This window comes from Paraglaciecola hydrolytica, assembly GCF_001565895.1.
In the GTDB taxonomy this organism is placed as follows: Bacteria; Pseudomonadota; Gammaproteobacteria; order Enterobacterales; family Alteromonadaceae; genus Paraglaciecola; species Paraglaciecola hydrolytica.
In genome coordinates this window covers 1-57,671 of the sequence record NZ_LSNE01000001.1, presented here as the reverse complement: position 1 = coordinate 57,671, position 57,671 = coordinate 1, and the positions used below count along the sequence as shown (strand labels likewise).

The 57,671-nt window shown below is 43.2% G+C and carries 52 protein-coding genes and 1 riboswitch (1 of these 53 running past the window's edge); of the genes, 22 read left to right on the top strand and 30 right to left on the bottom strand.

The genetic code is table 11. The features are described from left to right. Positions 1-88, top strand: partial view of an ATP-binding protein gene (locus tag AX660_RS00260; RefSeq protein ID WP_068370778.1) — the final stretch only. 1,142 nt of this gene lie to the left of the window's left edge; the window shows 88 of its 1,230 coding nt (coding positions 1,143-1,230); its start codon lies beyond the left edge, outside the window; it ends in the stop codon at positions 86-88. 25 nt (positions 89-113) lie between these two features. On the opposite strand, the gene AX660_RS00255 is transcribed toward AX660_RS00260, so the two are convergent. Further along, on the bottom strand, positions 114-473 hold the full coding sequence (locus AX660_RS00255) for a hypothetical protein (protein ID WP_068370775.1): 360 nt from the start codon (positions 471-473) through the stop codon (positions 114-116). A gap of 258 nt (positions 474-731) precedes the next feature. Here AX660_RS00255 and ccoG point away from each other — a divergent pair, with 258 nt between their 5' ends. The 9 genes from ccoG to yegD all read left to right on the top strand — a co-directional run bounded on the left by ccoG (position 732) and on the right by yegD (position 11,566). Next, positions 732-2,171, top strand: a complete 1,440-nt coding sequence (gene ccoG, locus AX660_RS00250) for a cytochrome c oxidase accessory protein CcoG (protein ID WP_068370772.1) — start codon at positions 732-734, stop codon at positions 2,169-2,171. Between the two features lie 21 nt (positions 2,172-2,192). Beyond that, complete coding sequence (locus AX660_RS00245) at positions 2,193-3,167, top strand: serine/threonine protein kinase (RefSeq protein ID WP_068370768.1); 975 nt, start codon at positions 2,193-2,195, stop codon at positions 3,165-3,167. Positions 3,168-3,219: 52 nt separating this feature from the next. Continuing rightward, positions 3,220-3,475: riboswitch (cobalamin riboswitch) on the top strand. A gap of 69 nt (positions 3,476-3,544) precedes the next feature. Beyond that, positions 3,545-5,419: a TonB-dependent receptor plug domain-containing protein gene (locus AX660_RS00240; RefSeq protein ID WP_068371090.1), complete on the top strand. Its 1,875-nt coding sequence runs from the start codon at positions 3,545-3,547 to the stop codon at positions 5,417-5,419. Positions 5,420-5,759: 340 nt separating this feature from the next. After that, positions 5,760-6,188 (top strand): type 2 periplasmic-binding domain-containing protein, encoded by a 429-nt coding sequence (locus tag AX660_RS00235; RefSeq protein WP_201027372.1) that lies wholly within the window; start codon positions 5,760-5,762, stop codon positions 6,186-6,188. Positions 6,189-6,202: 14 nt separating this feature from the next. Continuing rightward, positions 6,203-7,339 carry a topoisomerase IV gene (locus tag AX660_RS00230; protein ID WP_201027371.1) on the top strand — a complete coding sequence of 379 codons (1,137 nt, stop codon included), beginning with the start codon at positions 6,203-6,205 and terminating at the stop codon, positions 7,337-7,339. Between the two features lie 136 nt (positions 7,340-7,475). Next, positions 7,476-7,850 (top strand): type 2 periplasmic-binding domain-containing protein, encoded by a 375-nt coding sequence (locus tag AX660_RS00225; protein ID WP_106404018.1) that lies wholly within the window; start codon positions 7,476-7,478, stop codon positions 7,848-7,850. Between the two features lie 14 nt (positions 7,851-7,864). Further along, positions 7,865-9,142 carry a porin family protein gene (locus AX660_RS00220; RefSeq protein ID WP_068370762.1) on the top strand — a complete coding sequence of 426 codons (1,278 nt, stop codon included), beginning with the start codon at positions 7,865-7,867 and terminating at the stop codon, positions 9,140-9,142. Between the two features lie 158 nt (positions 9,143-9,300). Next, the gene (locus AX660_RS00215; protein WP_068370759.1) at positions 9,301-9,924 is read left to right on the top strand and encodes a thiol:disulfide interchange protein DsbA/DsbL; all 624 of its coding nucleotides are present in this window, start codon (positions 9,301-9,303) and stop codon (positions 9,922-9,924) included. Between the two features lie 211 nt (positions 9,925-10,135). Continuing rightward, positions 10,136-11,566, top strand: a complete 1,431-nt coding sequence (gene yegD, locus AX660_RS00210; protein ID WP_068370756.1) for a molecular chaperone — start codon at positions 10,136-10,138, stop codon at positions 11,564-11,566. A 260-nt stretch (positions 11,567-11,826) separates the two neighbouring features. Here the strand turns inward: yegD and AX660_RS00205 are convergent, their stop codons facing one another. The 3 genes from AX660_RS00205 to AX660_RS00195 all read right to left on the bottom strand — a co-directional run bounded on the left by AX660_RS00205 (position 11,827) and on the right by AX660_RS00195 (position 14,194). After that, positions 11,827-12,525 (bottom strand): substrate-binding periplasmic protein, encoded by a 699-nt coding sequence (locus AX660_RS00205; protein ID WP_157884290.1) that lies wholly within the window; start codon positions 12,523-12,525, stop codon positions 11,827-11,829. A gap of 237 nt (positions 12,526-12,762) precedes the next feature. Beyond that, entirely contained in the window at positions 12,763-12,981 is a 219-nt protein-coding gene (locus AX660_RS00200; protein WP_068370750.1) for a hypothetical protein, read from the bottom strand. A 310-nt stretch (positions 12,982-13,291) separates the two neighbouring features. Then, on the bottom strand, positions 13,292-14,194 hold the full coding sequence (locus AX660_RS00195; protein WP_068370747.1) for a LysR family transcriptional regulator: 903 nt from the start codon (positions 14,192-14,194) through the stop codon (positions 13,292-13,294). A gap of 99 nt (positions 14,195-14,293) precedes the next feature. Here AX660_RS00195 and AX660_RS00190 point away from each other — a divergent pair, with 99 nt between their 5' ends. Further along, positions 14,294-15,283, top strand: a complete 990-nt coding sequence (locus tag AX660_RS00190; RefSeq protein ID WP_068370744.1) for a zinc-dependent alcohol dehydrogenase family protein — start codon at positions 14,294-14,296, stop codon at positions 15,281-15,283. Positions 15,284-15,440: 157 nt separating this feature from the next. Here the strand turns inward: AX660_RS00190 and AX660_RS00185 are convergent, their stop codons facing one another. Beyond that, positions 15,441-15,626 carry a DUF2986 domain-containing protein gene (locus AX660_RS00185; protein WP_068370741.1) on the bottom strand — a complete coding sequence of 62 codons (186 nt, stop codon included), beginning with the start codon at positions 15,624-15,626 and terminating at the stop codon, positions 15,441-15,443. Between the two features lie 221 nt (positions 15,627-15,847). Here AX660_RS00185 and AX660_RS00180 point away from each other — a divergent pair, with 221 nt between their 5' ends. Further along, a complete protein-coding gene (locus tag AX660_RS00180) occupies positions 15,848-16,183 on the top strand; it encodes a YggL 50S ribosome-binding family protein (protein WP_068370738.1) in 336 nt (111 codons plus the stop codon). 106 nt (positions 16,184-16,289) lie between these two features. Here AX660_RS00180 and AX660_RS00175 read toward each other — a convergent pair whose 3' ends face one another. Beyond that, positions 16,290-16,622, bottom strand: a complete 333-nt coding sequence (locus AX660_RS00175; RefSeq protein ID WP_131811742.1) for a YtxH domain-containing protein — start codon at positions 16,620-16,622, stop codon at positions 16,290-16,292. A gap of 419 nt (positions 16,623-17,041) precedes the next feature. Here AX660_RS00175 and AX660_RS00170 point away from each other — a divergent pair, with 419 nt between their 5' ends. Further along, complete coding sequence (locus AX660_RS00170; protein ID WP_068370733.1) at positions 17,042-18,001, top strand: sugar phosphate isomerase/epimerase family protein; 960 nt, start codon at positions 17,042-17,044, stop codon at positions 17,999-18,001. Positions 18,002-18,058: 57 nt separating this feature from the next. Here the strand turns inward: AX660_RS00170 and AX660_RS00165 are convergent, their stop codons facing one another. From AX660_RS00165 to mraZ, 23 genes are all read right to left on the bottom strand, one after another. After that, positions 18,059-18,958 carry a Gfo/Idh/MocA family protein gene (locus AX660_RS00165; RefSeq protein ID WP_068370730.1) on the bottom strand — a complete coding sequence of 300 codons (900 nt, stop codon included), beginning with the start codon at positions 18,956-18,958 and terminating at the stop codon, positions 18,059-18,061. A 124-nt stretch (positions 18,959-19,082) separates the two neighbouring features. Next, on the bottom strand, positions 19,083-20,828 hold the full coding sequence (locus tag AX660_RS00160) for a dipeptidase (RefSeq protein ID WP_235594625.1): 1,746 nt from the start codon (positions 20,826-20,828) through the stop codon (positions 19,083-19,085). A 206-nt stretch (positions 20,829-21,034) separates the two neighbouring features. Beyond that, positions 21,035-21,946, bottom strand: coding sequence for a M14 family metallopeptidase (locus AX660_RS00155; protein WP_068370727.1), 912 nt, complete (start codon positions 21,944-21,946; stop codon positions 21,035-21,037). A gap of 80 nt (positions 21,947-22,026) precedes the next feature. Next, positions 22,027-22,239 carry a DUF3565 domain-containing protein gene (locus AX660_RS00150; RefSeq protein WP_068370724.1) on the bottom strand — a complete coding sequence of 71 codons (213 nt, stop codon included), beginning with the start codon at positions 22,237-22,239 and terminating at the stop codon, positions 22,027-22,029. Positions 22,240-22,248: 9 nt separating this feature from the next. Next, the gene (gene mutT / locus AX660_RS00145) at positions 22,249-22,641 is read right to left on the bottom strand and encodes an 8-oxo-dGTP diphosphatase MutT (protein ID WP_068370721.1); all 393 of its coding nucleotides are present in this window, start codon (positions 22,639-22,641) and stop codon (positions 22,249-22,251) included. 83 nt (positions 22,642-22,724) lie between these two features. Beyond that, on the bottom strand, positions 22,725-25,430 hold the full coding sequence (gene secA, locus AX660_RS00140; protein WP_068370718.1) for a preprotein translocase subunit SecA: 2,706 nt from the start codon (positions 25,428-25,430) through the stop codon (positions 22,725-22,727). A 153-nt stretch (positions 25,431-25,583) separates the two neighbouring features. Further along, positions 25,584-26,486, bottom strand: a complete 903-nt coding sequence (locus AX660_RS00135; RefSeq protein WP_068370715.1) for a M23 family metallopeptidase — start codon at positions 26,484-26,486, stop codon at positions 25,584-25,586. 304 nt (positions 26,487-26,790) lie between these two features. Beyond that, positions 26,791-27,705 (bottom strand): UDP-3-O-acyl-N-acetylglucosamine deacetylase, encoded by a 915-nt coding sequence (gene lpxC / locus AX660_RS00130; RefSeq protein WP_068370712.1) that lies wholly within the window; start codon positions 27,703-27,705, stop codon positions 26,791-26,793. A gap of 200 nt (positions 27,706-27,905) precedes the next feature. After that, the gene (gene ftsZ, locus AX660_RS00125; RefSeq protein WP_068370709.1) at positions 27,906-29,075 is read right to left on the bottom strand and encodes a cell division protein FtsZ; all 1,170 of its coding nucleotides are present in this window, start codon (positions 29,073-29,075) and stop codon (positions 27,906-27,908) included. Positions 29,076-29,160: 85 nt separating this feature from the next. Continuing rightward, the gene (gene ftsA, locus AX660_RS00120) at positions 29,161-30,390 is read right to left on the bottom strand and encodes a cell division protein FtsA (RefSeq protein WP_068370706.1); all 1,230 of its coding nucleotides are present in this window, start codon (positions 30,388-30,390) and stop codon (positions 29,161-29,163) included. A gap of 21 nt (positions 30,391-30,411) precedes the next feature. Then, entirely contained in the window at positions 30,412-31,191 is a 780-nt protein-coding gene (locus tag AX660_RS00115; protein WP_068370703.1) for a cell division protein FtsQ/DivIB, read from the bottom strand. A 1-nt stretch (position 31,192) separates the two neighbouring features. Next, complete coding sequence (locus AX660_RS00110; protein ID WP_068370700.1) at positions 31,193-32,149, bottom strand: D-alanine--D-alanine ligase; 957 nt, start codon at positions 32,147-32,149, stop codon at positions 31,193-31,195. Continuing rightward, the gene (murC, locus tag AX660_RS00105; RefSeq protein ID WP_068370697.1) at positions 32,146-33,600 is read right to left on the bottom strand and encodes a UDP-N-acetylmuramate--L-alanine ligase; all 1,455 of its coding nucleotides are present in this window, start codon (positions 33,598-33,600) and stop codon (positions 32,146-32,148) included. The genes AX660_RS00110 and murC overlap by 4 nt, the downstream gene beginning before the upstream one ends. Beyond that, positions 33,594-34,694: an undecaprenyldiphospho-muramoylpentapeptide beta-N-acetylglucosaminyltransferase gene (murG, locus tag AX660_RS00100; RefSeq protein ID WP_068370694.1), complete on the bottom strand. Its 1,101-nt coding sequence runs from the start codon at positions 34,692-34,694 to the stop codon at positions 33,594-33,596. The genes murC and murG overlap by 7 nt, the downstream gene beginning before the upstream one ends. Further along, positions 34,687-36,060 (bottom strand): cell division protein FtsW, encoded by a 1,374-nt coding sequence (ftsW, locus tag AX660_RS00095; RefSeq protein WP_068370691.1) that lies wholly within the window; start codon positions 36,058-36,060, stop codon positions 34,687-34,689. The genes murG and ftsW overlap by 8 nt, the downstream gene beginning before the upstream one ends. After that, positions 36,057-37,364, bottom strand: a complete 1,308-nt coding sequence (gene murD, locus AX660_RS00090) for a UDP-N-acetylmuramoyl-L-alanine--D-glutamate ligase (protein WP_068370688.1) — start codon at positions 37,362-37,364, stop codon at positions 36,057-36,059. The genes ftsW and murD overlap by 4 nt, the downstream gene beginning before the upstream one ends. Before the next feature lie 16 nt (positions 37,365-37,380). Then, positions 37,381-38,463 carry a phospho-N-acetylmuramoyl-pentapeptide-transferase gene (mraY, locus tag AX660_RS00085; RefSeq protein ID WP_068370685.1) on the bottom strand — a complete coding sequence of 361 codons (1,083 nt, stop codon included), beginning with the start codon at positions 38,461-38,463 and terminating at the stop codon, positions 37,381-37,383. Then, positions 38,457-39,863 carry a UDP-N-acetylmuramoyl-tripeptide--D-alanyl-D-alanine ligase gene (locus AX660_RS00080; RefSeq protein WP_068370682.1) on the bottom strand — a complete coding sequence of 469 codons (1,407 nt, stop codon included), beginning with the start codon at positions 39,861-39,863 and terminating at the stop codon, positions 38,457-38,459. Before AX660_RS00080 ends, mraY begins: the two co-directional genes overlap by 7 nt. Then, on the bottom strand, positions 39,860-41,413 hold the full coding sequence (gene murE / locus AX660_RS00075; RefSeq protein WP_235594622.1) for a UDP-N-acetylmuramoyl-L-alanyl-D-glutamate--2,6-diaminopimelate ligase: 1,554 nt from the start codon (positions 41,411-41,413) through the stop codon (positions 39,860-39,862). The genes AX660_RS00080 and murE overlap by 4 nt, the downstream gene beginning before the upstream one ends. Continuing rightward, positions 41,403-43,160 (bottom strand): penicillin-binding transpeptidase domain-containing protein, encoded by a 1,758-nt coding sequence (locus tag AX660_RS00070; RefSeq protein WP_068370679.1) that lies wholly within the window; start codon positions 43,158-43,160, stop codon positions 41,403-41,405. The genes murE and AX660_RS00070 overlap by 11 nt, the downstream gene beginning before the upstream one ends. Then, positions 43,157-43,477 carry a cell division protein FtsL gene (gene ftsL, locus AX660_RS00065; RefSeq protein ID WP_068370676.1) on the bottom strand — a complete coding sequence of 107 codons (321 nt, stop codon included), beginning with the start codon at positions 43,475-43,477 and terminating at the stop codon, positions 43,157-43,159. Before ftsL ends, AX660_RS00070 begins: the two co-directional genes overlap by 4 nt. Beyond that, positions 43,474-44,409 (bottom strand): 16S rRNA (cytosine(1402)-N(4))-methyltransferase RsmH, encoded by a 936-nt coding sequence (gene rsmH / locus AX660_RS00060; protein ID WP_068370673.1) that lies wholly within the window; start codon positions 44,407-44,409, stop codon positions 43,474-43,476. Before rsmH ends, ftsL begins: the two co-directional genes overlap by 4 nt. After that, positions 44,409-44,867: a division/cell wall cluster transcriptional repressor MraZ gene (mraZ, locus tag AX660_RS00055; protein WP_068370668.1), complete on the bottom strand. Its 459-nt coding sequence runs from the start codon at positions 44,865-44,867 to the stop codon at positions 44,409-44,411. Before mraZ ends, rsmH begins: the two co-directional genes overlap by 1 nt. A 573-nt stretch (positions 44,868-45,440) precedes the next feature. On the opposite strand from mraZ, the gene AX660_RS00050 reads away from it, so the two are divergent. Genes AX660_RS00050 through AX660_RS00040 form a run of 3 tightly spaced genes read left to right on the top strand, consistent with a single transcriptional unit; the run spans position 45,441 to position 48,206 of the window. Next, entirely contained in the window at positions 45,441-46,334 is an 894-nt protein-coding gene (locus tag AX660_RS00050; protein WP_068370666.1) for an SMP-30/gluconolactonase/LRE family protein, read from the top strand. A 53-nt stretch (positions 46,335-46,387) separates the two neighbouring features. Further along, a complete protein-coding gene (locus tag AX660_RS00045; protein WP_235594621.1) occupies positions 46,388-47,125 on the top strand; it encodes a FadR/GntR family transcriptional regulator in 738 nt (245 codons plus the stop codon). Positions 47,126-47,135: 10 nt separating this feature from the next. Further along, positions 47,136-48,206, top strand: coding sequence for an aldose epimerase family protein (locus tag AX660_RS00040; RefSeq protein WP_068370664.1), 1,071 nt, complete (start codon positions 47,136-47,138; stop codon positions 48,204-48,206). Positions 48,207-48,456: 250 nt separating this feature from the next. On the opposite strand, the gene AX660_RS00035 is transcribed toward AX660_RS00040, so the two are convergent. Then, positions 48,457-48,933: a retropepsin-like aspartic protease family protein gene (locus tag AX660_RS00035; protein WP_068371073.1), complete on the bottom strand. Its 477-nt coding sequence runs from the start codon at positions 48,931-48,933 to the stop codon at positions 48,457-48,459. Between the two features lie 131 nt (positions 48,934-49,064). On the opposite strand from AX660_RS00035, the gene ampD reads away from it, so the two are divergent. From ampD to lpdA, 6 genes are all read left to right on the top strand, one after another. Continuing rightward, complete coding sequence (ampD, locus tag AX660_RS00030; protein WP_082768664.1) at positions 49,065-49,619, top strand: 1,6-anhydro-N-acetylmuramyl-L-alanine amidase AmpD; 555 nt, start codon at positions 49,065-49,067, stop codon at positions 49,617-49,619. A 167-nt stretch (positions 49,620-49,786) separates the two neighbouring features. Then, the gene (ampE, locus tag AX660_RS00025) at positions 49,787-50,611 is read left to right on the top strand and encodes a beta-lactamase regulator AmpE (RefSeq protein WP_068370659.1); all 825 of its coding nucleotides are present in this window, start codon (positions 49,787-49,789) and stop codon (positions 50,609-50,611) included. Between the two features lie 183 nt (positions 50,612-50,794). Further along, positions 50,795-51,547, top strand: coding sequence for a pyruvate dehydrogenase complex transcriptional repressor PdhR (gene pdhR / locus AX660_RS00020; protein WP_068370656.1), 753 nt, complete (start codon positions 50,795-50,797; stop codon positions 51,545-51,547). Between the two features lie 97 nt (positions 51,548-51,644). Beyond that, positions 51,645-54,320 (top strand): pyruvate dehydrogenase (acetyl-transferring), homodimeric type, encoded by a 2,676-nt coding sequence (gene aceE, locus AX660_RS00015; protein WP_068370653.1) that lies wholly within the window; start codon positions 51,645-51,647, stop codon positions 54,318-54,320. A gap of 26 nt (positions 54,321-54,346) precedes the next feature. Beyond that, complete coding sequence (aceF, locus tag AX660_RS00010) at positions 54,347-56,005, top strand: dihydrolipoyllysine-residue acetyltransferase (protein ID WP_068370651.1); 1,659 nt, start codon at positions 54,347-54,349, stop codon at positions 56,003-56,005. Positions 56,006-56,121: 116 nt separating this feature from the next. After that, entirely contained in the window at positions 56,122-57,543 is a 1,422-nt protein-coding gene (lpdA, locus tag AX660_RS00005; protein WP_068370648.1) for a dihydrolipoyl dehydrogenase, read from the top strand. Positions 57,544-57,671: the final 128 nt, after the last annotated feature.

Below are 57,671 nucleotides of genomic sequence, written 5' to 3'. Positions count from 1 at the left end.
AATGCAATGGCATCAAGGGCAATGCTGGGTATCACAAAGTCAGTTTGGCGGTGCTAAATTTACCCTACGCTTTCCTAACCACGCCTAATTGCAATCAGTAATAATAAATTTATTTAGGATTTAGCCACACCAGAACGGGCAATCTGAGAACAAGTGTATTGCAACGTAGCACCATAAATATAAGGATTTTTGTCGCTTGCCTCACAATACATGCGATTAAAATCCACCACCCGTATTTTACTAGATGTAATATCATGTAAATATTCTAATTGGCTGTCGTTTAAATTTTGTATACCGGACGCGATCAACTCACGAAATTCAGCCAGTTGTTTTCGTTCCGCGATCAACGAAAGATCAAGCATCCAATCGGCCACATGTTGATGTGCATCCCCAAACAGGTAGTGCACAAAGGGCGACCGCAAGACGGCGACCAAAGCTAAAATTTCAAAGGAAATAATAATGAAACGAAACATAAAGGGTTCATAAGTAATTTACAGGCCGTTAGGATAATCGATCACAGTGTTGATAAAAACCACTATTAGGTATCAGTATCTATAACCAAGAATAAGATTGCGCTCTAGCAGTCCCCTCGAACAACAGCAACTTGTCAATATTTAAGCACTTACTTATAAAAACCAAACATTCCTATGGCAACAGCAGCAGCATCTTCAAGTTGCTGATATACTCAACGTTTTTCTGGCTCCTAAAGATTTTTCCAGCAAGGACACCGAATGAGTGAACGTATTCCCGTAAAAGTTATTTCTCCCGTAAAAGTTCATCGTCCTGATTCAGATAAACATGACAATCATTACACTCCCCGCAGTCGCATTTATGTGCGCGCCGTGTCTGGTGCCTTGGAGAATTTTCGGCGTTTTTTTGGTTTGCTATTTTTGGGGGCTTTTGCCTTACTACCTTGGCTACAGTTTAATGGCCAGCAAGCCATCTTATTAGACATCGGTAGTCAGCGTTTTAATATTTTTGCCCTTACCCTATGGCCACAAGATCTGACGTTATTGGCTTGGATTTTTATTGTGGCAGCCTTTGCCTTGTTTTTTATCACTACCTTTGCAGGGCGTGTTTGGTGTGGATTTATGTGCCCACAAACAACTTGGACCTATATCTACACTTGGTTTGAAGAAAAAATTGAAGGTTCTCGTCACCAGCGGATCAAACTCGACGAACGTAAAATGAACGCCGATAAGTTCTGGCGCAAATTTTTAAAACACTTTGCCTGGGTTGCTGTGGCCTTATTAACCTCCCTCACTTTTGTAGGTTATTTCACCCCTATTGATTTGCTATTTGTGGATTTTTTTACTTTTTCGAGCGGTTTTTGGGCAAGCAGCTCAGTATGTTTTTTTACCTTATGTACCTATGGTAATGCAGGCTGGATGCGTGAAATCATGTGTACCCACATATGCCCCTACGCCCGTTTTCAATCTGCCATGTTTGATAAAGATACCTTCACTGTGGCCTACAATGCCAAACGTGGTGAACATCGTGGGCCGCGCGCGCGCAAAAATACTCAAGAGCAAAATCAACAGCAAGGTCTAGGTGATTGCATTGATTGCAACTTGTGTGTGCAGGTCTGCCCCACGGGTATCGATATTCGCAACGGTTTGCAATATGAATGTATCAACTGCGGTGCTTGTGTTGATGCCTGTAATGGCGTGATGGAAAAAATGAATTACCCCAAAGGTTTAATTAGTTTTACCTCTGAAACTGAATTAGCTGGCGGCACTACTAAAATATTCCGTCCCAAATTAATTGGCTATGCAGTGGTATTAGTGCTGATGACAGGTTTGTTAGTGCTAGAAATCATGACTCGCGTGCCCTTAGAATTGGATGTGATCCGCGATCGTAACTCCCTGTATCGTGAAACCAACGAAGGGCTAATCGAAAATGTCTATACCCTTAAAGTGCTAAATAAATCACAGCAAGATCAAAGCTATCGCATCAGTGTTGCAGGACTGGATGGTGTGCAATTTATTGGCGACAACCTCGTACATGTCGCTGGCGGAGAGGTCCTGAATTGGCCTGTGAGTCTGGCTATCGATCCTAATAAACTAAGTGATACTGTCAGTGAAGTTAAATTTAAAGTGGAACTGATCAACGATCCACTCAATACCATTGAGGTACAACAAGCCACTAAGTTTTTGTATCCCGACCTGTAACTTAGTGGCGGAGCCTGGCACATGACACAATTTGATTTTTCTGGCTTAGGTCCGGATTTGATACTCGACGCCATAGAGTCATTGGGTATTAGAGTAGACTCTGGTTTACTGGCACTCAACTCCTATGAAAATCGGGTCTATCAGTTTATTGCTGAAGATAGGAAGCGCTACGTCGTTAAATTCTACCGGCCTCAACGCTGGACGCGAGAACAAATAGCAGAAGAACATAGTTTTAGTCAGGAATTAGCCGAACACGACATCCCCATAGTTGCCCCCTTGCTCATCAATAACAATAGTTTGCATCAATATCAGGACTATTATTTTGCAGTCTTTCCATCCGTTGGCGGCAGGCAATTTGAGGTAGATAATTTAGAACAACTTGAATGGATGGGTCGTTATATCGGGCGCCTGCATGCTGTGGCTAAAGGTTGTAACTTCACTACCCGGCCCACTTTTTCTGTGCAAGAACATTTACTTAAGCCCATGGCCCAACTAAAAAATAGTCAACTCATCCCAGATTATTTGCATGACTCCTTTTTTGCCATATTACAACCCGTGGTCGAGTTGACAACACAGCTTTATAAACTGCCCGCAGAGGCTAATATTCGTCTACATGGTGATTGCCACCCCGGCAATATATTGTGGCGCGATGGCCCCACCTTTGTGGACTTAGATGACTGCCGCAATGGGCCTGCCATGCAGGATTTGTGGATGATGTTATCGGGTGACAGGCAACAACAACTGATCCAATTGGATACCTTAGTTAGCGCCTATGAAGAATTTTCACCCTTTGATAAAAGCCAACTTAAACTCATTGAACCACTGCGCGCCATGCGCATGGTGCATTATATGGCCTGGTTAAATAAACGCTGGCAAGATCCTGCTTTTCCCCAAGCGTTTCCGTGGTTTGCCGAAGGCAAATATTGGGAACAACAAATCCTCGCATTAAAAGAACAATTGTCAGCCTTACAAGAACCTTCACTGAGTTTGTTTTAATGGCCTCGCTATTTCTAACTCAATAGCCTTTCTTAATATATATCCATTCGATATAATCCGCCGCGTTTAAGGTGCCTTTGATTCTAAAAACATTGCATTTTAGTTCAGGTTAAACGGGAAGTTGGTGAATGTTGATATCTGTTTTAAACGATAAAAACACAATGCCCACGCTGCCCCCGCAACGGTAAGTAAGTAAACGCTTTATAAAGTAATTGGCCACTGTTCTGCTGAATGGGAAGGCGATAAAGCGCATCATGAAAAATTGATAACTTATGAGCCCGGATACCGGCCTTTTTCTGGTGCTGGTCTGAGTTAAGCTCATGCCAGTTGTTTATATAGTGCACTCGGGTGGAGTGCATCAATCAGGCCTATTTACCATGAAACCAACTTTCTCCCGTAACGCTCTGTGCTGCGCTTTATTATTTTGTAGCAACACAATTAACGCTCAAACTATTGCCCATACACCACAAGATGAACCTAATGAACTGGAAACCATCACAGTTGTGTCCAGTAAAATAGCCACACCACTGCGTGAAATTGCCACCAGTGTAACCGTTATTAGCAAAGAAGATATTGAAGCCCGCGCCAATACCTCTCTCTCAGAAATAATGCGCCATGAAGTCAGCGTGGGCGTATCCAATTCTGGTGGCATAGGTAAAAACACTACACTACGTATTCGTGGCGAAGATGGTTTTCGTACCAAAGTCTTTATGGATGGCATAGAACTAAGTGATCCCACAGCCCCTCAGGCTACGCCCATCTTTGACGATATCTTAAGTAATTTTGTTGAGCGCATTGAAATTTTACGAGGTCCCCAAGGCTTAATGTATGGAGCGGACGCAGGTGGTGTGGTGAGTATCACTACTGAGCAGGCTAGCCTCGGTTTACATGGCTCAGCTAAAGCGGAATTAGGTAGTGACTCTACACAATTGATAAATGGAGAACTTGGATTCGCTAATGACACTGGTCATATTTACCTAGCAGCTTCTGATTTTTCAACGGACGGTTTTAACGCTCAAACCAGCGACACTAGTAATGAAAAAGATGGTTATGAAAATACTACTATACATTTAAATGCAGGGCTTAACCTTAGCCAAGATTTACAACTCAATTTTGTGCTCAGAGATGTCACTTCCGATAATGACTATGATGGTTGTTACGACAACATCACTTATGCATTGATTAACCAATGTCGCACCGAAGGTGAAAATCAGACCGCTCGATTGTCAGTTCACTACCAACAAAAAGAAATGGGCCATACGCTGGGTCTTGCGAAAACAGATATTGAGCGTGACTTTTTTAGCAACGAACAATTCAGCTATGGCAGCAAAGGCGAGATCACTAAAGTTGATTACACAGGTTTTTATGATTTAAAGCGGCATAAACTTATTTGGGGAGCAGATAATGAAAGCCAAAAAATCACCTCAAGTAAGCTCGAGCGCGAGCAAACTGGTGTGTATGTAGAGTATCAAACTTCGCTACAAGACAGTCTTTATTTCACTGCAGGTATGCGTTACGACGACAATGATACTTTTGGCACTCATACTAGCTATCGCGTGAGTGCGGCTTATCTAATACCGCTTGCCAAACAAAACACCCTTAAATTTAAATCAACCTACGGAACGGGCTTTCGTGCGCCAAGTTTATATGAACAAGATTACAATAATGGCGATTATGCTTACGGTGATGCAGCTGGCTTACAGCTAAAAGAAGAAACCAGCAAAGGCTTTGATTTTGGCCTTGAGTTTAATAACCCAAACCAACATGCTTCATTAGTATTTTTCAAACAAACCATTGCCGATGAAATCTACTTTGACAATATCGCCTACCAAGGTTATTTGCAAAACGCCTCTAGCAGCGAGTCACAGGGTGCCGAGCTAGAGTTCAGCCAAGACCTAACAAAACAACTACGTTTAAGGGCTAATTATACCTACAATGAGACCCACACCACTGATGAACAACCCCGCTTAAGACGGCCTAAACAACAAGCCAATATTGGTTTGCAGCAAAGCTGGTTGGCCCAGAGTTTACAAACTAACCTTTTTGTTAATCATGTTAGAGAATTGTTTGATATCGGTGGACAGCCGCTCGACAACTATTCTGTCGTTAGTGTTAGTGCAAATTATCAGCTAAATCAGGCATTAAAATTCAATGTCAAAATAGATAACTTGCTCGATCGTGAATATCAAGAAGTGGCGGGATATAACACTTCTGGCCTAGCGGTTTATATTGGCATACAAGCAAGCCTGTAATATGCTATTCATGCGTCATTGACTGCTGCCGTGCGGATTAACCAGCACGGTGGTAGTTGCACTCTTGTCCTGCGTCAACCTTATCTTCAGACCAACACACATAACCATGTATAGTTTTACATACCCAAAAGCCCTACACATGTACAAAAGATAGCCCATAATATGCGCCGTCAAATTCGCACACTTACTATTATGATGTTCGTAAGCCTTTATATTTATTGCAGTTAAAATAAATATTGTTGTTTGGTTACGCTAAATATGTTGAGCAAATTTTGATTTGGGGTCTACGCTTAAAAGTAGCTCCACTCATACTTAACAAACCTTACCAAGGGTAATAAACATGCATACACACATACTTCGTAAAGGCTTGATTAGCGCTGTTATAGGCTGCTCAATGTCGTTTGTTGCTAGCGCTGAATTAGTGTTGGTGGTTCATCCATCTAATGACGCCAGCTTAGATGCTAAAACCGCACAACGTATCTTTTTAGGTAAAGAAAGTAAATTTTCTAACGGTAAAGAAGCGATCCCTATCAATCAAGCGCCTGACTCTGCCAATCGAGCATCGTTTGATACCGACACCTTAGGTCGTAGTTCAACTCAAGTAGCAGCCTATTGGTCAAAATTAGTTTTCACTGGAAAAGGCATTCCTCCTAAAGAAGTGGGTAATGACGCTGAAGTCATTGCAATGGTTGCAAGCAATCAAGATGCCATAGGTTATGTTGACAGCGCATCAGTAACTAGTGCTGTTAAAGCCATTCCACTTAACTAATTAGGAAGATAAAAATGAAAAAATTATTTGTATTAAGTGCTGTCGCTCTTGCTAGTTTTAACACTCAAGCTGAAGTAAGAATCAATGGTTTTGCCAACCTCGTCGGCGGCATTACCAGCAGTGACGAATCCCTATATGGCTATGACGATACGATGTCATTTGCATCTGAAAGCGTTTTTGCCGTGCAAGTCAGTGCAGATGTAAATAGTAAAATGACTGCGACAGGTCAGTTGGTTGCTCGTGGTAAAAATGATTATGAAGCTGATTTTGAATGGGCTTATTTGACTTATAAAGCAACAGACAATGTATCGGTTTCTGCTGGTCGCCTGCGCCTACCTTTGTTTAAATATTCTGCGTCAAAAGATGTAGGTTATTCTTATCACTGGATCAATGCGCCAAGAGCCATCTACGATGTAAACTTTAATAACTTAGACGGTATCAGACTCGACTACAACAACTACGCTGGTGATTTAGAATACAACTTACAGGGCGCATTTGGTACGGTTAGCAATGATCTTAATACCAGTGTGGGTCCTGCTCGTCTGCAAGTAGATAACTTGATGCTTTTATCAGCCGAAGCAACTTATAACTATTTAAAAGTAAGAGCGTCCTATGTGACGGCAAAAGCCTCTGTTGCCAACGATTTCATTGATGGAACCATAAAAGCCGCTTTCAGAGATAATGGGCTTGATGAACTAGCAAACAATATCGCTTTCTATGACGATACCGCTACGTTTACAGGCTTTGGCATCGAATACGATACTTTCAACTGGTTTGTTGGCGGGGAATGGACACAAATCAAAATTGAAGATTCATTTAACCCCACTAATACAGCATTTTATGTCACTGCAGGTTTCCGTACAGGCAAGTGGACACCTTCGGTAACTTATGAAAGCTTCGATGGTAACAATCCATTTAAATTTCTTGATAAAGTGGCTGCTTTACCTGCCCCTTTCCAGCCAACGGCTACCGCTGTAGTAGTTGGATTGCAGCAACCTTTTGCAGATGAATATAGTGTTATTAACTTAGGTGTTCGTTATGATTTGGATACTAATGTGGCACTCAAAGCAGACATCAGCAAAAGTAGTAACGATATGAATAGTGCCGAAGACGCAACTCTTGTGCGCTTCGCTGTCAACTACGTTTTTTAATCTTTTATCTAATTCGTAAAAGCTTGGTTGCACAAATTGATGCAACCAAGGCTCCTTCACAACCCTTAATATGGTAATGAATATGCTAAAAATTAACTTACATTTAAGATTGATTAGCGCTGTTATTGGCTGCTCAATGTCATTTATAGCCAGCGCAGAATTAGTTTTGGTGGTTCATCCTAGTAACGACGCCAGCCTTGATGCAAAAGCCGCCCAACGGATCTTTTTAGGTAAAGAAAGCAAATTTTCAAACGGCAACGATGCGATCCCTATCAATCAAGGGCCTGATTCGCCTAATCGAGCGGCATTTGATACCGACACCTTAGGCCGCAGTTCAACTCAAGTTGCTGCCTATTGGTCAAAACTGGTTTTTACTGGCAAAGGCATACCACCTAAAGAAGTGGGAAATGATGCAGAGGTCATCGCTTTTGTTGCAAGTAATAAAGATGCTGTTGGATATGTTGATAGTGCTTCAGTTACTGCTGCAGTTAAAGCCATTCCACTTAACTAATTAGGAAGATAAAAATGAAAAAAATATTTGTGTTAAGTGCAATCGCTCTTGCCAGTTTTACTACTCAAGCAGATGTCAGAATTAATGGCTTTGCCAACTTAATTGGTGGCATAACAACTAGCGATAAGAGTTTGTATGGTTATGATGACAAAATCTCTTTTAGCGAAGAAAGTTTGTTTGCCATTCAAGTCAGTGGGGATATCAATAATAAAATGACTGCCACTGCCCAGCTCGTAGCTCGTGGTCAAAATGACTATGATCCTGATTTTGAATGGGCCTACATGACCTATAAAGCGACAGATAACCTGAGCGTTTCTGTTGGTCGTTTACGCTTACCATTATTTAACTACTCCGCATCTAAAGATGTAGGTTATTCGTACCACTGGCTAAATACTCCTCGCTCTGTTTACGATGTTCCTTTCAATAATCTTGATGGTATTAGGTTTGACTATTCCAACTATACGGGTGATTGGGAATATAATTTGAGTGTCTCTTCAGGCGCCTTTACTGGACCTGCTTTTGGCACAGAGATAAAAGGTGATAACGTCGTATTGTTATCTGCAGAAGCAAGCTACGAGTGGTTCAAAATTCGTGGTGTGGCTGGCTCAGCAAAAACATCCCTTGATATGGCAAGTTCTACCAGCGGCAGTTTAATCGAAGCTACACAAGGATTAGCGCTGGTTAACGCCTTTGGTTTTAGCAATTTGGTTGATTCTTTACAATGGAATGATGATACCGGAGAGTTTTACGGACTAAGTTTACAAGTTGATAAATTTGACTGGTTTATCAGCGCGGAAATGACGCAAATTGATGTAGCTGAATCATTTATCGCTAAAACAGATGCTTATTATGTGACTGCAGGTTTAAGAATTGGTGCGTGGACACCATCAGTGACTTATGAAAAATCTAAGAGCGAATTCCAAGATAAATTCCAACCTCAAATTCAACAGATGTTATCTACCCAGTTTTCTGCAGGACAAGTTGCCGCTTTTGCTGCGACACCTATAGGTTCGTTAGTCGATATGGGAGTTCAAGCACAAACACAAGGTGCGTTTACATTAACAACTTTGCCTGTGACTCAATCAAGTCCAATCATTACAAGTGCGATGAACGATTTTATAGTGCAAGGTTTATTAAACTCTACGGTTAGTGAAAACAGCGTTCTTTCTGCCTCACTTCGATATGATTACGATACCAATATTGCACTTAAATTCGACGTGACAAAATACACCAATGATCTTAGTAACAGTGATGTTACTCTGGTTCGTTTTGGTGTGAACTACGTTTTCTAGATTGCTAAGTTATTAGCACGTCTCCCAACGCCCCTTTTCGGGGCGTTTTTTATTGCAGCAGATTTTTTTTACTTATAAATCCTTACAAAGTGCAGTCGGCATTTTTGTCAAGCTATGGTAATCTTTGCTGGTTTTAGTCCTAAGAGAAAAATTTAACCATGAAAAAAATTCTACTAACCGTTTTATTTGCCCTATTTATTCCACTACAAGCCTGTGCTCAAGAACAATGGCAAGAAGGGACTCATTATACAATCGTTGGCGAACAAGCCACCGCAAAGCCCGAAATTATTGAGTTTTTCTCATTCTGGTGCCCCCACTGTTTTCAATTTGAACCGCTGGTAAAAAGTATTAAAGAAAAAATGGGCAGTGATGTGGAATTTACTAAAGTTCACGTGAATTTTATGGGTTTTACGTCTGCTCAGATTCAAGATGATGCTACTCGTGCCATGATGGTTGCCCGTGCGTTAAAACAAGAAGATGCAATGAACAAAGCCATCTTTAACTACATTCATGTGCAACGTTCGCCGGTTACGGGTTTAAAAGACTTGCAAAATGTCTTTGTGGTCAATGGTATTGAACCTGCTGATTTCACTAAAATGGCCAGCAGTTTTGGGGTCAACAATATGGTGCAAAAAAACAATAAAACCATCGAAACCTACCGCAAACATTTAAGTGCTGTGCCTAACTTTATTGTTAATGGCAAGTATCAAGCAAAATTCACCCGTGACATGAACAACGACGATATCGTTGAGCTGATTGTGTGGTTATCTAAACAGAAATAAAACTAGAAACTAGAAACTAGAAACTAGAAACTAGAAACTAGAAACTAGAAACTAGAAACTAGAAACTAGAAACTAGAAAAAAATAAAGCCAGTTGTTGTTATCCACAACTGGCTTTTTTATTAATTTTAAATTCAATTACAAACTAAAAACCTCTTCAGCATTAATTTATATTAGAATGCGCCGCTTTATTTTCTTGAAGGATAAAGTGCTATGTTTGCTGGCCTCGATTTTGGCACCTCTAACTGTTCTATTGGCGTTATGCATAATGGACAGCCCACACTTATTCCCTTAGAAGACGGCAGAACCCGTTTGCCATCCTGCTTATATATTGAAAAAGAAAGTAGTGACCTGGTTATTTTGTCTGAGCAGGAAATTGCTGGTCGAGTAAGTGCTTTAAAAGCTGGGCAAACAAAAACGGGTACACTTCAAAGTGATGAAACATTTATTTCCATAGCGCGTAAACAATTACGTAAAGAACAACGGGATAAAACGGTTAACAGTAAACGGACCCAAAGCATAGTTGAAGCGCTGCGGACTAACGGTGACGTGATTTTTGGTGAAGAAGCTGAGCTTAGCCATGTAGCCGAGCCCGAAAATGGTTTTTACATTAAGTCGCCCAAATCTTTTTTGGGTGCCGATATTAGCGCTGCGCAAAAAGTCGTGTTTACCGGAATAGTTGAAAAAATGCTGGCTTTTATCAAGCAAGAAGCACAATACCTTAAACAATGTGAGATAGACCAAATCGTCATTGGCCGTCCAGTAAATTTTCACGGTTTATTAGGCCGTGATGGCAACGCCCAAGCCTTAGATATTATCGGCTCTGCCGCGTTAAAAGTGGGTTATAAACAAGTTGAGTTTTTGATGGAGCCGGTGGCAGCGGCTTATGACTATGAGCGACAATTAACTAAAGATCAGTTAGTGCTGATCCTCGATTTAGGTGGCGGTACCACCGACTGCTCGATGATCCAAATAGGGCCGAGTTTTGTAAAGCAGCAAGACCGGCAGCGTGGCATTCTTAGTCATACTGGGCAGCGGATTGGCGGCATAGACCTCGATAACAAATTAGCACTTATGGCGCTGATGCCGCACTTTGGAAAAAATGCCATGTTAAGCAATGGTTTACCTGTGCCCAACAACCTATTTAGGCAAGCAGTGAGTATGAATGACGTCAGTGCCCAGCAAGAATTCAATGCAAGCCGCACAGGTAAAGAGCTCGACGATTATTGCAAAATTACCACCGACCCACGTTTAAATAGACTTAAGACCTTACGCGACGGTAAATTTGGTCTACGTGTTAGTCGCAGCGCAGAACAAGCTAAAATTTTACTGTCCGAACAAACTCCCATTGCCTTGCCACTTGATTATATAGAAAACGACTTCACCATCGGTATCAGTCGTGAACAATTAAGTGACGCTATCGCTGATGAACTGCGCAAATTTGAAGTGTTAATGACTGAGGCCATTAAACAAGCCGGATCCTTACCCGATGCACTTTACGTTACCGGAGGAACCGCCATGTCGCCGGTGATCCAGCAATGGATACATCGTGTATTTCCGGATATGCAGATTATTATCGGTGACCACTTTGGTAGTGTCACCTCGGGCTTAACTACCCACGCACAGCGCTTGTTTGGTCGCTAAAGGCGGGCTTGTTAGCGATGCTATCTAATACCAACTCCATTAAATAAATGTACACTCAGCGAGAATTTAATGGAATTGGTATAAGTTAAAGAACTAAACACACTGCGGGAACCAAGTAATTATGGCGGATTTTAACTGCGACTTTAAACGTGGTGTGCAGATATGTGCTTGGACGATATCCTCATTGAAGTATTCTGAAAGTACATTTGTTGTATTCAATATGTCAGTGAGTACTCAGAAAAATGAATTATTTCTTCTTATTATAATTTAATAGAATCAAATTCTTTATCCATTGATTCAGTAAACCACTTACGCTGGATCTTGTTATAAATACCATTTTCCTTAAGTATTAAAAGAGCCTGGCGAATTTTACGTAGGTCTTCGGGATCACTATGATTGTTTGCTACGATCCCCATTTCAGTCTGCCCCGTGGTAAAAATTTGGGTAAATTGTTCACGTTTAAATCCCAACATTTGGGCTGCATTAAAAAAGCCAACGTCATTATTATAATTTAAATCAACCCGGCCTAAATTCAGCATTTTCATGCACTGCTCTTGATGTTCAACAATATAGACCCCCTTAGTATAGTTTGGGAAAATATCTAAGGTTTTTACTGACACATCTCCTCTTGGCAAAGCGATGGAGTAACGATGAACGTCATCTAAAGTATTAATGTTGATGTCCGTTCTTGATTTGAGAGAAAACACTCCCTCATTAACCACGTAAATGGTCGCAACCCAGTTATAAAGTGCTTCTCTTTCAGGCGTTTTTGCCATAGTAAACAGTAAACTATTTTCTTGTTCAGCGACTAAGGTCTGTGCTCTAACCCAGGGTACAGGAATATATTCAATATTGAGATCACTTAATTTGACGATTTCGTTAAACAATTCAACAGAAAATCCGCCGTGATCACCTTTTTCACTTAGCACCTGAAAAGGGGGATACTCTGCGATATACACTTTTAATTCCGCACTATGTGCAAAATTAAAAAAGTGACAAACTATAATTTGAATTACACAAAACCAGATTTTAATTTTCAAAAAAACACCAAATTCAACGAGATAGGACAACATCGATATAAAAAACATCCCTCTACAAGGATATACATCTTTTTATGATATCTTGCCTTAGCAGTAATCTAAACCTCATAGACTAAATATTAAACGCGTCTTTATGCCCCCTAAATCGACTTGACGTTAAAAGACAATTAGCTTCCAGTTAAGCACGGCACCACATCCTGTTAGAAATAAGGTGGCTGGTCGACCCAAAACATGTAACTCACGCGCAAAAGCATACAACAAGAGAACTTTTTTGTGTTCACCCACCGGCACCTCAACTGTACCCGTGAGCCCAATATAATTCCCATCCTCCACGTCGATGCCAAGTGTCACACTAAAAGCACCTTCATACATCATGGTCAACGCATGGTTTAACTGGCCTTAATATAACGATCGCTCGGGTTGGACGAGTTAGATGTACCTTGCGCAAAGGCCACTCCAAACCCCAAATAACTCACTAATTTCAAGCAACCAAGTAGATTTCTCGAACCAACATTCATAATGTGATCTTCCTATTAGCACTTGCTAAAACATCAAATCGAACTGCAGATTTTTACAAGCCTATAATGACATATTGGCAAAGTAACTATCTATAATCGACCTTAACATATGCTCTACAGTCGCCAACTTTGGTTATTATTTTACAGCAGCTTAAGCACTTACAATCTTAATCAACTGGGTTTTCCCAATAAGGAACTCCAGCAAAATACTGAGTGAAATAATCAATAAACGCCCTAACTTTGGGTGCCAACAAGCGGGAGCTTGGGTAAACCGCCCATATAGCGGTATCAGACACCAGTGGGTGATCTTTTAATACTTGCACTAACTGACCACTTTTTAACTCTCGATAAGCCACCCAATGAGAACAAATAGTTAATCCTATACCCGCCACACAAGCGTCTCTTATGGCCTCACCATTATCAATACGTAATACACTTTTGCCTTTGCAGCGTTTTGGACCTTCGGCAGTAGCAAACAACCAACCGTCTGTGCCCGACAAGTTAATACACTGATGTTTGAGTAAGTCTTGAGGCTCCTGGGGCTCCCCATGCAGTGCAAGATATTCAGGCGCAGCGCATATTATGCGAGTATCGCCGGCGAGTTTACGCGCAATTAAACTTGAATCATTGAGGGCGGCATTTCTGATGGCGATATCAAAGCCCCCTTCCACCATATCCACAATACTGTCACTGAGGCGTAAATCAATTTTCAAAGCAGGGTGTTTGGCCATAAAGCCTTTTAAGGCAGGAATAATATGCATACGTCCAAAGGATGCCGAGGCGGTAACTCGAATCGTCCCTTGCGGGGTATAACTACCCGCACCAACGGCAGCTCTTGCCGTTTCGATCGTATCCAGTACATCTTCGGCATGGGGCAAAAACGCTTGCCCCTCTTCAGTTAACGATACCTTACGTGTGGTACGGTGGATTAACTTTACGCCCAGTGTTTCTTCCAGCTTATTAATATGTGAACTGGCTACTGCCGGTGACAAACCCTGTTCGCTGCCGGCCATACTTATATTGTGAGTTGCTGCTATTCGTACAAACAGCTTTAAGTGGTCATTATTCATTATCAACATAAAGTATAAACTGATTATTGAAAAGACTGTATTATCAATACCATCCTTTGTAAATATACTTAACTCACTTAATCAACAAAGGTATTAACCATGCAAGCAATGATCATTAAACAATTTGGCGGCAGTGAGGTATTTGAAGCTGCACAATTAAGCAAACCAGCAATAAAGTCAGGCCATATCTTAGTAAAAGTAGCGGCCACTAGCGTGAACGCGGTTGATACTAAAATCCGTGAGCTGGGCACTGATTTAGGTCCATTAGCACCGCCTTTACCTGCGGTATTAGGCATGGACTTTGCCGGCATTGTCACAGAAATTGGCGAGGGTGTTACCCACTTTGCCATTGGTGATGAAGTCTATGGTTGTGCCGGCGGTCTCGGGGATTTGCCCGGTGCCTTAGCTGAATACATGCTAGCAGACGCAAGATTAGTGGCCCACAAACCTAAAACCATATCAATGCGTGAAGCTGCAGCCATCCCTCTTGTTGGTATTACAGCCTACGAAGGTTTAGTACGCGCTGGTATTAGCCAAGGTCAAAAGGTATTAGTGCACGGTGGTTCTGGCGGTGTGGGTCATATTGCTTTGCAACTGGCTAAGTACTTTGGCGCAGATGTCTATTCTACTGGTGGCGGCGAAAAACAATTAGCCTTAATCGAAAAACTCGGCGCCAAAGGCATTAATTACCGCACTGAAACGGTAGCTGACTATGTCGCTAAGCATACTGCTGGTACCGGATTTGATGTGGTATTTGATTCAGTCGGCAGTGAAAACATTGCCACCTCATTCGAAGCTGCTGCATTAAATGGTCAAGTGGCGACTACCGTGTCTTTGCTTGAAATGGACTTGTCACTAGCCCATATGAAAGGCTTGTCATTGCATGTGGTATTTATGCTCATCCCCATGTTGTACAATATAAAACGTCAACAACATGGCGAGATACTGGCCAAACTAGCCGCCATAGTTGATGCTGGGAAATTAGTCCCTATTGTTGATGAGCAGCATTTTAGTTTAGCTGACGTCGCTAAAGCGCATGACCGTTTAAGCAGTGGTCAAGGTATGGGCAAAGTGATAATTGATATCTAAACCACGGCATTTTAATGGGTAAATCAAGCGTGCATCGTTAGCTCTGGATTACTCACTTAAGGGCATTTAGCGGCTAAATTCTCAACGAGTTTTAGCCCTAATAACTTTCAAGCACGTCATTTTAAAAACAAAACACAGCGGCTACGCGGCCAACGTTTTAGTCCGCGATAGTGGTCGTTGTCGCCGTGTTTGTTTCTATGGATTCTGGTGATTCAGCCGCTTCTTCAAGCTTTGCTCGATCAGCCTTAGAGACGTAGTCACTCTTTTTTTTGCCGCTGCCTTTGGCTTTAGCGGCTTTGATACGTTTTTGGTGTATTTGGGATAATTTCTTTTTTTTGTTCATGGGATATCTTTGCTCTTTGGTGTTCGATTGTGGCTGAGACAATAAGGTTGATTTAACTCGTCATTTTGCCATTGTAGCCCATCCCTCCGATGCTGTTATTTTTACTTCAGTAAAAGGGACTAAAAACTGTTAGTATGCGCGCCATTGGCACTTAGCTGTGATCGGCAGATCCTTACTATAAGTGACCAACTTACTTTATTTTAGCTTTTATAGGTAACAACATGTCACAACAAATAACCCGCACCAGACGTTTAAGAAAAAAATTACATTTAGATGAGTTTGCCATCTTAGGATTTGAATTCAGCTTTACTTTAAGCAGTTCAGCAGACGAACAAGAGCAATTTTTAAACAGTCTTGCAGCACTTGCCGATACCGAAAACCTGTTTATTTCTCTTGGTAACGATAACGAAATGTTTGAAGGCGCAGCGACCTCAGCCGATCGTTATGGCAATGCTACCGAAGCCAATAGAGCAGCACTTGAGACATTACTCAAAGGTAACACTAAGGTGACTGACGCAAAAGTCGGTGCATTAGTAGATGCCTGTTACGAAATGTAATGATTGAATAGTGATACCAAACTCTAGTGAGAGCTGACAGGTATCAATATAAAAAAACCGACTTTACGTCGGTTTTTTTATGGATCCATATTGTTTAATGCAATGCTTAGCAGTCTGTTGGGTCGCCTTCAGTTGCTTCTTTACTAGCAATACAGGCTTCTTTTAATTTCTGCATGCCATCTTCTTTCAATTCTGCGCCTTCTTCTTCGGTGGCATCCATCATGTCTTCAACGCCATCTTTAGCTGACTCATAGACATCGCTAGTTGCATCGCTAACATCTTCCATTACGTCAGAGGCCTTTTCTTGCACCTCCTCCATTTTAGCTGCGGTTTCTTTTTGAACTTCTGCTGCTTGCTCTTTAGTAGCTTCAGAACAACCTGACATACCAAATAAAGTAACAGTGATTAACATGGCTAGCGTGTTTTTTGACATTTTCATACGGGTTCCTAGTGTGGGTACGCGCAGTGCGTTACTGCGCAAAAGTAAAGGCGACGTGTCCATTACCGGCGCATATTATATACACAATTTAATTAAAGTTATTTTATTTCGTAAACCCCAAATCAAAGCGTGTTTTGTTATGTAATGTTGACTCAAGCCTTATTGCTTAAAACTAATATGTAAACAGCTAAACTCTCTTTCGAACCACCTTTAAGCAAAGCGGTCAAAAATAACACCCTATTTTAATAGCAAAATAGGGGCGGTATTTTTAGTTTCTAGCTAATGATATAGTCAATCCTATCTGTATGATAATGTTGAAAATCAGGGCTCAAATAAAGCGAAGGTTAGGCACTTTTCATCGACCAGCATGTAAGCAATATTGCACCATCCAAAATCAATAAACTAAGGTACACATAGCCATGAAAACACTCTCTCTGCTATCGCTGACTGCCATCACATTGGCCTTACTTGTCTCATGTTCACCAGTTGAACAAAACGCTAAACCAGAAACGACAGAAACCACAAAAATCATCCCAGTGGCTAAATATTCCCTCGCCCAGTGGTCGTTCAACCGTGACTTATTTGCTGGCGAGATGAACACGGTGGACTTTATCCATGCTGCGGGTGACATGGGTTTTGAAGGTGTTGAATATGTTAGTCAGTTTTTTAAAGATAAAGCCGACGATTTTGCTTATCTCGATACTCTGAATGCGGCGGCAAAACAGGCCGGTGTGCGTAATGTAATGCTGCAAGTGGACAACATGGGTAACTTAGGTGCGTCTGATCCAGCAGAAAGAGCACAAGCCATTGCTGATGGCAAAACATGGGTAGATGCCGCGAGTTATTTAGATTGTGACACAATGCGAGTGAACGCCCATGGTGAAGGTGATGCAGAGCAAGTTAAGGCATTTAGCATTGAATCCATTGCGGAGTTGGCCCAATACGCTAATAGCAAAGGGGTGCAAATCATCATCGAAAACCATGGTGGTATTTCTAACAATGGGGCATGGTTAGCCGACCTTGTTGCCCAGCTTGCCGACCACAATGTCGCCAGCCTCGTTGACTTTCATAATTGGTGTGTTGAGCGTGAAAATGGCCAGCTGTGGGGCGCCCCCTGTATTAAAGAATACGATTATTACCAAGGTTTTGCCGAGTTGATCCCCTCGGCCCAAGGTGTCAGTGTCAAAGCCTTTGAATTTGATGCACAAGGCAACGAAACCACTATGGACATTGTGCGTTTTTTCCAGCTCATGAAGGACGCAAACTATGATGGTTATCTAGGTATAGAGTATGAAGGCGATACTTTGCCTTCACGGGACGGCATACTAAAAACCAAAGCCTTGGCTGAAAAAAGCTGGCAGGCGGTTAACCAAGAATAAAGTGAAAAATTGTTTTTTCTAGATAAGATGACAGCTTAGTCATCTTGTTTATAAAACCTAAGTAGCCAGCTTATTCACCACCAGCTCACAAAGCCTATGGGTATCAAGAATTGCTTGGCTGCTGCTTGTGTTGTTAGTGCCAACGTCCAACTGCAACAGCATATCATCGATCATATTCACAAAACCGCGTTTAAATAGGGTGCTTTGCCAGTCGTTAAATTTTAAGGGGCTGGCGGTATTGTTTTCCCACACTTGGCCTTCGCTTAAATTTTCAATCTGCCATTTTTTGTTTTGGGCGTAATATTCTAAACGCTCTTCATTTGCACCATTGAGGCGATTCATCATGCCACTAAATAAACAACCTCCATGTTGCCATTGCACCTGCAAGGCACCCAGCATACCCAACTCTTGGTGGGCAAAAACTTCAATATTGCTGGGCATGCTACCAGCGCGATGACGCAAATAATCCAGCACATGAATAAAATCATCATAGATATACTGCCGTGGCTTAGCGGGTAAATTATAACGATTTTTTTGATAGTGAATTTGTATCGCAGCAGTGCCAACAACGTGCTGATACGAAGGTGCAAAACGACGATTAAAACCCATAATCAAGGGCAGGTTTTTATCTGCCGCCAAATTAAGCAGTTTCTCACACTCAGCAAAGTGATAACTGATGGGTTTATCCATAAAAACCGGAATTCCGGCCTGTAAAAATTGCTGGGCCAAGGCAAAATGGCTGTCGGTAGCAGAATGGATCATTACTGCATCAGGGTGGCTAGCAAGTAAATCACTTACATTGTTATAACTCTCATTAATACGATATTGCGTTTGCAAACGCGCCAAGGTTTTGCTGTTGCGTGTACAAAGTACGGGATTAATCTTTGGGTGGTTTGCCACTATGGGCAAATAAGCCTTTTGGGCAATATCCCCCAAGCCCAACATCGCAATTCGCATAATCTAATCCTAACGATAAAACCCGTGCCTAACTGCTCTCAAAAATAGCGTTTGAATGCACATTAAGTGTTTTAAATTTTGTTCCGCGATAACACAAAACGGCAGCCTGAAGCTTGGAACAATATTATTCCAAGCTCGGAATTTGACCTATGCGCGCAATCATTTCAGTAATAATTTGTAAATCGAGTAAAAACTGATCGACACGTTTAAATTCATTAGCATTATGGCCTGAATATTTTTGATCTGGCATGGCTAGTCCAAATTGCACGCCATTGGGCAAGTTGTGCACCGACGTACCGCCACTTGACGAGCCAAACTCACGAGGCATAGATAAGTTTTCGCTGGCTACATCTAACAAGGCATTGACCCACGCTCCTTTGGGATTGCGATACATGGGTTCACTCATGTATATATCGTAGGCCACATTGACCCCACTACTTTTGTTCCATTTAGCTAATTTATCCATGATTTCCTGTTGTAACTTAACTACGTCACGGCCAACAGGAACACGTAAATTAACCCCAACTTGCAAACTGTCATCATCAAGTTTAATTTGGGTAAGGGAGCTGGTCAGCGGTCCCATAAAATCATGAGAAAAATCGATACCCAAGGTTTTACCTAGATAATCCAAACCCCAATTAGCAACGACATAATCAGCAGCGTCGGTTATATGGTTAAGTTTAAACAGTGCTTTTTGTTGTTGCACTGAGTGAATAAAAACAAACATTCTGGATACAGGATTCACCCCAGACTCAGGTTCTGAAGAGTGAGCTGAAACTCCTTTTACTGTTAATTCTACCCCTTGAGAAGTGGCCGCAGCATGGATTGAAAAATCTCCTCCATTAGCTACTACAAATTTTTCACCCAAGAGATTGAGCTGACTCACTAAGGCTGTAGCATCTGTTGTAGTGATGGTAACGACACTTGCCGCCGGAATTTGATTAATCGCCAAACCACCGCTAATGCTTACTATTTCAGCTAAAGCTGATTGCTTAGCCTGCCCAGAGCGTGAAGGGAAGGTCGCGGTAATGCCAGCAAAGCCTTTTTCAGCAATCACTACTGGATAACCGCCATCCAGAGCCAAGTTATAATTAGGTGTCGGGTTGCGTGCAAAATAATAGGGTATCGCCTCTGACGTGGTTTCTTCAGTGGTATCAATCAACAAGTTAAAATTGCGCAACAAAGGAATGTTTTCTTCCTGAATGACTTTCATGGCGTACAAAGAAACGACAATGCCATTTTTGTCATCTTCGGTGCCACGGCCATACATACGATCGCCAATCAGGGTGAGTTTAAAAGGGTCGAGTTTAGTGCCATCTTCAAGCCCCCATAACGAAGGTGTGACAGGCACCACATCGGCATGAGCATGAATACCTACCACCTCATCTGAACTGCCTTTAACAGAAACTTCATATACACGATTATCAATATTGCGAAATGCTAAATTAAAATCCTGAGCGATATTGGCTATTGCATCCGCCATCTTATGAAACTGCGGATTATCGTGTTGCTCAAGGCCTTCCACATTAAAGGTTGGAATAGCCACCAACTGCGCCAGCGTATTCATCGCAGCTTGGCCATATTTAGCACGGCTATATAAACCTAATAATCGCTGCATCTGATGCAACTCGGTATCTTGCAGCGTTTTATTCGCACGATACTTTTTAATAGCTACAAGCACTGACTCTTGCTGACTAAGCGTTTTTGATGAAACTAGCTGAGCCAAAAAATCATCAAACTTATCAGCTGCTTGCACCTTTGAATTAGCAAGAACTTGGCTCGCTAACTGTGCCGACAAATTAGCCGTAGGCTCTGCCGCATAAACCACGTTAATAAAGCCCATTACCAGCACCACACCTGTCTTTAACACGATATTCAAATCTAATATTCCTTTGATTTATAAAAATGGGGGCTTAGGACTATGCCAAATCGGCATCCTAAAAAACGATGGTGTAGCGCTAATACTAAAAGATCGTAAGTTTAACTAGTTTGCCACTTAAGGCGATGTAAAGCCCAACAAAACTTATACCAATTCCATTAAATAAATAGGCACTTAGAACGCGTCCAGCGGTTTGATTAAAGCTTAGCTGATACATAATCCAAAGCACCACAAATGGCCGCGACTTGGGCAAGGATACAAATTTCACCGTCAACTTTAGGGCTATCAGGGTAGACCTCAGTCGTCGTCGTATATTTGGCATGTGTCGCACTGGCGCACAAACCAAGTTGCTGCAGTGGATAGTTGATAACCCCTTGTTGGGTCACAGCTGAGCCAATGATCATGCCTTGCTTATCAGAAGGCGCAATGTGAGTTACCTGCTCAACCGCAACAATTACTGCACGTTGAAAATCGTGACAGGGGTTTTCAGTATCGCCCACCGCATAAAAACCATCAGGAATTTCCCAACATTTTTGCTCTATCGCATCCCGAGCCGCCAATGCTGGGCGAAATTCGCTATTATCGCTATCTGTGGTTTCATGCAAATCGATGTGCACTAAAATATTCATGTCTACTACCAATGCCAGTAAAGCGGCGGATTCAGCTGCTGGGCTATTAGCATAAAACGAACGGTTAGGATCTATCGCTTCAGGGTTCCAACGATTAACAGTTTCATAAGCCCAAGGACTAATACAAGGTGCGATTAACAGGTTAAAATGTTTGGTATAGTGTTGCGCTTTAGTACTGGCAAAACGTAAGGCTCCATGTACACCACTGGTTTCGTAACCATGCACACCACCGGTGATGAGTGCCGTTGGTTTAGTGTCGTCCCAGTCCTGGGTTTTTAGGGCAAATAGTGGATAGTCATTTTTGTATGCTAACTTGCCATATTGATGAATCTCAAACTGCTCTGCCAAAGCCTCAACCTGACTTAATACATCGGCCTGATAAGAACGTTTTATCGTCTGCAAAGCCAGCCATTGCGCTTTTTCCACGCTTCCCCATTTTATGCCAAGAGTGCCGATGGGATAGCCGCTATCGTTTTGCATATTTATCCTTATTGTTCAATGGGTAGCGTGCCTTACATTGTTCAAGGCCGCTACTTAAATGGCAAGTGTATGCCCCTAGCTTACTTGCTTAACATGTCTGCAGGCAAACCCAGCTCACATTTTTTACAGTTTAATAAAAAGCCTAACATTGCGTTGCGCCCATCAACTGTTGTTACCCAAGGGCGATTAATCCAAGGTGGATTATGCCGCACATGTTGAAAATGCCCACATGCGAGTTCTGCCACCCAATCATGTTGTTCATCTTGATGGTATGCCACTATAGCTTGTTGCATAGCTATGTCTTAACTAGCCAATTGCTGTAATTTTTCGATGATGCTTAGATTCGCTGCAGGGAAATCGTATTGTGCTAAATCGGCTATTTTCACCCAACGACTTAGCTGGTTTTCTTGCGAACTTGGCTCGCCACTAAACTCTTCAACCAACATGACATCAAGCCTGACCTTTTTATCGCCGTAATCATGTTCAATCACCATCAAGGGGATGGGGTTGAGCACCTGAATGTTCACTTCTTCGAATAACTCACGGATTAGCGCTTGGGCGATAGTTTCGTCAGCTTCTTTTTTACCACCTGGAAATTCCCACAAACCGCCTTGATGCAAAGTGTCGGCTCGTTTACTGACATAGATCATATCTTGACGTTTGATCACACCCACGGCCACGTCGACTATTTTCATTAGTTCCTCTCAATGTATAAACTAAAAAGTCGAACCTAAGTTCGACCTTTTATAACCTTAAGTACTATCTAACCCGCTTAAACTTAACTTAGTTTACCGTGACATTGTTTATACTTTTTACCTGAGCCACAAGGGCAAATGTCATTACGACTAATCTTTGGCCCTTGACGTAATCCCTCTTCGGCTGTCGGTGGCGCTTTAGGCTCAGCTGGTGATTGGTGCTCAAACTGTTTAGGTTGATTTTGCGCGGCAATACGGCGTTTTTCTTCCATTTCTTCCACTTCAGATTCGGCTTTCACCTGTACCTTACTGAGGATGGTTACCACTTCAACTTTTAGTGTTTCAAGCATTTGTGAAAACAATTCAAAAGATTCACGTTTGTATTCTTGTTTTGGGTTCTTTTGTGCAAAACCACGCAAGTGAATACCTTGACGCAAATAATCCATCGCAGCCAAATGTTCTTTCCAATGGCTATCTAGGTTTTGCAACATCACAGCTTTTTCAAAGTGGCGTATTACAGGTGCACCAACTATGGCTTCTTTCTTGTTATACGCGTCAACTACTTGTTCGACGATGCGTTCACGTAACTTTTCTTCAAACAGTTTGTTGTCATCTGCCAACCATTGTTTGACTGGTATATCCAATAAAAAATCACCTTTAAAACGTGCTTCCAAACCTTCAATATCCCACATCTCATCAAGGGACTGCGGTGGAATATATTGATCAATCACCCCGTTGATTACATCTTCACGGATAGCCGCGATGGTTTCGCTAATATCACCTTCGTCGAGTAATTCATTACGTTGTTGATAAATAACTTTACGCTGATCATTGGCCACATCATCGTATTCAAGTAATTGTTTACGCATATCGAAGTTACGACCTTCAACTTTACGCTGAGCATTTTCAATGGCGCGAGTTACCCATGGATGTTCAATGGCTTCACCATGCTCCATCCCTAAACGTTTCATCATATTGCCCATTTTTTCTGAGGCAAAAATACGCATTAAGGCATCGTCTAAGGACAAGTAAAAACGTGAAGAACCTGGATCACCTTGACGACCTGCTCGACCACGTAACTGGTTATCTATACGACGTGATTCATGGCGTTCGGTACCGATGATATGCAAACCACCGGCCGCTAGTACGGCATCATGGTCAGCTTTCCATTCACTTTTGATTTTTTCTATGGTACCAGGCTTAGGATCATTGATTTTATCAATGGCAACCTGCCAGTTACCACCTAATACGATGTCAGTACCACGACCCGCCATATTGGTAGCGATGGTGATAGCGCCAGCCTTACCAGCCTGAGCGATGATATCTGCTTCTTGTTCATGGAACTTGGCGTTTAATACTTTATGGGGAATTTTCGCTTTTTTCAGAACGTTGGATAACAATTCAGAATTTTCGATAGAAACGGTACCCACCAAGGCAGGCTGTCCACGTTTCACACATTCTTTTATATCTTCCACTATGGCTTCGTATTTTTCTGCTGCAGTAAGATAAATCAAATCTGCTTTATCTTTACGTATCATAGGTTTATTGGTTGGAATAACCACAGTTTCCAAGCCGTAAATTGACTGGAACTCGAAAGCTTCGGTATCAGCTGTACCTGTCATACCTGCGAGTTTTTCGTATAAACGGAAATAGTTTTGGAAGGTAATAGACGCTAAGGTCTGGTTTTCGTTTTGGATTTTTACACCTTCTTTGGCTTCAACTGCCTGATGTAAACCCTCTGACCAACGACGTCCCTCCATGGTGCGGCCGGTATGTTCATCAACGATAACAATTTCGTTTTCTTTAACGATATAATCTACGTCACGGTTAAACAGTTTATGTGCCCGCAAGGCCGCGTTAACATGATGTAAATAAGAGATATTAGCGGCGGCAAAAAGTGATTCACCTTCAGCTAGAATACCCTCACGCAGTAAAATTTCTTCAACATGGATTTGCCCATGTTCGGTAAGGTGGATTTGTTTACCCTTTTCATCAATGGTGAAATCGCCTTCGCCGTTTTTCCCTTCTTCATCCTCTTTTTCTTGTTTGATTAATTCAGGGATGATGAGGTTAATTTTACGATACAGCTCAGAGCTGTCTTCCGCTTGACCAGAGATTATAAGCGGGGTACGTGCTTCATCGATTAAAATCGAGTCAACTTCATCGATGACCGCAAAGTGCAACCCCTTTTGTACACGATCTTCAGGGCTAAAAGCCATATTGTCGCGCAGGTAGTCAAAACCAAATTCGTTGTTAGTACCGTAGGTAATGTCTGCTTCATAAGCTGCTTTTTTCTGCTGGTGATTCATGCCCGGCACGTTACAACCAACACTCAGACCTAAAAATTCAAATAAGGGTCTGCTCCAATCAGCATCACGACGAGCAAGATAGTCGTTAACGGTAATAACATGCACACCCTTGCCGGTTAGAGCATTCAGATAGGTTGGCAAGGTAGACGTTAAGGTTTTACCTTCACCCGTGCGCATTTCAGCAATTTTCCCCTGATGTAGAACCTGACCACCGAGCATTTGCACATCAAAGTGACGCATGCCAAACACGCGTTTACTGGCTTCACGTACTACAGCAAAAGCTTCTATCATTATTTCGTCGGTACTAACACCTTCTGCTAAGCGAGCAGAAAATTCCGTGGATTTTGCTTTTAACTGCTCGTCACTTAAAGCTTCAAGCTCAGCTTCTAGTTGATTAATTTGACTAATAGAAACGTTAAGTTTTTTTAGGATACGGTCATTACGACTACCGAAAATTTTGGTGAGGATACTCGAAAACATCGATTTACAGCTTCCAATCTAATAATTAATTGCTACTGATTGCTGCTAATTACAACAATGCAGAGCAAGACAAAAATAAAACAATCGGCTCACAGGGAGCCGATTATCAATGATTCTACATTACGCGTTAATTCAAACATGTAGTGTTAAAAACTAGTCCCGATAAACATAGGGCAAGGGATCTAGCTGCTGGCCTTTGCGTAATACTTCATAATGTACGTGAGCACCTGTCGAACGTCCGGTATTGCCCATGTAGGCAATCTGTTGACCTTTGGTTACCACGTCACCTATCTTAACATTAAGTTGCTTGCTGTGTCCGTAACGAGTCACTAAACCTTCGCCATGATCAATTTCAACCAACAAGCCGTAACCACTACGATCATCAGCCCATGTCACTACCCCGGCAGCAGTAGCCATAACGGGGTCACCTTCTTTACCAGCAAAGTCGACACCTTTATGCATTGCGGGCATACCACTGAAAGGATCTTTACGCACACCGTAATGAGACGATAACCAACCCGAGGTAACAGGGCGACCCGTCAAACGACTCTGGTCTGTTATATGGTGACTCAACATTATAGATTCAAGGGCATTAAGCTGTTGAGTTTTATGTTGGATTTGTCCCAACATAAAATCCATCTTAGTAAGTAGACTATCGTTAATCTGAATATCAGCATTTGCTATTTCTTCCGGACCACCCATAGCAGGTAATTGGTTAAAACTAAATTCATCAGGATTCAAACTAGCTTGTTCGACTAATCGTGCCCCCAAGGCATCCAAACGTAATAACTGGCTTTGCATATCCGCCAGTTTTAAAGTCATGCCAGTGAGTTGTTGGTGAGTAATATTTTTCAGTTCATCTACTTCTTTTGCTTGTTGTTCAAACCCCGTTTTGGCGTAACCAACCCTTGATAGGTTGTCATCAACGCTGTTGCTTGAACGGCTGGAAATCAAAAAAACACCACAAATAGCGATCAATGCAATAATTAATTTTGGTTTGTCTGCACTAAATTTGAGGCGTGTTTTTTCACTTCTTATGAGTAAGGTTAATTTCATTTTATAGTTTTACCTCTTTATAAAAAGTCAAACACTGGATACTTCTGACTTGCTTAATCAAATACTTAGCTTGGATAAGTATCGACTATTAATTACACGTATTAACCAACCTTGTGGAGAATAGATAGGAACACTTTAGCTATCGGCGTTTTTAACCTTTTTGCCAGATTAACACAATGCTTAATACAACAAAAAGCGTAAAAAGTACTTAGGTATATATCCGTGTCACTTATGTGAATCTGTTAAGGTGACAAGGCTAAAATTGAAAATGCCGCATTATGTGCGGCATTTTTAATGAGTAAACTTAACTAGCGAGTACTGGCGAGGCAAAACGTATGGGCATTTCCTCTGGGGACTCGTAACTGACAAATTCCCAGCATTTTTTATTGTCCAACAAGGCATTTAATAATTTGTTATTCAGCCCGTGGCCGGTTTTATAGGCACGTAATTCGCCAATAATACTGTGGCCTCCTAAATACAAATCACCAATTGCATCAAGAATTTTGTGTTTTAAAAACTCGTCGCTATAACGTAAACCTTCAGGATTTAATACGCGATATTCATCCAATGCGACAGCGTTTTCCATGCTGCCACCTAAGGCCAAGTTAAGTGAGTTCATATACTCTAAGTCTTTCATAAAACCAAAAGTACGGGCACGACTGACTTCTTCCACATAAGAGCTAGAGTTAAAATCCAGTACCATGTGTTGACGGGTTTGACTGATGACTGGATGATCAAAATCGATACGAAAATCCACTCTAAAACCGTCATGAGGGCGTAACTCTGCCCACTTATCACCATCAGTAACTTTAACGGCTTTGGTTATTTTGATAAAACGTTTAGCTGCGTTTAACTCTTCTATGCCAGCGGATTGCAGTAAAAAGATAAAAGGACTAGCACTACCATCCATGATGGGTAGTTCATCACTGTCTACTTCAACAATGATGTTATCTATGCCTAAACCCGCCAACGCAGAAGCTAAATGCTCAACAGTGGAAATTTTTGCGCCTTGTTCATTACTGATACAGGTACATAACATCGTATCGCCAACAGCATTAGCTCGGGCTGGAATATCCGCATAAGGCTCAAGATCAACGCGGCGAAATACAATACCTGTATTTGCCGGCGCAGGCCGGAGAGTCATAGTGACCTTGTCACCTTTATGCAAACCAATTCCAGTTTCCTGAACAGCTTGTTTGATGGTACGTTGTTTAATCATCTACCTCTTGCTCACAATTGATGACTCAATAGTCTATTGTAATAAGTAATGTTGTAATAAAAATCGGCGCATATGGTATTAAAAATGCTTAGCCTTGTCAAAAAACTGTCATAACTCTATGTTATTGCAGCATATGCCTAAATTTCACAGAATCAATATCTGACAACACCTTTAACCATTAAATTCCCAACAAAGTCTTATTAATCAGCTTGTTTACGCAAAAATGCGGGAATATCCAAGTATTCAAAGTCTCCGCTGCTTTCATGTTTATCTTCTTGCATAGAAGAACGTAAACTTTCGCTAGTAATGCTGTTAGACACGACAGCTCCACCATTGCCCTGCAATTTGAATTCATTGTGATCATTCATTTGGCGAGGTGCGCGATTTGATACTAAAGAAATATCAGGTTTACGCTCAGTGCCAATACCGGTTGCAACAACGGTTACACGTAGTTCGTCTGTCATATCCATATCAATAACGGTACCGATAACCACAGTGGCATTTTCAGAAGCAAAGGCTTTAACCGCATTACCCACTGTTTCAAATTCATCAATCGAGAAACTTGGACCAGCAGTAATGTTAACCAAAATACCACGAGCGCCAGACAAATCGATGTCTTCCAATAATGGACTTGCAATAGCAATTTCGGCGGCTTCTTCGGCACGATCTTCACCGCTAGCACAACCATTACCCATCATCGCTGTGCCCATTTCAGACATTACTGTTCTGACATCGGCGAAATCCACGTTGATCAAACCTGGGCGAGTGATCAATTCAGCAATACCTTGTACCGCACCACGTAGTATATCGTTGGCAGCACTAAAGGCTTGTAATAACGGCGTGCCTTTAGGTAATACTTTTAATAATTTTTCGTTAGGAATAGTAATCAACGAATCCACATATTTGGATAACTCCGCAATACCTTGCTCGGCAAAATCAGTACGTTTACGACCTTCAAACGGAAAAGGTTTAGTCACTACTGCAACCGTTAAAATACCCATTTCTTTGGCAATTCTGGCCACTTCAGGCGCAGCACCTGTGCCTGTACCACCGCCCATACCCGCTGTGATAAATACCATATCTGCACCTTCCAGACATTGGCGAATGGTTTCTGCGTCTTCTTCAGCCGCCTGACGACCAATATTAGGGTTGGCGCCAGCGCCCAATCCTTTAGTCACCGCAGAACCAATCTGTATGGTTACATTGGCTGCAGAGCTGCGTAGTACCTGAGCATCGGTATTAACTGCAATAAATTCCACCCCTTCAATAGAGTGTTTTACCATGTGCTCAATAGCGTTACCGCCACCGCCGCCCACGCCGATCACTTTAATGATTGCTTCTTCGCTGTGACTATCCATTAATTCAAACATTTTTACTCTCCGGTCTTAACGTGTATGCAGTGATGCTTTTTCCTTAGCCCATTGCACATTTAAAAAAGGTTAAAGGTCAAATCGGCTAAAACTCGCCTTTAAACCAACTTTGTATTCTTTGCCAGGGTCCATCACTGACTTTATTTTTACTGGCTAATTTATTGAGTAAATGCACCTTACCGTATTGTAGCAATCCTACTGCGGTGGCAAATTTACTGTCTTCTACATACTCAGCTAGGCCTTTTATCCCTAAAGGAATGCCAACCCTGACTGGCATTTGAAAAATCTCTTCAGCAAATTCAACCGCTCCTTCCATTTTGGCGGTACCACCGGTCAGGACTATGCCTGCGGCAATTTGCTCTTCAAAACCACTGGCGCGAATTTCATCGTGCACCAGCTCAAATAATTCTTGATAGCGTGGCTCAATAACTTCAGCCAATGTATGGCGTGACATGGCTCTGGCAGGACGCCCGCCCACACTATGCACTTCAATGCTTTCTTCCATGCTGACCATGTCTTTTAAAGCACAGGCATAGTTAATTTTTATTTCTTCTGCGTGATTCAGCGGCGTGCGAAAAATCTTGGCAATATCACTAGTGATCTGATTACCTGCTACCGGAATAACCGCGGTATGACGTATCGCGCCATCGGTATAAATCACCATGTCCATAGTGCCACCACCGATATCCACTACACACACACCTAACTCTTTTTCGTCGTCAGTTAATACTGCGTAACTTGATGCCAGTGCAGAAAAGATCATGTGATCGGCACTTAGTTCACAGCGCTCCACACATTTCACTAAATTTTTGGCCATATCATCGGCGCAGGTAATGATGTGAGCTTCAGCCTCCATCCTGACACCTGACATGCCAATCGGGTTTTTTATGCCTTCTTGTACATCAATAGTGAATTCTTGTGGTAATACATGCAGCAATTTACGCTCGGCCGCGATAGGTACTGAACGCGCAGCATGGATTACATTGTCCACATCTTCCTGCGTCACTTCCTGATTGTTAATCGGCACCATGCCACTTTCGTTTTGGCATTTCACATGACGACCAGAAATCGACATAAACACCGAAGACACTCGGCAATCGGCCATCAATTCCATTTCATGTACTGCACGTTTTACCGATTGCACTACCAAATTAAGATCGTTAACACCACCCTTATCCATACCTTTAGACGAGTGACTGCCCACACCGACTATGCTGATGTTGTTATCGTCGAGCAATTCACCGACCACAGCCTTAACGTTACTGGTGCCTATGTCTAAGCCAACAATGAGTTTGCGTTCTACCACCTTAGACATCTTATTCTCTACCCACTTTAATTAACTCTCACGTTGTTTGGTTTTAGTTGGCGCAGTGTTTTGCACACTGAGCCAACCCACGGCTAAACCTGTGTCATAACGTAAATCCACATAATCCACCGCTTTTTCTTGGGAGGATATCAGTGGAAATACATCAACAAAGCGTTGCAACCTGTCTATAAATTCACTACGGCCTAAATTGAGTTTGATGCCATTACCTAAATGCAAATTCCAAGCAAAACGCTCACTCAAAAATAATTCCGTAATGTGTAAATCTGCTACTTCTAATAGCGACTGCATATCACGGTAACCTTGCAATGCAGTTTGCTCACTGCCACCTGGGCCAAATAAACTGGGTAATACCAGCTGAGCCTGATTAGCAATGGCAATACCATCAAATACTTCACCATGTTGATTGAGCAAAGAATCATCATTCCAACGTGCCGCTGGCAACTGCTCGACCACATAAATCTCTAAACCATTTGGCCAGCGTTTACGCACTGAGGCCCGATAAACCCAAGGTAATGCTTCGATATCATGGTGGGTTTGCGCCACATCCAATTCAAAAAAGCTACCGGGTTGTGATTCTCTTACCAAACGTTCTACTTGTTGGTCATCAATAAATTTACGTTCGCCCGATATCACGATTTTCTGCACCGGTGCTTGTTGTTCATCATCTAACCAATCAACTAGCTTTACCGTACCAATAACCAACACCACCAATAAGGTCAGCAAAAACGCGATGCCGATAAACATCTGCGAACGTGCTTGTGGTGGCGGTAATTGGAGCTGCTCGTTCATTTTAGTTGCTTGCTCCCTGCATTGAGGTAGCTAAAACCGCTAATGACAAATCACTAAAACTTAAGCCCGCCTGTTTAGCCGCCATAGGCACTAAACTTTTTTCTGTCATACCCGGCACCGTATTGGCTTCCAACAAATAAAACTGACCGGCCTTATCTTGCATAAAATCAATGCGCCCCCAACCACTGCCATCCAAAGCGGCAAAGGCATCCAAAGCCAACTGCGCTAATTGCGCTTCGAGCTCAGAACTTAATCCACTTGGGCAAAAGTACTCAGTAGTATCAGCTTGATACTTGGCGGTATAGTCGTAGAAAAAACGGGGTGTAGACATACGAATAGAAGGTAGCGCTTGCCCATTAAGCAAGCTCACAGTGAATTCAGAACCTTGAATGAACTGCTCGATCAAGACGTGATCATCATATTCAAATGCGTCTTGAATGGCTGTTTCTAATTGTTGTGTATTATTTACTCTGGTCATGCCTATGCTCGATCCCTCTTGCGCAGGTTTAACCATCACCTCATTCCCCAATTTGGCCATTATAGCCTCGCAAGATCCCGCATCAAAGGAACTTTTATCAGCAATTTCATATTGGGCTGTAGGTAGCCCCAAACTTTGCCAGATTTGTTTGCTACGAATTTTATCCATACACAAAGCAGAGCCCAAAACACCACTACCGGTATAAGGTAAATTGAGTTGCTGTAAGGCACCTTGCAGCGAACCATCTTCTCCGCCACGACCATGTAACATGATAAGTACACGGCTAAATTGCTGGCTCAGCAAGTCTGTTAATGGTTGTTCGGCTGGGTCAAAACGATGAGCATCAATACCCTGACTCAACAAACTTTGCAAAACTGCATTACCTGAACGTAATGACACCTCACGTTCGGCCGACTTGCCACCAAACATGACGGCGACTTTGCCAAAGGCTGAAGGAGCTAAAACATTAACTAGGCTCATGACTTCATCCCTTTATGCAGCGCTTTAGGCTGCAGCTGAGTGGCTTGTAAAAATTTAGCGATTTGGCCAATATTGCCAGCACCTTGAGTCATCACTATGTCTTGATCCAACATGATATCGGATAAAATCGAAGGTAATTCGTCAACACTTGCCACATATACAGGTTCAAGTTCCCCACGTTGGCGAATAGAGCGACACAGAGCCTTACTGTCAGCGCCATCGATAGCGGGCTCACCAGCCGAATAGACCTCAAGCAGTAACAAGACATCGACCTTCGACAATACCTGTACAAAATCTTCATACAAATCACGGGTACGGGTATAACGATGCGGTTGGTAGGCCATAACTAAACGACGATCAGGCCAGTTATTGCGTGCCACCGCGATAGTTGCGGCAACTTCGGTAGGGTGATGACCATAGTCATCAACTAAGACTACCTGCCCTTTATCAGTGGCAAAATCGCCGAGCAATTCAAAACGACGGCCAATGCCAGAAAATCCTGCTAACGCTTTTACTATAGCCTGATCATCAACACTTTCATCAGTAGCCACAGTGATAGCTGCCAAAGCGTTAAGCACGTTGTGTTTTCCAGGAATATTTAATTTTATTCGCAAAGGTTCAGCATTAGGGCGAATAACGCTAAATTCACTATGATTAAAACCTAACTTTACATCCACTGCACGCACATCGGCTTCTTCAGACACACCATAGGTCAGATACTTACGACCAATACGGGGCAATAAACTCTTAACCACAGGATCATCAATGCACAACACGGCTAAACCGTAAAACGGCAAGTTATGTAAAAAGTCGATATAGGTGTCTTCCATTTTTTGGAAGTCACCCTGATAGGTATCCATATGATCGGCTTCAATATTGGTGACTACAGATACCATGGGCTGCAAATGAATAAACGAGGCATCACTTTCATCGGCTTCGGCAATCAGGTAACGACTGGCACCTAAACGAGCATTAGTACCGGCACTATTCAACAAACCACCGATAACAAAAGTTGGGTCTAGTTCAGCTTGTGCAAAAATAGTCGCAATTAAACTGGTGGTCGTGGTTTTACCGTGAGTACCGGCGATGGCGATACCGTGGCGAAAACGCATTAGTTCAGCCAGCATCTCAGCGCGGCGGATCACGGGAATACGTAGCTCCATGGCGGCATTGACTTCAGCATTTTTAGGATCAATCGCACTGGATACCACTACTACATTAGCACTCTCAACATTAGAGGCTGCATGGCCAATAAAAATAGTAGCACCAAAGTTTTGCAAGCGTTCGGTCATGGCATTGGCCTGACGATCAGAGCCAGAAATTTGATAACCTTCGTTTAACAATACTTCGGCAATACCACCCATACCGGCGCCACCGATACCCACAAAATGAATGCGTTTAATTCTACGCATTTCCGGTACGTGGTAATTAATCGCTGGATTTTTTAACATGTTGTCTCCTGTGCAAGTTGTTCGCATACATGGGCAACATCTTTAGCGGCATCTATCCGTGCCAGGGTTTTCGCTTTTTGACTCATTTCGACTAATTTTTCAGGTTGAGATAAACAATTAATAATTAAGGCGCGCAACTTACTCACGGTAAATTGCGACTGTGGAATTAAAAATCCCGCATTGGCAGAGGCCAGTACTTGAGCATTTTTGCTTTGATGATCATCTACGGCGTGAGGCAGCGGCACAAAAATAGCGCAAACGCCGGCAGCCGCAACTTCAGCCACGGTTAACGCTCCTGCACGGCAAATCACCAAATCAGCCCAGGCATAAGCAGCAGGCATATCATCGATAAACTCAGTGACTTGCCAGTTGTCTTGCAGCATAAAATGGGTTTGATAAGCGGATTGCAAGCCAGCTAAATGACCTTTACCACTTTGATGACGAATTTGTATATCAGCGATATTTGCAATTGCTTGCGGCACTATTTGATTGAGGATCTGTGCACCTAAACTGCCGCCGACCACCAAAATATTCATCGGCAGTTCAAGGCTTGATTTAGTCGCTAAACTAGCAAACTCCTGACGCACAGGATTGCCCACCCATTGGAATTTGTTATCACTGACATGCGCATTTTTCTGCTGCGCAGGAAAAGTATTGGCAAAGCCAGTAAGCACTTTGGTGGCCAGCTTGGCCAGAATTCTGTTTGTCATGCCAGGCGCGGCATTTTGCTCATGCACTACCAAGGGGGTATTGTTCAGCCATGCTGCAATGCCACCTGGGCCACTGGCAAACCCACCTAAACCTATTACCACATCAGGCTTAAAGTTTTTGATGACTTGTGCCGCCTGTATTACTGATTTCATAATTTTAAAGGGCGCGGCTAACAAACGCAGCAAACCATTATTACGTACCCCGGCGACATCAATAAAACTGATGGCATAACCGGCTTTGGGTACTAAGTCTGCTTCCATTCTTTCGCTGGTGCCTAACCAATGGATTTGCCACTGTTTATCCGCCAGTATTTTTGCCACCGCTAATCCAGGAAACACGTGACCGCCAGTACCCCCAGCCATCACTAATAAACGTTTAGTCATGGTGGCCTCCTGCAGTACCCAATTTTGCACTACGATTAGCCAAACTATCGATGACTTGTTTAACCGAGTTTTTTGCTTCGCTCATGCGCGAGTCAGGCTGGGCCAAGGCTTTTTTCTGACCTCGGGCACCTAAACCTTTATTCATGGCCTGAATGCCATCTACCCGTAACTCAAAATCTATGCGTACTAAGATGGCCACCGCAATCGCCATAATGATTAAACTCGAACCACCATAACTTAGCAGTGGAAAAGTTAAACCCTTGGTTGGTAGTATCCCTGCGCTAGCACCAACGTTAACGGCTGTTTGCAGGCTAAACCAAATACCAATGGAATAGGCTAAATAGGCATCAAAAGGGCGTTCTTTACGTAAGGCTAAATTGCCTATACGCATTGCTTTAAATACGATGGAAAACATCAAAACCAATACACATAAAACCCCAGCAAAACCAAACTCTTCGGCCAAGATTGCCATGATAAAGTCGGTATGAGCCTCAGGAAGATATTCGAGTTTTTGTAAACTATTGCCCAAACCTTGACCAAATACATCACCACGCCCATAAGCCATTAAAGATTGGGTTAACTGATAACCGCTGCCAAAAGGATCGGCCCAGGGATCTAAAAATGAGGTGATACGTTTCATGCGATATTCTTCAAACACGATCAACATGATCACCGCTAAACTGCCAGTAATGGCTAAACCAAAAAACTGCCATAACTTAGCGCCAGCTAAAAACAGCAAACCAACGGTCGTACACAACATCACCACCACTGTGCCTAAATCCGGTTGCAATAACAGCAAAAAGGCTAAAACAAAAAACACCGCGAGGGGTTTTATAAAACCACGGATATTTTCAGTGACTTCTTCATAACGTCTGACCAAATATCCTGCCAAATAACAAAAGAAAAACAGCTTGGCTGGCTCGGCAGCTTGCACAGTAATAGGGCCTAGTACTAACCAACGAGTACTACCATTCACACTACGCCCAATCAGTAATACCGCGATTAACAAGGCAATGGCCAACAACAGTAACCAAACGTTAGTCATACGCCACCAACGCATAGGAACTTGCATGACGATCATGGCAGCAAAAAAGGCCAACATAATGTAGATGCCGTGACGAATAGCAAAGTAAAATGGGTTATCGAATAATCTGGCCGCAACTGGCATAGAGGCCGAGGTCACGATGACTAGTCCAATAAATAACAAAGCAATACTGAATAAAATCAGGACGGCATCATAAGGACGACGTAGTTCTGGCAAAGTAGCATTGGGCTTTTTAACCGCAGCCTTATCATGGCGCTGACTAAACATGCTTTTCAGCGCGTCGCTTTTGTCAGTTAAAAAGTTCGTCGTCAGGAATTTCATAAGGACAACGCCTGTACAGCTTTAATAAAACATTCGCCACGATGCTGATAGTTATTAAACATATCCAAGCTGGCGCAAGCCGGTGACAACATCACAATGTCTTGGGGCTGAGCATAATCAAAAGCCACTTTAACCGCTTGCTCTAAGCTAACAACTTTAACTGTGTCTGATTTAAGCGCAGCAATTTTATCGCCATCTTTACCTAAGGTGATCAGCAAATCCACTGAGCCTTTTAGTAAGTCTGCCAAGGGACTAAAGTCTGCACCTTTACCTTCGCCACCAGCGATTAAGACCAATCTACCTTGGCAGTTTTCTGCAATGCCTTGAATAGCCGCTTGAGTGGCGCCAACATTGGTCGCTTTAGAATCGTTGATCCAGCGCACACCATTTAGCATTGATACGGTTTGACAGCGATGGGCTAAGCCGCCAAAACTTTTAGCGCCCTGTTTAACAGCGTTAATATCAACTCCGGCCAACAGCGCTAAGCCGGCAGCAGCTTGTATGTTTAACATATTGTGAGCGCCTACTAACAGACACTCACTGCTGCTTAAAAATACCTTTGCATCTAACAAAATCGTGGCACTGGATTTATCCCAGCTAAAACCTTGTGTACTAGCTGAAAGGCCAAAACTCAAATCCATCTGCTGTTTAATTGGCTGAGTTGCCACTTCATCACGACTGGCCACCACGTATTTAGCATTATGATAAATAAGGTGTTTGATGCGCTGATAGTTTTGCATATTGCCGTGACGATCAAGATGGTCATCACAAAAGTTCAAAATAGTTGCAGCTAAGGGTTTGAGAGATTGAGTGGTTTCCAGTTGAAAACTCGACAACTCCAACACGACTATGTCGGCTTCTTGTTCTAATAAATCTAAAGCTGGCACGCCGATATTGCCGCCCATCAAGACTTTCATGCCGGCAGCCTTGCACATTTCTACCACTAAATGAGTGACGGTCGATTTGCCGTTTGAGCCTGTAATAGCAATGACTGGCAAAGTATTAAAACGGGCAAAGAGCTCTATATCACCGATAACATTAACACCTGCTTCAACTGCTTGTTGGATTGCTGGGGTTTGTAAACTGACGCCAGGACTTACTACAACAAGGTCTGCTTTGTATAACTTGGCCGCATCAAACTCGCCAAGGTACAAGGGCACATCCACTTTGATACTTAATTCACTGCGACTATCCATAGCGGTAACATTAGCCCCTTGCGCCAATAAAAATTGCACGCAGGACAGGCCGGTAAGCCCCATACCTACTACTACAATATTTTTATCAACCAGACTAACACTTGCCATAAATAACGACTGTTCCTTACCTGAGTTTTAAGGTGGCTAAACCAATAAGCACTAAAATCAACGAGATGATCCAAAAGCGCACGATGACACGCGGCTCTGGCCAGCCTTTTAGTTCGTAATGATGATGAATAGGTGCCATTCTAAAAATTCGCTGACCGCGTAATTTAAAGGAGCCAACCTGTAAAATGACCGAGAGAGTTTCTGCTACAAATACGCCGCCCATAATGATCAATACAATCTCCTGACGGACTAATACGGCCAAAATGCCAAGCGTGCCGCCAAGAGCCAACGAACCTACATCACCCATAAACACTTGGGCTGGATAGGTGTTAAACCAAAGAAAACCTAAACCTGCACCAACGATGGCGGTACAAACAATCACCAGTTCGCTGGTTAATGGGATGTGTGGAATATTCAGATAAGCAGAAAAATTCACGTTACCTGTGGTGTAAGCAAAAATCGCAAAAGCACCGGCCACTAAGATAGTAGGCACTATGGCTAAGCCATCTAAACCGTCGGTTAAATTTACCGCATTGCTGGTGCCCACAATGACAAAATAGGTTGAGAATAAAAAGAACAAACCCATTTGCGGCATGACTTCTTTAAAAAACGGCACTAACAGGGCAGTTTCAGCCGGGTTTTGTTGGCTTGCGTATAAATACCAAGCGACAGCAATGGCGATAACCGATTGCCAGAAATACTTCCAGCGCGCAATCAGGCCCTTGGCATCTTTGCGGATCACCTTACGATAATCATCTACAAAACCAATCAAACCGTAACTAGCCACCACAAACAGGGTTACCCACACATAGCGATTGCTTAAATCTGCCCATAACAAAACACTAACGATAATCGCCGCTAAGATCAGTAAACCACCCATAGTCGGAGTACCGGATTTAACCAAATGAGTTTGTGGCCCGTCCGTTCTTACCGTTTGACCGATTTGCATATTTTGCAAAAAGCGGATCATTTTAGGACCGATGATTAAGGCAATTAATAAGGCTGTTAAGGTACTTAAAATGGCGCGCAGGGTTAGGTAAGTAAATACATTAAATCCCGCATCATATTGTTTTAGCCACTCGGCTAACCAAATTAACATGCGATACGCTCCCTAACCCTTTCAAACTTTCCCAAATCGGATTGCTCCAAGGCCGCTACCACTCTTTCCATCTTGGCGCTGCGTGAGCCTTTCACTAATATAGTGATGTCACGTTGCTCACCCGCTAGCTGACTTAACATAAAGTCATTAAGGGCCGCTAAATTGCTAAAGTGTTTACCTTGTCCAGCAAATACCATGCTGGCACTTTGACTTAACACTCCAAGGGTATAAAGCTGATCTATGCCTTTTTGTTTGGCATATTCACCCACTTGTTCATGATAATAACGAGACTTTTCGCCTAATTCGGCCATATCACCCAAGACTAGAATGCGGCGTCCTGCAAAACTCGACAACAAATCGATAGCCGCGTTGACTGAGGCCACGTTGGCGTTGTAGGTATCGTCTAAAATCTTAACTTGGTTGGTTAACTGTTTGACATGTAAACGGCCTGCCACATGGGGCATAAAGCGCAGACCTTCGGCAACATCATGTAAAGAAGCACCAACTCCCATAGCCAAAGCTGCTGCCACCAGTGCATTACCCACGTTGTGTAGACCGGGTAATGACAATGAAACACTGACACGTCCCTGTGGTGACACCAAATCAAACTGGGCGCAACCATCTAAACCTAAAATGGTATCTTCAGCATAAAAATCAGTGGGGCTTTCTATAGAAAAACTCTGAATTTTGCTCAAACGTAATTTGCTTTTCCAAAAATCATGAAATTGGCTATCGGCGTTGAGTACCGCTAAACCATGGCCTGGCAAGCCTTTGAATATTTCACTTTTAGCGCGAGCCACACCCAATAAACTGCCAAAACCTTCTAAATGAGCGGCCGCAGCATTCACTATGGTCGCCACATCGGGTTTAACTAAATTGGTGGTGTAAGCGATTTCGCCTAAATGATTAGCGCCCATTTCAACTACCGCGTAATCATGGTCATGCTCTAAACGTAATAGGGTAAGAGGTACACCGATGTCATTATTAAAATTGCCTTTTGTCGCTAACACTTTGCCACGACGGGACAAGATGGCAGCCACCATTTCTTTGACTGTGGTTTTACCGCTACTGCCGGTGATCCCCACGGTCAGCGGCGCAACACTGGCCTTAACCCCTGCAGCCAACGCGCCTAAGGCTAATTTAGTGTCTTCAACAACAATTTGCGGAAAGTCCATATCCAGTGGAGTAACAACAATGGCGGCAGTCGCTCCGGCATCTTTGGCTTGCTGCACAAATTTATGCCCATCAAAATTTGGACCTTGTAGGGCGATAAACAGATCACCGCTTTGGATTTGGCGAGTATCAGTACTCACCCCTGCGATAATCAGCTCAGCCTGACTTTCGTCTAGCAATTTGCCCTGTACTTGCTCAGTCACCCAAGATAGTGAAACTGGGATCATAGTGTTTTCCCCTGTTGAAACTGCCGAACAAACGCTCTTTCGTCGTAAGCTTGGCTTTGCTGCCCTATTATTTGATAATTTTCGTGACCTTTACCCGCCACCAAAATAATGTCTTGTTCTGTGCACTGTGCCGCAGCTAATTGAATGGCTTTGGTGCGACTGTGTTCAACTAAAATAGTCTCGCTTTCAAGGCAACCGAGTAGAATATCCTGGATAATCTTTACGGGTTCTTCGCTGCGCACGTTATCGTCAGTCAACACCACATGGTCGGCCAAACGTTCAGCAATCTCGCCCATCAAAGGACGTTTGCCTTTATCACGATCACCACCACAACCAAATACGCACCACAACTTGCCGCGGCAATGTTTGCGTAAGGCGCTTAAGGATTTTTCTAAGGCATCGGGAGTATGAGCATAATCCACCACTACGGTGGCTTTGCCAGGATGGGCAAACAATTCCATACGCCCCGCCACTGGGTTTAATTTTTGTGCTACATACATAAGGTTTTTCAAACTTTTGCCTAAGCACAACTGAGCACTGATGGCGGCTAGGACATTGGCCACATTAAATGCACCAATCAAACGCAAACGTAATTCACCATTACCCCATGAAGACTGCAAAGAGCAGCGCACTCCGCTGGCGGTATATTGCAGATTATTGGCTATGCAATAATGATATTCTTTGGGTATCGCCTTAACTGAAATATTCAAGCCATACAATACACCTTGCACTTGTGCTGGCTTGTCATTGAGCCAATTAAGATGTTCCGCATCATTACCGTTGATCACCGCGGCTTTTAAGCCAGGTTGTTGCAGTACCAAACGTTTAGCCTGGGCGTATTGTTCCATATTGTGATGATAATCAAGATGATCACGGCTTAGATTAGTAAATACTGCCACATCGGTTTTAACTGCCGCTAGACGCTGCTGTACTAAGGCATGTGAAGAAGCTTCAAGTGCCACTTGAAACGCGCCTTCACCAACAAATTCAGCCAATAAACGTTGCATGCTAATAGCATCTGGAGTGGTATTAACTGTCGTGCTTAATGGCTTGCCACTTTGATACAGACCTGACCCTAAAGTGCCAATGGATGCACAACGCTCACCCAATAATTTGGAGAGCTGGTTACACAATTGCACGACAGAGGTTTTGCCATTAGTGCCCGTCACCGCAACAACCGAAAGCGAATTCGCCGGCTGATGATAAAAATGCGCAGCCAAGGCAGAAAGTTGCTCAGCTAAGCCATAAAAATGGATCAACACGCTTTGCTCACGCATGCTGATCTGGCCGTGCTCTTCTTGGCTATCACACTGTGCGATAATCACTTTGGCACCCAAACTAACGGCTTGCGGAATAAAATCCCGACCGTCTTGGTTATGCCCTTTAAGCGCAACAAAGGCTTTATGGATACTAACTTCACGACTGTCGAGTACTAGGCTACTCACCATAATATCCGGTGCATCGATAGCAAAATGTGCCAACAAGGGTTGAATGCTTTGAGCAAAAGGCTCAGCAAACTGACTGTCGATAGACACCATATCAACCATCATGACTCACTCCTACAATGGCTGCCAACGACGATACGTTTTTATCATCGGGGGTGACATTAAGCATTTGTAAACTGCCCGCCATTACCTTGGAAAACACTGGCGCAGCCGTATCGCCGGCATAATATAAGTCGCCTTTTGGTTCGTTAATTAAAATAACCACGGCTAATTGAGGATCTGAAACCGGCGCGACACCGGCAAAAATGTTGACGTACTCTTCACCATAACCATTGGCAATGGCTTTACGGCTGGTACCTGTTTTACCTGCTACACGATAACCTGGTACGGCAGCCTTACGTGCAGTGCCTTTCTCTTGAACTACCGTTTCCATCATTTCCAATATTTGGCGTGCACCCTTCTCACTAATAACACGCTCGCTTTCGCTTGGCTGATCGCTTTTAACTATGCTCAAAGACCGTTTAATACCACCGTCGCCCAAAATGCTGTACATACGAGCAAGTTGTAAAGCCGTGACTGATATGCCGTAACCAAACGACAGAGTTGCTATATCAAAATCAGACCAACGTGGGCGTTCATTAAAAATACCATTGGTTTCACCCAATAAATTGGCACCACTGTCACTCATGAGTCCAACGTTATAAAACATGTCGATCAAATATTCTTTGGGTACTGACAAAGCCAGTTTAGATGTGCCCATATTGCTTGAATGGCGAATGATGTCTGTTAAATCCAGTTCACCGTAATTTTTCCCATCTCGTACTATCCTGCCACCAAGATGCATCATGCCAGGTGAGGTATTAATTTTTGTATGGGGAGTGGCCGAGCCAAATTCTAAAGCACTAAGTACAGCTAGGGGTTTAACCGCAGAACCTGGTTCATAAGCATCCGTCACTGCACGATTACGAATACGATGGGCCGAGACACCTTGACGATTATTAGGGTTATAGGATGGGCTGTTAACCAAGGCTAAAATTTCACCTGTGCGCACATCAGTAACGACCGCAGACGCTGAAGTTGCATTGTAATAACTTACCGCCCATTTAAGCTCCTTGTAGGCCAAAGCTTGAATGCGCTGATCAATAGTTAACTGAATATTGTGGGCTTCTTTACCCTCTTCAGTACTGAGAATTTCAACCTGACGACCTTTGCCATCACGGCGAATTTGGCGACTGCCCGGTGTACCCGTTAGCCATTCATTATAAAGTTTTTCAATCCCCTCAATGCCCTGATCATCCACATTAGTAAAACCAATCACGTGAGCAGATACTTCACCAGCAGGATAATAACGACGTGATTCATCACGTAAATAGACCCCATCGAGGTTGAGCTGGTCAACATAATCGGCCATGGCGGGTGATACCTGACGTTGCAGATACACAAAGCGTTTAGTGGGGTCGTTTAACTTGGCAATCAGATTTTCCACATCCAGACCGAGTACTTCGGCCAATGCTTGCCAACGTCTTTTATCAGTAAAACCTGCACTATCAGCGATTTTTTTAGGATCGGCCCATACGGCTCTGACGGGTACACTTACCGCCAACTGCTGCCCATTACGATCGGTAATCAAACCACGATGCATGGGATCATTGCGCGTCCGTAAAGTACGATTATCACCCTGTTGAATAAGTTGATCTGGCGACAATACTTGAATGTAAGCAGCGCGCACACCTAGGCCAACAAACACCAACATAATGACAAACAGCACTAACAAAAATCGCCAATGCAACAAAGTAGGAGCATTAAGTGCCTTAGACTGGGCCGAACGTTTAGTGTGCTTAAACTGGGTCATTTGATCCGCACCACTACTTCTTCACCAGGCTGAGGCCTGTGCATATTCAGTTTTTTTTCTACTAAGGTTTCAATGCGGTTGTGTTCAGTCAGTGCGCTTTGCTCTAACACTAAATGGCGCCACTCCACATCCAACTGATCTTGCTGCTGCATAAGTTTTTCCAGCGCAATCGCCATCTGCCGATTATGGTGAGCACTGAGGATAACCGCGCCAGCACTAAGCAATACCGCCAGAAACAACAAAACCCGCACAGGGTGGCGGGCTAAATCAGCAAAGATAAAACTGAGTAAATTGAAGTTGGTATTGGCGGTGGTCATAGTTTTTCCGCCACCCTTAATACCGCACTACGAGAACGTACATTTTGTTTTAACTCACTAGGCCCGGGCATGATGGCTTTGCCGATAAGTTTCATGGCCTTGGAGGCATCAATTTGCGCCTGCATGATGGGCATGCCATGGGGGAAGTCCTGACCTTTGCTTTGATCGCGGACAAAGCGTTTTACGATACGATCCTCTAAAGAATGAAAACTGATCACAGCCAAACGGCCACCAGGACTTAAGATTGACAACGCTAATTTGAGGGCAGTGCGTATTTCATCCAACTCACTATTGATATACATACGAATAGCTTGAAAGCTGCGAGTGGCAGGATGTTTAAACTTATCTTTAACCGGCACGGCCTCATCGATTATGGCGGCTAGTTGCAAAGTAGTTTCGATAGGTGCAATTGCACGGGCGTTTACAATGCCATGAGCGATACGTTTACCAAATTTTTCTTCACCCAGCTCTTTGATTACTTGAGTGATGTCTTGCTCATCAGCAATAGCTAACCACTGAGCTGCACTCAAACCTTTACTGGTATCCATGCGCATATCCAGCGGTCCTTCACGCATAAAACTAAAACCACGCTGAGCATCATCAAGTTGGGGTGAAGACACTCCTAAGTCCAACAAGATACCGTCGATTTTACCCACCAAGTTTAATTGCTCAGCCACTTCAGCCATTTGCGAAAAAGCCACATGGTGAATAGAAAAACGTGCATCATCGGCAAAGCGCTGGGCCGCAGCAATGGCCTGAGGATCACGATCCAAGGCAATTAAACGACCTTTAGGAGATAAAGCATTGAGGATATGTTGACTATGTCCACCACGGCCAAAAGTGCCATCCAGATAAATACCATCAGGATTGATCGCCAGTGCATCAAGAGACTCTTGTAATAACACCGAATAGTGGGAAAATTCGTTATCCATTACAGTGAAAAGTCCTGTAAACGCTCGGTCAACTCAAATTCAGCTTGTTGTTCAGTGACGACATCTAAACCAATCTGTTGCTGCCATACATCAGCATCCCAAAGCTCAAACTTATTAAACTGGCCCACCAGCATAATATTTTTGTCTAATTTAGCGTGTTGACGAAGAGGTGCGCTAAGCAGAAAACGCCCGTTTTTATCCATTTCTCCTTCCATGGCATAACCCAACAGCAAACGCTGCAAACGACGCTCATGAGGATTCATACTGGATAAACGGCTGAGTTTTAACTCGATTTCTTCCCATTCGGGAAGTGGGTAAAGCAGCAAGCAAGGTTGTTGTGTGTCGATTGTACAAACCAATTGTCCCTGACAATCGTCCAGCAAAGACTGACGATACCGAGTGGGTATCGTTACACGACCTTTGATATCTAAACTGATTGCATTAGCGCCGCGGAACATTCCCCTAACCTTTTTTATATTTTTATCTGTCGAATTGGATGGTTTATACGGTAAATTGACTTCTTAGATCCACTTTATGCCACTTTTACCCACGATGCACAGTTTATGTACCACTTGCATTACATGTCAAGGACTAAAAACAGCAAATAGACAGCTTTCCAAACCGCAGAAATTAAGGGTTTGCGGAAGTGTCTGATATCGCTGAAAAAAGGTTTTAGGTGGCGCTAACAGGCGACACCGAATTTACTGAAAATAGTGAGGTACTGAAGAGGAGTAACAAGCTTTAAACAAGTTAAATAAGCAAAACACCATAATTTATAAGATGCCCTGCCTTTAAATAATATTATACTATTTAAAACAGTGATGTTTAGATGATTTACCAATAAGAATCAAAGATTTATACCCAAAATCATTGGAATTGCACGGCGGCGGCGAAGGAACTCAGCCCCATGAGCTTAGTCCTACTAAGTGATTGGGATGAGTGAGTACAGCTAACAAACGTGCGGTTTCAAGGAAGAAGGTTAGGCTTCAAACCGAGTCAATTCAGCTAGATGTAAGTAGGAATAGTGTGCTTTGTTAAATGACATCAAACTTGAGCAGCAACTGCCAGTCGCCAATACTCTAGGTGAAGGTGTGATCTGGGATCACCGCACACAGCTTTTATATTGGACGGATATTCATAATAACTTATTGTATTGCACCAATCTCAACGGCGATATCAACACCTTCCCTTGCCCAGAGAAATTATGCAGCTTTGGTCTGAGCCTTGATCCACAATGGTTTATTTGTGCTTTTGCCTCAGGTTTTGCATTTTTTAACCCCAGTACCCAACAAATTCAGTGGATCGTAAAAACGCCGGTCAGTTTACCGAACTTACGCATGAATGATGGGCGGGTTGATCGCCAAGGTCGTTTTTGGGCCGGTTCTATGGTCGAACCGCCAATGGCTGAACACTTAACTGGCGCCCTTTATCGCTTAAATTTAGATAGTAGTTTGAGTGAACAACTAACAGGCATAGAAATCGCCAACAGCCTGTGTTGGAGCCCCAAAGCCGACAAAGTGTATTTTGCCGATTCACCCAAACGCCGTATTGACGTAGCTGAGTTTGATCCACTCACTGGCGATATGGGTCAGTTACAACTTTTTGCCACTACCGAGCCGGGAGCCTATCCAGATGGTGCCTGTATTGATAATGAAGGTTGTTTATGGAGCGCCCAGTGGGGTAGTTCAAGCGTAAAACGTTATAGCCCTGAAGGCCAATTATTGCTGACCTTAGCCCTGCCCTGCCAACAACCCTCCTGTGTGAGTTTTGCCGGCCCCGACTTACAATACTTGTGCATTACCTCAGCCAGACAAGGTTTACAAAGCGATACGCTAAGCCAAGATGATGGTGATATTTTTATTTTTACTACTCCCTACCGTGGATTACCTGAAGCCATATGTCGTATGGAAATTCCAAAAAATTAATATAAAAATACCAACTGGCTCAGCCAAGAGCAGAGACAAAAAAGAGAAGAATAATGGCAAATAAAATGTTTAGTGGAAACTTTACCCGCCACATAGTGCAGTCTTTGGGTAAAGCCATTGCTTTAGGGGAACATCCACAAGGTGAGCCATTACAGGCTGAAGCCTTATTGTGTGAATCCTTTGATGCAAGTCGTACGGTATTGCGCGAAGCAGTCAAAATGTTAACCGCCAAAGGCATGCTGGATGCACGTCCTAGACGCGGCACCATAGTTTTGCCCGAATCCCAGTGGAACCTTTCTGATCCTGATATCCTCAATTGGATGTTGGAGCGTCAAGGTTCATTGCCGATCATTGCTGAATTTGTGGATATGCGACTGGCCTTAGAGCCTGCCGCTGCGGGTTTAGCGGCACTTAATTTAAACCATGCCAGCCGCGATACGCTTAATCTGGCGATTGCCAGAATGGAAGCCACAGCAAACAGCGAGGATGATCATTTGGAAGCCGACATTGCCTTTCATGTGGGTATCTTAGCCGCTAGTAACAACCGTTTTTTCTGGAATATGCGCCATACCATCGACGTAGCCCTGCGTTTTAGTATTCGCATGACTAACCGCATTAAAGGAGTCGATAAAGCCAGTGTTGAAGATCATCGTCATATCCTCAACTATATTCTGGCAGGTGACCAACAAGGTGCAGAAAACGCGATGCGTGCTTTGCTCAATGAAGCTAAAACCTTAGTCAATAATGCCTTGGCGAATGAACTCGCCTTAAAAACGAAAACGGAAAAGTAGGAACAACAAGATGATTTCACAACAAAACTTCGGCCACATGGCCAATGGTCAAGAAGTAATACAATTCAGCTTAGTCAACGCTCAGGGTATGAGGGTTGAGATCCTCAATCTTGGTGGCATTATCCGCCGCTGGTTGGTGCCAAACAGTAGTGGGGCGCCCGTCGATATCGTATTGGGTTTTGATACTCTAGCCGATTACTTAGTCGACCAATCCTACCTTGGTACAGTGGTTGGCCGTTATGCCAACCGTATAAAACATGGCAAGTTCAGCCTACAAGGCCAACAATATCAGGTAGATGTGAATCAGGGTGGTAACTGTTTACATGGCGGCTCTGACGGCTTTCATCATCGTGTATGGACTGCCACTATCCTGAATCAAGGTGACGAACCCAGTCTATCGTTTGAACTCATAAGTGAAGATGGCGACCAAGGCTTTCCTGGACAACTTCGTGCCAAAGTGATTTATACTCTAAGTGCTAACAACACTCTTAAAATTGAGTATTTCGCCAGCAGCGATCAAACCACTGTCTACAACCCCACCCAGCATAGCTATTTTAATTTAGCCGGCCATCAAAGTGGCAACATCAACAGCCACAATGTGCAAATTCTCGCTAGCCATTTTACCCCCACCGACGCCAATGCCATTCCTAACGGAGAATTAGCTCAAGTGGCTGATACCCCCTTTGATTTGCGCAAACTGACACCCGTGACAAAAGGTCTTGGTGCTACAGATCATCAGCAAATTAAATATGGCAATGGTTTTGATCACAACTGGTGTTTAGATGATTATCAGGCAGGACTTAAACAGCCGTTTTATGCCGCCATGGCACAAGATACCCAATCTGGCCGTAAGTTAATAGTCAACACCACCATGCCGGGAATTCAGCTTTACACCGCCAACTATTTAGGCGCCGAGCCTATTGGTAAGGACGGAGTCGCCTATCAAGGCAATGGCGCCCTGTGTTTTGAAACCCAGTTTTACCCTGACTCACCGAATCAGCCATCTTTCCCTAGCGCTACGCTGGAAAAAGATCAGCAGTTTTACTCGGTGACGGAGTATCAAGTAATAGTCCCTAGCTAAGCCTTTAGCTTAGCTAGATTCTTTAAAGCATGGCCTGCGGCCACTAAGATTATGCGCTTCGCTTACCCGCATCCCTGCGGGATATGCCTGACCATATTTACGAGATAAATATAGGACAGCTTTAGCTGGCGTCAGGTAAAGTGCAAGGATGCACTTTACAAAAAAAGTGAGGCGAGCCACGGGACATGGTTTGAAATGAAGACATGGATGCCATAAGCGCCAGCGCATGCTTTTTAGCCCCAATGCTAATTCACAAATTCCGTAATATCAGCCACTCGCCTTTTTGGGTAAATTCAAGACGTTTTAAGGCACTCATGCCTAACAGTATTTCATCGCTTTGATCATTAGGGTTAATACTGGCACTTACGTTAAACAACTGAATATCGCCTATGGATAATTGATCTATGGTGGTTTGTGCTACCTGAATAACGCCATTGGCGGTTTGTACCGGATACATGGTCCCTGCACGTAAGTTAAGTCTGTCGGCTAAGTGCCGTGGCACCGAAACATGAGTTGCGCCGGTGTCTAACATAAAGATCACGGGCTGCTGGTTCACTAAACCCGATGTCACGTAGTGGCCGCCCCGATTTTGCTGTAATTTTACTTCACTCACACCTTGTGAAGTGACTGAATCCGGCTTGCGATTTGGATTAAATTGCTCAGTTAATTGCTCATCAAACACCAGTGTTAATAGCCCGAGTCCTGCGATCCAAGCAATAACCAACATACCTTTTCCAATTTTACTTTGTTGCTCAGACAAGTGCTTTTACTCCACCTTTTTAAACATGGTACTTGACCACGCTAACATTCAGGCTGCTATGATAGCGGTATTCTGCTGAAAATTTTACAAGAAGTCATATTATCAATCACTTAGGTCCTGCTGAATTCTTTCCTGCTGCGCAAAGTTGTCCTACTACTCATTGGGATACCAGGCCCAAGGCTGATGATGTTTCACTACTGGTCATTCACAATATTTCCCTACCACCCAAACAATTTGGTGGCAGTTATATTGAGCAATTTTTTTGTGGTCAGCTAGATAAAGATAAACACCCATATTTTGTCGAAATCGCTGATATGCGAGTGTCTGCCCATTGCCTGATCAAACGCAATGGCCAGATAGTGCAGTTTGTACCATTTTCACAACGTGCATGGCATGCAGGTAAATCGAGTTTTCAAGGCCGTGCTATTTGCAACGATTATTCTATTGGTATCGAGTTAGAAGGGAGTGATGATATTCCCTATACCTCTGAGCAGTATCAAAGTTTAGTCACTGTGAGTCGCCACATCATGACCTATTATCCCCACATTAATCTTTCACGAATTGTTGGCCATAATGATATTGCACCGGGCCGTAAGACTGATCCCGGCAGCGCCTTTAATTGGCCGTTCTTTCGTCAGTCATTGTTTGCGTAAGCGGCAAGTGTTACTTGCTTAAAACTTAAGTGATATATTGTTTACATAGGTTATGCTCAAAATAATTGGGATTGCACGGCGGCGGCAAAATGAGTGCAGCCGACAAAACGTGCAGTTTCAACGATGAAGGGCATATAAAGGCATAGTTTATTTGGAGATAAAACCTGATGACAATTATCAGTTTGCTACTGGTATTACTGGTTGAACGTGTAACGACCAAATCACAATATTGGCAGTTCGAGTTTTATTTTAATAAATACCAAGGATCAGCCGCTAGTCTAAAAAATCAGGACTCAGATACTAGGTCGTGGTGGTGGTTGGCTATCATAATAGTGCCTGTCATAGCGGTGTATTTCCTCGTACAAAAATTTTCACATGGCTTGTTTGAATTGGTGCTCAGTACAGCAATTTTAATGGTTTGTGTGGGTTGCCCGGCCGTGCGTGCCACCTATAAATGTTTTTTACAAGCAGCAAATCGTGGTGATCTTGAAGCCTGTAGTTTATATGCTGACCAAATCGGTGAGCCTGAAGAAAACCTAGAAGATTTTGGGCGTAATTTGGTATGGCAAAATTACCTGCATTACGCCTCTGTTATATTGTGGTTTACCGCACTAGGAGCCAGTGGCGCTTTGCTTTATGTATTAGCCCGAGAAACCTATAAACAGCTTAAAATCACTCGACATCCCTCCGCTGCTGATGCACGTGTTTTAATGCATGTACTTGACTGGGTGCCTGTGCGCATTACTGCCTTAGGATTTTTATTGGTTGGACATTTTTCCCGCGCCTTTCCTACCTGGTTCGGTCATTTACTTGATCCACAAATTTCTGCCAAAACTTTGTTAATTGATGTCGCAGTACAAGCCGAAGAAGTTGAACGAGACGAAAACAATTGTGCTCAAGAACCCTGCACCTTGGTACGTTTGGCTAAACGAAATGTGATGTTTATTTTGGTTGCTATCGCATTATTAACCCTTTCTGGTTGGATAAATTAGTTGGTCTGACCACCAAAGTCGTTCTAAAAACCCTCGATAAATCAAGGGAAAGGAGATATTTTCGAGGGTTCTTCTGCCCTGATATTAAATTGTTGTTTACCCAGCCTTTAATGTCTACTAAGCTATTAGGTTAAATGGTCTTACCAATTTACCGTAATGACTTTAGTTAGCCAAAGGGCAGTAATGCGCAAAGTTCAATCCAGAAAACTATCCGACGACATCATGGAGCAGCTTGAATCCATGATACTCGATGGCACGTTTTTAGCCGGACAAAAACTTCCGCCGGAAAGAGAGCTCGCTGAAAAATTTGCGGTATCTCGCCCTTCAGTACGTGAAGCCATACAAAAATTAGAAGCCAAAAATTTAGTTGAACGTAAACAAGGTGGCGGCACCTTTGTTAAGCCAAGATTAAATGAATTAATTACCGATCCCTTGTTGTTATTGTTGTCTGATCGGCCAGAAATGCAGTTTGATTTATTAGAGTTTCGTCATGCCCTTGAAGGCATGGCCGCTTATTATGCTGCATTACGTGGTCAACCCGATGATTTTAGCGCACTACAAAAGGCCTTGAGTGATTTACCACTTGGGGCTAATTCATCGGATAAAAGTATCGAAGCAAAAGCCTTAGTCAATTTTTACCTGACCATGGCTGGCGCCGCGCATAACTTGGTATTACTGCATGTTATGCGTAGTTTACAAACGATGCTGCAAGACAATATTCAACGCAACTTGGAAGTGTTGGCTAGTCATGCAGAAGCACAACTGACGATAAATCGGCAGAGGGAGCTTATCGTTCACGCGATATTGGCTGGCGATCCTGAACGTGCACGTCAAGCCAGTAATGAACATTTAGCATTTATAGAAGAAACCTTATTAAACATTAATCGCCAAGACATGCGCATGCAGCGTGCCTTGCGGCGGATAGAAGTAAAATAAAACAACTTATCGAATTTAAGCCCCTTAACGGAAAATCTACTATCCTTAGGGGTTTTCAATAAGTGTCACCATTAACAATTTAAAATAGGAAAGCACCATGGCTGATATGATGCATTCGGATGTTGATCCACAAGAAACCCAAGAATGGTTAGATGCGCTAGACGCAGTACTGGCAGCAGAAGGCCCAGAACGAGCCCATTTTCTGCTTGAAAGTTTAATTGATAAGGCTCGTCGCAATGGGGCGCATTTGCCCTACACAGCGACTACTGCCTATATCAATACAATTCCAGTAGCTCAAGAGCCTACTATGCCTGGCGATCGAACAATGGAAGCACGTATTCGTGCGGCTATTCGTTGGAATGCATTGATGATTGTTTTACGTGCCTCTAGGAAAAACTTAGAACTAGGTGGCCACATTGGCAGTTTTGCTTCTTCTGCCATGTTATATGATGTAGGTTTCAACCATTTCTTCAAAGGCCCTAACGCGGTAAACGGTGGAGACTTTATTTTCTCGCAAGGCCATATCTCACCGGGTATTTATGCGCGTTCTTTTGTTGAAGGTGCCTTAACGGCTGAACAATTAGATAACTTCCGTCAGGAATGTGATGGCAACGGTTTATCTTCTTATCCTCATCCACATTTGATGAAAGACTACTGGCAGTTCCCTACTGTTTCTATGGGCTTAGGTCCATTGCAGGCGATTTATACTGCACGTTTTTTGAAATACCTAACCGACCGTGGCATTAAAGATTGCTCAGGTCAGCGCGTCTATTGTTATATGGGTGATGGTGAGTGTGATGAGCCAGAATCATTAGGTGCTATCGGCCTTGCTACCCGTGAAGGTTTAGACAACCTGACGTTTGTGATTAACTGTAACTTACAGCGCCTTGATGGCCCGGTACGTGGTAATGGCAAAATCATCCAAGAACTTGAAGGTACCTTCCGTGGCGCTGGCTGGGAAGTCTTAAAAGTCATTTGGGGCAGCTATTGGGATGCTCTTCTGGCACGCGACAAATCAGGTAAATTAATGCAGTTGATGGCAGAAACAGTGGACGGTGAATACCAAAACTGTAAAGCCAAAGGCGGCAAATATACTCGCGAAAACTTCTTCAACAAATATCCTGAAACGGCGGCACTTGTAGCCAATATGTCAGACGAAGAAATTTTCCGCTTAAACCGCGGTGGTCATGATCCGGTTAAAGTATTCGCGGCTTACCAAAAAGCTATCGACACTAAAGGCCGTCCTAGCGTTATCTTAGCGAAAACCATCAAAGGTTTTGGTTTAGGTGCCTCAGGTGAAGCCTTAAACATTGCCCATAACGTTAAAAAAATGGACGTGGATTCAATTAAGAATTTCCGTGACCGTTTTAATATCCCTGTTGCAGACGAGGATATCGCTGAACTTCCTTACTTTAAGTTTGCTGAAGACAGTCCAGAACTTAAATACATGAAAGCGCGCCGCGAAGCCTTAGGTGGCACTTTACCTGCGCGTCGTGCACAAGCTGAAGAAACGCTAGAAACGCCAGAATTATCAGCTTTTGATGCTATTTTGAAAGGTTCTGGTGATCGTGAAGTATCGTCGACCATGACTTTTGTGCGGGTACTAACCGCCCTACTAAAAGACAAAAAAATCGGCAATCGCATTGTGCCTATCATTCCAGATGAAGCCCGTACCTTTGGTATGGAAGGTTTGTTTCGTCAAGTGGGTATTTACGCCAATGAAGGACAAAAATACATTCCGCAAGATGCTGACCAAGTGGCTTACTACCGTGAAGACAAAAAAGGTCAGGTATTACAAGAAGGTATTAACGAGTTAGGTGCAATGGCATCATGGGTTGCTTCTGGTACGTCTTATTCAACCTGTAATACCACGACGATTCCGTTCTACACTTATTACTCAATGTTTGGTTTCCAACGTGTTGGCGATTTAGCTTGGGCAGCCGGTGATAGTCAGGCACGTGGTTTCTTATTGGGTGCCACGGCTGGCCGTACTACCCTAAACGGCGAAGGTTTACAGCACCAAGATGGTCACTCACATGTACAAGCTAACTTAATCCCTAACTGCGTAACTTACGATCCAACATACGGTTATGAAATCGCGGTTATCATTCAACACGGTTTACGCCGTATGTATGTTGAAAACCAAAATGTTTTCTACTACATCACCCTGATGAATGAAAACTATCAACATCCTGCTATGCCGGAAGATCCTAAGGTTGCAGAGCAAATCATTAAGGGTATTTACAAACTTGAGCGTGTAGAAACGAAAAAAGCCAAAGCAAACGTGCAGCTTTTAGGTTCTGGTACGATTTTAAACGAAGTACGTAAAGCCGCACAAATACTCAGTGCAGATTACAATATTTCGTCTGATGTTTATTCGGTTACTTCATTCAACGAGTTAGCTCGTGAAGGTCAAGACGTAGTGCGTTGGAATATGCTAAATCCAGAGTCTAAGCAAAAACAAGCTTATATCAGTACTGTGATCACTAAAGATGCTGGCCCTGCCATTGCCGCAACAGATTACATTAAATCCTATTCAGACCAAGTTCGTGCCTTTATCGATACTGAATATCGTTGTTTAGGAACTGATGGTTTTGGTCGTTCTGATAGTCGTGAAAACTTACGTACTCACTTTGAAGTTAATGCGGGTTATGTCGTGGTTGCGGCATTATTTGAATTAGCCAATAAAGGTACGGTAGACAAAAAGCTCGTGACTGAAGCGATTAAGAAGTTCGGTATTAAAACCGATAAAATGAACCCGCTGTACGCGTAATTTGTGACTAGATAAAGGAGACCCTTATGTCTGATATTCAAAAAATTCTAGTCCCAGATGTTGGCGGCGAAGAAGTTGAGATTATTGAAATTTGTTTTGCCGTTGGTGACACACTAGAAGCCAACGACGGTATTATTACGGTTGAAACTGACAAAGCTTCGATGGATATTCCTGCGCCAATGGCCGGTGAATTACTAAGCTTGGCGGTCAAAGTCGGTGACAAAATTAAAGAAGGTGATGTCATCGGTGAGATTAAAGCCGCTGGCGCTGCAAAAGCCGAAGAAGCCCCAAAAGCTAAAGCAGAGCCTGAAGCCGTTGCACCAGCCAAAGAAGAAAAAGCCCCAGAGCCACAGGCGGCAAAGGCTGAAGAACCAGCTCAAGCAACTGAAGCTGAAATTATCGAAGTCACAGTACCCGATATTGGTGGCGACACTGATGTTGAAGTGATCGAAATTTTAGTCGCTGTGGGTGACAAAATTGAAGCAGAAGTCGGTTTAGTCACGCTTGAAACTGACAAAGCCACTATGGATGTGCCTGCGCCTAAAGGCGGTATAGTCAAAGAAGTTAAATTAAAGGTCGGTGATAAAGTATCACAAGGCTCTTTAGTGATACTGCTTGAAGTACAAGGCGCTACCGCCCCTGCAGCTAAACCAGCTCCAGTAGCTGACAAACCTGTTGCTGCGCCAGCGCCGCAAGCGGCCCCGGTTGCATCATCTGCTCCAGCACCTGCGGCTCCAGCTGCAAGTGTAACCTCAGGTTTAGTGCATAGCTCACCTTCAGTACGTCGTACTGCCCGTGAATTTGGCGTGGATTTAAGTCTAGTAAAAGGCACTGGCCGTAAAAACCGTATACTACGTGAAGACGTGCAAAACTATGTAAAAGCTGAATTAGCTAAACCTAAATCAGCAGGCGGTAGCGCAGGCTCAGTTGGCGACAACGTATTGCAAATCGCCACAGTTAAGCCCATTGATTTCAGTAAATTTGGTGAAATTGAAGTATTGCCTTTAACTCGTATTCAGAAAATTTCTGGGCCATTTTTACATCGTAACTGGGTGACTATTCCCCATGTTACCCAGTTTGATGAAGCCGATATCACTGATGTTGAAGAGTTCCGTAAAGAGCAAAATGCCTATCATGCAAAAACTAAGTCGGGTTTAAAAATCACTCCTCTGGTATTTGTGATGAAAGCAGTGGCTAAAGCGCTGGAGAAATTCCCGACCTTCAACTCATCCTTGTCTGATGATGGCGAAAGCTTGATATTGAAAAAGTTTATCAATATCGGCATTGCGGTAGAAACTCCTGGTGGTTTAGTGGTTCCGGTAATTCGTGATGTAAACAAAAAAGGGATTGAACAGCTGTCTCAAGAGCTTATCGAAATATCAGGTAAAGCCCGTGACGGCAAGTTAAAAGCAGCCGATATGCAGGGCGGCACCTTTACCATCTCTAGTTTAGGTGGCATTGGAGGCACAGCATTTACGCCGATAGTTAATGCCCCAGAAGTCGCGATCTTAGGTGTATCTAAATCAGACTTTAAGCCTAAGTGGAACGGTAAAGAGTTTGTACCACGTTTGATGGTGCCTTTAAGTTTATCTTATGATCATCGAGTGATTGATGGTGCGGTAGGTGCACGCTTCTCAACTGAAGTGGCGGCAAACTTAACTGATTTACGTAGGTTGGTTCTTTAGTAAAAAAGCGGTAGCATTTAACCGTTACCGCTTAATTACTTAGCATTAAATAGAATTTATTCGCGGTATGTAGATAACACCACATACTGTTACAAATAGCATAAATTGAGGTTCACATGAGCGAAATAAAAACACAGCTTGTTGTATTAGGTGCAGGCCCTGGTGGTTACTCTGCGGCATTCCGTGCTGCTGACTTAGGTATTGAAGCCGTTATCGTTGACGCCCGTGAAACATTGGGTGGCGTATGTTTAAACGTAGGTTGTATCCCTTCTAAAGCTCTACTACACGTCGCGAAAGTAATCGATGATGCCAAAGAAATGGCCGCTCACGGTGTTACTTTTGGCGAGCCTAAAATCGATTTAGATAAAGTACGTGGTTGGAAAGACAGTGTTGTTAGTCAGTTGACTAAAGGCCTGAGCGGCATGTCTAAAATGCGCAAAGTAAAACATGTGCAAGGTTACGGCAAATTTACTGGCAGCAATACTTTAGAAGTCGATGGCCCAGATGGTAAAACTGTCATCACTTTTGACAATGCCATCATTGCCGCAGGTTCAGAGCCAGTGAGCTTGCCTTTCATTCCAAAAGATGATGCTCGCGTAATCGACTCAACCGGCGCCCTTGAAATGGCCGACATCCCAGGCAAAATGTTAGTCCTAGGTGGCGGTATTATTGGCTTAGAAATGGGTACGGTATATCGTGCACTTGGCTCACAAATTGATGTCGTTGAGTTTTTAGATCAACTGGTACCTGCCGCTGATAAAGACGTGGTTAAGATTTACCAAAAATTCATCAAAGACAAATTCAACGTCATGTTAGAAACCAAAGTCACTGGCGTTGAAGCTAAAAAAGACGGTTTGTATGTGACTTTTGAAGGCAAACAAGCGCCTGCTGAAGCAGTTCGTTATGACAAAGTATTGGTTGCTGTTGGTCGTCGTCCTAACGGTAAATTGATTGATGCCGAAAAAGCCGGCGTTCATGTTGATGAGCGTGGTTTTATCAATGTTGATAAACAATTACGTACTAACGTAGCGCACATTTTTGCTATTGGTGATGTAATTGGTCAACCTATGTTAGCCCATAAAGCGGTACATGAAGGCCACGTTGCTGCCGAAGTTATTTCAGGCATGAAACACTACTTTGATCCTAAGTGCATTCCTTCTGTTGCTTATACCGATCCAGAAATGGCTTGGGTAGGTATCACTGAGAAAGAAGCCAAAGAACAAGGCTTGAAAGTAGAAAGCGCAAGCTTCCCATGGGCGGCATCAGGCCGTGCTATTGCTTCTGGTCGTACAGAAGGTATGACTAAACTTATCTTTGATAAAGATTCACATCGCATTTTAGGTGGTGCCATTGTGGGTATCAACGCCGGTGAAATGTTAGGTGAAATTGGCTTAGCTATTGAAATGGGCGCTGATGCAGAAGACATCGCTTTAACCATTCATGCTCACCCTACACTTAACGAGTCTATTGGTTTAGCGGCAGAAATGTACGAAGGTAGCATTACTGACTTGCCTAATCCTAAAGCCAAGAAAAAGTAAGCTTTAAACAATTAAATTGATTAAGGGCCTACGGGCTAATGCCAGTCAGTTAAGCTGACTGGCATTTTTCTGTTTGTGGGGGTATCGACTTGTTTTGGGCTTTATCCATCTTGGGTAAGCTCTTTCCT

Bases quoted from the DNA above. Each gene is read 5' to 3' on its own strand.
- pdhR (WP_068370656.1), top strand. From the start codon at position 50,795: ATGCGCAAAGTTCAATCCAGAAAACTATCCGACGACATCATGGAGCAG.
- AX660_RS00200 (WP_068370750.1), bottom strand. From the start codon at position 12,981: ATGATGTATGAAGGTGCTTTTAGTGTGACACTTGGCATCGACGTGGAG.
- AX660_RS00045 (WP_235594621.1), top strand. From the start codon at position 46,388: ATGGCAAATAAAATGTTTAGTGGAAACTTTACCCGCCACATAGTGCAG.
- secA (WP_068370718.1), bottom strand. From the start codon at position 25,430: ATGTTTTCGAGTATCCTCACCAAAATTTTCGGTAGTCGTAATGACCGT.
- murD (WP_068370688.1), bottom strand. From the start codon at position 37,364: ATGGCAAGTGTTAGTCTGGTTGATAAAAATATTGTAGTAGTAGGTATG.
- AX660_RS00150 (WP_068370724.1), bottom strand. From the start codon at position 22,239: ATGCAACAAGCTATAGTGGCATACCATCAAGATGAACAACATGATTGG.
- ampE (WP_068370659.1), top strand. From the start codon at position 49,787: ATGACAATTATCAGTTTGCTACTGGTATTACTGGTTGAACGTGTAACG.
- ftsW (WP_068370691.1), bottom strand. From the start codon at position 36,060: ATGAAATTCCTGACGACGAACTTTTTAACTGACAAAAGCGACGCGCTG.
- yegD (WP_068370756.1), top strand. From the start codon at position 10,136: ATGTTTGCTGGCCTCGATTTTGGCACCTCTAACTGTTCTATTGGCGTT.
- ftsA (WP_068370706.1), bottom strand. From the start codon at position 30,390: ATGTCTAAGGTGGTAGAACGCAAACTCATTGTTGGCTTAGACATAGGC.
- AX660_RS00070 (WP_068370679.1), bottom strand. From the start codon at position 43,160: ATGACCCAGTTTAAGCACACTAAACGTTCGGCCCAGTCTAAGGCACTT.
- mraZ (WP_068370668.1), bottom strand. From the start codon at position 44,867: ATGTTCCGCGGCGCTAATGCAATCAGTTTAGATATCAAAGGTCGTGTA.
- AX660_RS00220 (WP_068370762.1), top strand. From the start codon at position 7,865: ATGAAAAAAATATTTGTGTTAAGTGCAATCGCTCTTGCCAGTTTTACT.
- AX660_RS00245 (WP_068370768.1), top strand. From the start codon at position 2,193: ATGACACAATTTGATTTTTCTGGCTTAGGTCCGGATTTGATACTCGAC.
- AX660_RS00165 (WP_068370730.1), bottom strand. From the start codon at position 18,958: ATGCGAATTGCGATGTTGGGCTTGGGGGATATTGCCCAAAAGGCTTAT.
- AX660_RS00170 (WP_068370733.1), top strand. From the start codon at position 17,042: ATGAAAACACTCTCTCTGCTATCGCTGACTGCCATCACATTGGCCTTA.
- AX660_RS00135 (WP_068370715.1), bottom strand. From the start codon at position 26,486: ATGAAATTAACCTTACTCATAAGAAGTGAAAAAACACGCCTCAAATTT.
- ftsL (WP_068370676.1), bottom strand. From the start codon at position 43,477: ATGACCACCGCCAATACCAACTTCAATTTACTCAGTTTTATCTTTGCT.
- murC (WP_068370697.1), bottom strand. From the start codon at position 33,600: ATGTTAAAAAATCCAGCGATTAATTACCACGTACCGGAAATGCGTAGA.
- AX660_RS00235 (WP_201027372.1), top strand. From the start codon at position 5,760: ATGCATACACACATACTTCGTAAAGGCTTGATTAGCGCTGTTATAGGC.
- aceE (WP_068370653.1), top strand. From the start codon at position 51,645: ATGGCTGATATGATGCATTCGGATGTTGATCCACAAGAAACCCAAGAA.
- mraY (WP_068370685.1), bottom strand. From the start codon at position 38,463: ATGTTAATTTGGTTAGCCGAGTGGCTAAAACAATATGATGCGGGATTT.
- AX660_RS00225 (WP_106404018.1), top strand. From the start codon at position 7,476: ATGTCATTTATAGCCAGCGCAGAATTAGTTTTGGTGGTTCATCCTAGT.
- AX660_RS00240 (WP_068371090.1), top strand. From the start codon at position 3,545: ATGAAACCAACTTTCTCCCGTAACGCTCTGTGCTGCGCTTTATTATTT.
- murG (WP_068370694.1), bottom strand. From the start codon at position 34,694: ATGACTAAACGTTTATTAGTGATGGCTGGGGGTACTGGCGGTCACGTG.
- AX660_RS00195 (WP_068370747.1), bottom strand. From the start codon at position 14,194: ATGAATAATGACCACTTAAAGCTGTTTGTACGAATAGCAGCAACTCAC.
- AX660_RS00215 (WP_068370759.1), top strand. From the start codon at position 9,301: ATGAAAAAAATTCTACTAACCGTTTTATTTGCCCTATTTATTCCACTA.
- aceF (WP_068370651.1), top strand. From the start codon at position 54,347: ATGTCTGATATTCAAAAAATTCTAGTCCCAGATGTTGGCGGCGAAGAA.
- ftsZ (WP_068370709.1), bottom strand. From the start codon at position 29,075: ATGTTTGAATTAATGGATAGTCACAGCGAAGAAGCAATCATTAAAGTG.
- AX660_RS00190 (WP_068370744.1), top strand. From the start codon at position 14,294: ATGCAAGCAATGATCATTAAACAATTTGGCGGCAGTGAGGTATTTGAA.
- mutT (WP_068370721.1), bottom strand. From the start codon at position 22,641: ATGAAAATAGTCGACGTGGCCGTGGGTGTGATCAAACGTCAAGATATG.
- AX660_RS00080 (WP_068370682.1), bottom strand. From the start codon at position 39,863: ATGATCCCAGTTTCACTATCTTGGGTGACTGAGCAAGTACAGGGCAAA.
- ccoG (WP_068370772.1), top strand. From the start codon at position 732: ATGAGTGAACGTATTCCCGTAAAAGTTATTTCTCCCGTAAAAGTTCAT.
- lpxC (WP_068370712.1), bottom strand. From the start codon at position 27,705: ATGATTAAACAACGTACCATCAAACAAGCTGTTCAGGAAACTGGAATT.
- murE (WP_235594622.1), bottom strand. From the start codon at position 41,413: ATGATGGTTGATATGGTGTCTATCGACAGTCAGTTTGCTGAGCCTTTT.
- lpdA (WP_068370648.1), top strand. From the start codon at position 56,122: ATGAGCGAAATAAAAACACAGCTTGTTGTATTAGGTGCAGGCCCTGGT.
- AX660_RS00185 (WP_068370741.1), bottom strand. From the start codon at position 15,626: ATGAACAAAAAAAAGAAATTATCCCAAATACACCAAAAACGTATCAAA.
- AX660_RS00180 (WP_068370738.1), top strand. From the start codon at position 15,848: ATGTCACAACAAATAACCCGCACCAGACGTTTAAGAAAAAAATTACAT.
- AX660_RS00175 (WP_131811742.1), bottom strand. From the start codon at position 16,622: ATGAAAATGTCAAAAAACACGCTAGCCATGTTAATCACTGTTACTTTA.
- AX660_RS00230 (WP_201027371.1), top strand. From the start codon at position 6,203: ATGAAAAAATTATTTGTATTAAGTGCTGTCGCTCTTGCTAGTTTTAAC.
- AX660_RS00035 (WP_068371073.1), bottom strand. From the start codon at position 48,933: ATGTTGGTTATTGCTTGGATCGCAGGACTCGGGCTATTAACACTGGTG.
- AX660_RS00115 (WP_068370703.1), bottom strand. From the start codon at position 31,191: ATGAACGAGCAGCTCCAATTACCGCCACCACAAGCACGTTCGCAGATG.
- AX660_RS00110 (WP_068370700.1), bottom strand. From the start codon at position 32,149: ATGAGCCTAGTTAATGTTTTAGCTCCTTCAGCCTTTGGCAAAGTCGCC.
- AX660_RS00155 (WP_068370727.1), bottom strand. From the start codon at position 21,946: ATGCAAAACGATAGCGGCTATCCCATCGGCACTCTTGGCATAAAATGG.
- AX660_RS00040 (WP_068370664.1), top strand. From the start codon at position 47,136: ATGATTTCACAACAAAACTTCGGCCACATGGCCAATGGTCAAGAAGTA.
- AX660_RS00255 (WP_068370775.1), bottom strand. From the start codon at position 473: ATGTTTCGTTTCATTATTATTTCCTTTGAAATTTTAGCTTTGGTCGCC.
- rsmH (WP_068370673.1), bottom strand. From the start codon at position 44,409: ATGGATAACGAATTTTCCCACTATTCGGTGTTATTACAAGAGTCTCTT.